This is a genomic window from Streptomyces sp. NPDC037301, from assembly GCF_055602785.1.
This window is the reverse complement of sequence record NZ_JBVJWD010000016.1, coordinates 56,115-113,785: the sequence shown is the minus strand read 5'-3', so window position 1 is coordinate 113,785 and position 57,671 is coordinate 56,115. Positions and strand designations below refer to the sequence as shown.

Below are 57,671 nucleotides of genomic sequence, written 5' to 3'. Positions count from 1 at the left end.
CGCGAGCTCCGGCAGCGAACCGCTCCCGCCGGCCAGCAGCGCCGCCACGACGGCACCGGCGACCGGCCTGATGACGGTGTGCGCCGAGTCCCAGACCGAGTCCACGTACGGGATCTTGTCCGCCACCACCTCGCACAGGAAGAGCACACCGGACACGACGAGGACATCGGTGCGCTGCAGCGATGCGGGCACCTCGTCGGTGATCCCGGTCGCGCCGAAGACACCGAGCAGCAGGACCACCGCATAGGCGTTGATCCCGCTCGCCCAGCCACTTGTGAACACCAGAGGGAGTACGGACACGGACGCGATCGTAACCAGAGGGCGATCGGCCCGGAGCGGGCTTCGGCGCGCAGCCCTGAGTATCCGTACCTAGGCAACGAGATGAGTAGGTGTGCGGATGGGCTCCCACCTGCGCGGACGGGAGACTGGAGCCCACGGAGAGGGGCGCGGCACCGGCACCGCCGACACGGGGCGGCGGAACGGACGCGGCACTCCTTCCGGAGCGGGGGCACGACGGAGAGCCCGGGGACCACGGGGGAAAACGGGGGTCACGGGGGAAGGTTCTCCGGCTGCACAGCAGACGCCGGTCCGGCGCAGGCTCGGGGGGATCGAGCCTCGCCGGACCGGCGTCTTTGTGTGTCGGTGCGGGCGGCCGCGGCGGGGGTGACCCGACAGCGGGGGCCGGCCCCGCCTCAGGGCCGGTCCCCTCGGGGGTCAGCGCCCGCTGACGCGCCCGTGCAGCAGCAGCGACAGCGCCGAGTGCACATCGTCGATCGACCGCTCCGGCTGGAACGCCTGCCAGTCCAGGGCCGCCACCAGCACCATGCCGACCAGGGCGGCAGCCGTCAGCTGGATGTCGATCTCCTCGCTGAGCTCACCGTTCTTCACGCCCTCGCGCAGCACCTCCTCGACCACGGCGACGGCCTCCTGACGCACCACCAGGAGGGTCGACTGCCAGGCCCGGTTGGTGCGCCACAGCTCCGCGACGTACAGCTGGGTGAAGGCCGGATAGCGGTCGATGAAGACCAGACCGGCCCTGATCATCGCGTCCAGGGCCTCGACCCGGGTGCCGCCGCGCCCCTCGGTCTCCTCCGCCGCCGAGCGCAGAGATGCCGTGAGCAGCCCGACGCCGTGGCGCAGCAGCTCCTCGAAGAGCTCGGTCTTGCTCTTGAAGTTGTAGTAGACCGTGCCCTTGGCGACCCCGGCGCGCTCGGCGATCTCGTCCACCGTGGTCGCCGAGAAGCCCTTCTCGGCGATGAGGGTCACCGCCGCCTCGTAGAGCTTCTGCCGGGTGGCCTGGCGGCGCGTGGTGCTACTGCTTTCCATGCCTCTGATTCTCACAGGTCCGGGCGCGCTCACAGGCTCAGCTCCGGGTGAAGGCGGTCCAGGGTCCACACCTGCTTGCGGCGTGCGGAGACCGCCGTCAGTGCGAGTGCCCCCGCCGTGAAGGCCAGCAGCACCGCGCAGCCCTGCCAGACGGGACCGAGCCCGCCGCCCGTGATCAGCCGGCGCAGCCCCTCGACGACGTAACTCATCGGCAGGTAGGGGTGGATCGCGTTGAAGAATCCGGGGCTGGTCTCGACGGGATACGTACCCCCGGCCGAGGTCAGCTGGAGCATCAGCACCGCCAGCACGAGGATGCGTCCCGCAGCCCCGAACCGGGCGTTGAGCCACTGCACGATCGCTGCGAAGCAGCAGGTGACCAGGGCCAGGAAGCCGATCGTTCCGGCGGCACGGGTCATCTGCAGACCGAGCCCCCAGTGCAGTACGGACATCAGGGCGGCCACCTGCAGCAGACCGAGCGCGGCCACCGGCAGCCAGCCCGCGAAGGCGATCCGCCAGGCGGAGGCCCCGGCGGCGAGTGCGCGCCGGTTGAGCGGCTGGATCAGCATGTACGCCACCATCGCGCCGACCCAGAGGGAGAGCGGGATGAAGTAAGGGGCGAAGCCGGTGCCGTAGTTGGGGGCCGCGTGCAGCGACTTGGAGGCCAGTTGCACCGGGTCGGCCATGACTTCCGTACGCGCGTCGCGGTCCTTCTTGCCGTAGTCGGGGATCTCGCCGACGCCGTCGTTGAGTCCCTGGGCGAGGGTGGCCGAACCGTCGCCGAGCCGGATCAGCCCGCCGTCCAGGTCGTTGGCGCCCTTCTTGAGATTGCTGACGCCGGTGTCCAGGTCGGTGGAGCCGGTCTTGGCCGTGGCCAGGCCGGTGTGCAGTTCGTCCGCTCCCTTGGCGACCTTGTGGGCGCCGGTGTTGAGCGCGTTGACCTTCTTCACGGCGGACTTGAGGTCCTCGTCCAGGTGCGGCGCGCTCTCGGCCAGGTCAGTGGCCTGCTGCTGCAGCGTGGTCAGCTGGGCGCGCAGCTTCTTCAGATCGCCGTTCTGGTTCGTGACCAGCACATTCACATCGTCGGCGACCTTCGCGACATCGGCCGCCGCGGTCTTCGCGCGCTTCAGCGGCGGGCAGACGGTGGGGTCGGCGAGCGGCTGCTCCGTGCACGTGGTGCGGTAGACCTCGGCCAAGTCGTCGGAGGCCGTGTGGGCGGCGGTGGCCGCGGTGGGCGCCGACTTCACCAGCAGGTCGAGGTTGTCCCGTACGGTCTGCGAGGAGTCGGCGACCAGCCGGGCGGTGTCGCCGATCGACTTGCCGTTGTCCTTCAGGAACGGGCGGACATCGGCTGCCACCCCGTTGACCTTGTCGGCGAGCAGCTGGGTGCCGTCGGCGACCTGCCGCGAGCCGGTTTCGAGGTCGCCCGCGCCCTTGTTCAGCTTGACGATCCCACCGGCCAGACTGCTGCTGCCGGCCTTGGCGTCCTTCAGCCCGTCCGCCAGATCCTGCGATCCCTTCTTCGCCTTTCCGATGCCGCCCTTGAGGTCGTCGGCACCCTTGGCGGCCTTCGCCGTCGCGTCGTGGAGGTCGGAGAAGTTGATGAAGATCTGGTCGAGGAAGCTGCGCGAGGCGTTGGTCGACGCGGCGGTGCGCACCTCGGAGAACACCGTCCGGGAGATCTGCCCGACGATGTAGTTGTTGGCGTCGTTGGTCCGCACCTGGAGCGTGCCGGTCTCGGGGGAGTCACCCGAACTGGACGCGATCTGCTTGCTGAAGTCCGACGGCATGGTGAGCGAGAGGTAGTACGTACCGTCCTCCACGCCCTTGTGTGCTTCGGCCGAACTCACCTCGTGCCACTCGAAGGTCTTGGAGTCGAGGAGCTCGCCGGTGATCTCGTCGCCGACCGCGAGGTGCTTTCCGGCGACGGTGGTGCCCTTGTCGTCGTTGACCAGCGCGACCGGGATCTTGTCGAGGCGGCTGTACGGGTCCCAGAAGGAGCACAGGTACAGGGCGCCGTAGAGCAGCGGCAGCAGCAGGAGCGCGATCAGTGCGGCGACCGGCAGCTTTCCCCTGCCGAAACGCTTCAGCTCAAGCGCGGCCAGTCTCGGCGAACGCATCGGCCGGTCCCTCCTCGGTCGTGGTTTCCTCGGCTGCGGTGTCCTGCGCGTCCGCCGGTGCGGCCTTGGTGTCGGTACGTACGGTGATGGCGCCCTCGGGTGCCTGGCTGCACACGGCGAGCACGGTCGTCCCGCTGCCGGCGATGGACTCCAACAGCTCCCAGGCCTGGGCCCGTTCGGCGTCGGAGAGCTTGAGATCGGTGTCGTCCACCGCGAGCAGCCGGGGCCGGCCGATCAGCGCGAGGGCGATGGACAGCCGCAGCGCCTCCAGCCGTTCCAGATCCCGTACGGAGGTCCGCTCGGCCTTGGGCAGGGCTGCGGGGTCGAGTCCGGCGGCGTCCAGCGCCGCGTCGATCCGTTCCTGCGCGGCGGCGATGCGCTCGGCGCGCGGACGCAGCAGAGCGCGCAGCGAACCGTCGAAGCGGCGCTGCAGCAGGGCCCGCTCCCGCAGGTGCTCGGCGACGGTGAAGGCCGGGTCGAGCTCGCTGACCCCGGGCACCGGGCCCAGTGCGCTGATGCGGCGTACGGCGGCCATCTGACGCGGCAGGCGCAGTCCGCCGATCTCCGCCTGGCCCTCGGTGGGGCGCATCCGGCCGGTGAGGGCGAGCAGCAGGCAGGTGCGGCCGGAGCCGGACGGGCCCTCGATCGCCACGAGTGAGCCGGGCCCGGCCTTGATGCCTACACCCCGGAAGGCCCAGCCGCGTGGTCCCTTGAGCCCGAAATCCTCGGCGGTGACAGCTGCCCCGTGCGGGCTGTCCACAGACCCTCCCCATTTTGAACTGACTGGTCAGTCTAAAAAGTATCCCGAACTCGCGATCGAAGCAAAAGGGCAGGTCAGGGGGTAGGCGGGCCCGATTGTCAGTGGTGCCCGTCACGATGGATACACACGGCCACGGAGCCGTTACACGAGACAGGAGGTTTCGTCATGGCCCACTCGTCCGCAGCAGCCGCACCCCGGCGCCGCGCAGACGGCCCTGCCCCCTCACTGACCGGTCCGGCAGACGATGTCCATCCCGTTGCGCGCCGCACCACGGCGCCGCCCGCCGCCCTCGAGCTGCTCGCCCAGGCCCGCACCGGCCTCGACGAGGCCGCCGTTCTCGATGTTCCGAACGAGCGGTATGCCACCGCCCACCTCGCCGCGCTGCGCACCGCTGCCGCCATGCTCGCCGTACGGGGCCGCCCCGAGACCTCCCGGAGGCGCCGGCAGCGGATCCGCAGCGCCTGGGAGGTTCTCCCGGAAATAGCCCCCGAGCTGACCGAATGGAGCGCACTGTTCGCCTCCGGCGCCCGTCGCAGGGCCCGCGCGGAAGCCGGTATACCGGGCGCGGCCAGTCGGCGCGACGCCGACGATCTGCTGCGTGACGCGGCGATGTTCCTGAGCCTGGTCGAGCGGCTGCTCGCGCTTCAGCCGGTGCTCCCACAGGCCCGGAGGGAGCGGCCCGACGCATGATGACGGCGACGGGGGCGCGAGGCAATAGGGTGGATAGCACCTGTACCACCTGCACTGTTCACGCTCCGCCGTCAGCGGCGGCACCGTGCCGAGGAGTCATCTGCCGTGTCGGACCAGCTGCGCCCCCGCGCCTCCCTCCGTACCGCCGTGGTCTGGGAGGTCCTGAAGGACGCCCTCGACCGCCAGGTCAAGGCGACCGGCAGGGACGCCCTGGATGTCCTGGACACCGGCGGCGGCACCGGCAACTTCGCGGTGCCGGTCGCCCGTCTCGGCCACCGGGTCACCGTCGTCGACCCCAGCCCCAACGCGCTCTTCGCCCTGGAGCGCCGAGCCGCCGAGGCCGGGGTCGCCGACCGGGTCCGCGGGGTCCAGGGCGACATCCACGGCCTGTTCGAGGTGGTGGAGCGTGATGGTTACGACGCGGTGCTGTGCCACGGGGTCCTGGAGTACGTGGACGATCCCGCAGAGGGTGTGCGCAACGCGGTCGAGGCGCTCCGTCCGTCCGGTGCGCTCAGCCTGCTCGCCGCCGGGCTCGGTGGCGCGGTCCTGGCCCGGGCGCTCGCCGGTCACTTCACCGAGGCGCGGCAGGCGCTCAGCGACCCGGCGGGCCGCTGGGGCGACGGGGACCCGGTGCCCCGGCGCTACACCGCGGAACAACTCACCGAGCTGGTCTCCGCGGCGGACGTCGAGGTCGGCGCGGTCCACGGCGTACGGGTCTTCGCCGACCTCGTACCGGGCGCCCTGGTGGACGCCGAGCCCGGTGCCATGGAGGCCCTGCTCAAGCTGGAGGCGGCCGCGGCCGAACTGCCCGCCTTCCACTCGGTCGCGACGCAACTGCACGTTCTGGGCACGAAGCGCGCCTGAGTGCGCGGCCGCCGACCGGTGGTAGCTCAGCTGTAGCGCGGCTGATCAGGGACGCAGCCGCAGATGGAGTACGCCCCAGGACCCCCGATCGGGGGCTTCGCCACGTATGATCGGGGGACACCATCCGGCATGACGGATCGGAGGTTGGGGAATCAACGCCTCAGCAGCTGAGCCGTCATGGCGGCCCGGACTGGCTGATTGGCAAAGAGGGCGGGTTTCACGGGGGCGAATCCCTGCCTATCCTGGAAGGGCCGCATACCGGCCGCCCCCCGCGGCCGACGACGAGGAGGACTCCGTGCCGCTCTCGGAGCACGAGCAGCGAATGCTCGAGCAAATGGAGCGAGCGCTGTACGCCGAAGATCCCAAGTTCGCGACAGCGCTCGAGGGAAGCGGGCTGCGTGCGTACACCCGGCGACGGGTCTACCAGGCGGTCGTAGGCTTCCTGGTGGGTATCGCGCTCCTCATGGCCGGAATGGTCGCCCAGCAGATCTGGATCAGCGTGGTGGGGTTTCTCGTCATGCTCGGCTGCGCGGTCCTTGCGGTCACAGGTTGGCGCAAAGCGCCCAAGCCGGGCGAGCGACAGGCAGCCGGAGGCGGCGGCGAGCGCCGTCAGCCCAGGCAACGCCGGACCGTGATGAATCGGATCGAGCAGCGGTGGCAGCGTCGCCGTGACGAGCAGGGCCAATAGGGCCTCGGACAATCTCGGGTGAGGGGCGGCCGCATTTCTGCGGTCGCCCCTCACGTGTGCCGGGGTCGGCCTTCGGCCCGCCGCTGCCCTCAAATGCCGGGCAGGCCCGAAAATCGAGCCTGCCCGGCGCTTGAGGGCGAACTTCATCCGGGGCAGTGCGAGGAAGCACCAAACCTGTCCGGCCATTCAGGGCAAGGGACTGTCAGGGGCGGGCCCCAGGAAGCTTCAAGCCCGTCCGCTGCCGGAGCGAAAGGCTGCCGGGCGGGCCCGGGGCCTACCGGCCCGTCCGGCGATTGAGGACAGCGGCGGGTCGCAGGCCAGGCCCCGTCACCCCTGCTGGCGGGAAGGCCGTCGCAGCCAACCAGCCCACCGGTCCCGGCCCCACCGCGCCGCCCACCCGCCGGTGAACGCCGCCCAGCGATCCGAGGCCGCCCAGATCACCCGAACGGCCGAGCGTGGTGCCACGGCTGCGCGGATCCGGGCGAACCGCCCGGCCGATGCCCGCAGTCCGGCCCGCACCGTCTCCACGTCCTCGGCGAGCCCGGTACCCGACCGGGGCTCCGGGGCGTAGAGCACCTGCTCCACCGCCCCCGCCACCCGATGCACCGCGGCGGCCTCGTCGGGGCCGAGCTGACCCAGCCACACCACCCGGGCCGCCGCCTTGCGCGGGGTCCGGGAGTCATCCGGCTCGATGCCGTGGTCCCACGCCGTGTCGATGATCTCCCGCCAGGCCGCCAGCGTTCTGGCCGTTGCATCAGCCGGCGTACGCCCGGCGGAGAAACTCAGCCGGCGCCTGCGCGCCCGAACCCGCCAGAGCATTGGCAGCAACGGCAGCGCCAGGATCACGAGGGCGGCCAGGACCAGACCGAGGACGGTGCCTGTCGGCGTCCCGGAATCCGTCGGAGCCGCTACCCCCGGCGCCACCGAGCTGCCGCACTCGCCCTGCTTGCGCATCTGGGCCGGGCAGCTGTCCGAGACGGACGGCGCGACCGTCGGAGCGGCCGAGGCGCCCTTCTCGGGCTGGGCCGGGTCGGACGTGCCGTCGGCGGGGGCGTCCGGCTGGGTGTAGGACGGGGCGGTGCCCCGCGTCGGGGTCGGTTCGAAACGGGTCCACCCGATGCCCTCGAAATACAGCTCGGGCCAGGCATGAGCATCGCGCAGTCCCACCGACACCGAACCGTTCGGCTGCGCAGTGCCGGGAGTGAAGCCCACCGCGACCCGGGCCGGGATGCCCAGCGTCCGCGCCATCGCGGCCATCGTGAACGAGAAGTGGACGCAGAAGCCCCGCTTGTCCTTCAGGAACCGGCCGATCGCCGCGCTCCCGGTGCCCGAGTTCACCGAGGTGTCGTAGGTGAAGCCGCCTTCCGAGGCGAAGAAGCTCTGCAGCTTCACCGCCCGCTCGTAGTTGTTGGCGGCGCCCTTCGTCACCCTGTCCGCGGTCTGCCCGACCACCTTCGGCAGGGAGTCGGGAACGCTGGTGTACTCGCGCTGCAGAGCGGCCGGCGCGGTGCCGGCCGCGGCGAGCTGGTCGGCGGTCGGCTGGACCACCAGACTGGAGACCTGGTACTGCGCACCGCGGGTCGTCTCCCCGCGGTCACCGACGAGCGTCCGTCCCATCGGCTCGTACCGCCAGCGCCCGCCGATCCTGACCTCGGTCGCGGGGTAGGGGAGCGGCAGATACGTCTGCTGGTAGGAACGGGACGCGGAGATGTTCGACGTGATCTCCGTGGCAAGGACGTCCGGGCCGAGGCCCTCCGGGATCGGGAGCCGCTTAGGTACATCTTTCAGACGGCGCGTGGAGGGTCGCCACTCGCTTCCGTTGAACTGATCCAGGGCCAGGATCCGCAGATAGAAGCCCTGCGGGTCACCGGAATTGGTGCGGTAGGACATCACCTCCCGGTTCTCCGGCTGGTTCAGATTGTTCTGCAGCGAGACCAGGGGGTTGACCGCGGAGATGGTGCCTCCGCCGTTCCCCTTGCCGTTCGTGCCGCCCGTACCGGCCAGCAGACCGCTGTCGAGCGCGGGCAGCGCCGCCGGTACGACCAGTGAGATCCCCAGCGCAAGCGCACCGATGCGGCGTCCGGTGCGGACCGGGGCCGTCGGGCGGCTGTCGGAGAACGCCGCACCGACCGCCGGACCGCCAGGGGGGCTGGTCGCGCCGCTGAAGACCCGCCCCCACTGGGAGAGCCGGTCCCGGCCCTCGGCCAGCAGAAGCAGCAGATAGCCACCGGCCGCGAGCAGGAACCAGAGCCAGTCCGCTCCGCCCTCGGAAAGTCCCGCGGCCACCGAGTACAGCGCGAGGAGCGGCAGACCGGCCGGGGCCGCGCTGCGGAACGTCACAGCGAGGGCGTCCACGGCCAGGCCGACCAGCAGCACACCGCCGATCAGTATCAGCCGGATGCCGTCCGTCACGGGCGCCGGAGCGGCGTACCTCCCGACATCCTCGGCGCCCGACGTCAGCAGATCCGCGAACCGCTGGACGGCCTCCGGACCCGGCAGGACACCGGCCAACGCCTGAGTCCTGGCGAACACCACCGTCAGCAGAACCAGCGTGACCAGTGTCTGCGCCGTGACGATCAGCATCCGGGGCATGGGCACCCGGCGGGCGAGCACGCCCATACCGCTCTGGACCGCCAGCAGAAACGCGGCCTGCAGGATCCACCCGGCGGGCTCGACCAACGGCAACATCGAGCCCGCGGCCATCAGCGTCGCCGCGAAAGCGCACAGCGTCAGCCGACCACGACCGCTCATGACCATCCCCCGGAGAAACCTGTCGTGCCACCTGTGGTGCCGCTGACGGCAGCGGACTGCGTCGTCAGGCCCTGGTGTCCCGCCTGCTGCCAATACCGGGCAAGACCGGTCCCCGGCGCCACCGCCACCGCCGTCCAGCCCGATTCACGCAGCAGCCGCATCCGCCGTTCGAACGCCGTGTCCGCCCCCGCGGGCGCGGCGGCGCCCTGCGCCCAGGCCGTGCTGTCCAGTACGAACGCGACGGCGCCGCCACTGCGCTGCCGCATCCGGGCCGCCACCGCCGCCTGATCCTCGTCCAGATCACCGAAGAACGCGATCAGCAGCCCTTCGTTGCCGCCGCGCAGCACGTCGTACGCACGTGACAGACCGCCCCCGTCGGAGTGATCGACCACCGCCAGGGTGTCCATCATCAGCCCCGCGGAGTCGGCGGACTCCTGTGTCGATCCGGCGAAGCCTCCTTCGCCCTCGCCCGGAACCGCGTTCCCGTCGTCGGTCAGCAGCCGGACAGCGAAGCCGCGCTCCAGCATGTGCACCAGCGCGGACGCCGCACCGGACACCGCCCACTCGAAGGCGGAGTCGGGCCCCGTCCCCTGATAGGCGATCCGCCGGGTGTCCAGCAGCACCGTGCACCTGGCCCGCTGCGGCTGCTCCTCGCGGCGCACCATCAGCTCGCCGTAGCGTGCGGTGGAGCGCCAGTGGACCCGGCGCAGATCGTCGCCGTGCCGGTAGCCGCGCGGAATCACGTCGTCGTCACCGGCCAGCGCGAGCGAACGCTGACGTCCCTCGCCGTACCCGGAGGCCTCGCCCACCAGCCGTACCGGCGGCAGCGGCTCGGTCCGCGGAATGACGACGAGGGTGTCGTACGCGCTGAACGAACGGGTCAGCTCGCACATCCCGAACGGATCGCTCAGCCGCAGCTGCAGCGGACCCAGCGGATAGCGCCCGCGCAGATCCGACCGCACCCGGTAGGAGACCTCGCGACGGCCGCCCGCCTCCACCCGGTCCAGCACGAACCGGGGCCGAGGCCCCAGTACATAGGGCACCCGGTCCTGCAGCATCAGCAGCCCGGTCGGCAGCCGCGACACGTTCTCCATCCGCAGATGGACCCGCGCCTCCGTGCCCGCGGGCACCCGGGACGGCGAGAGCCGCCGGGTGCCCGCCACCCGGTAACGGGTGCGGACGAGCACCACGACACAGACAAGTGGCAGCGCGGCGAGCAGCAGCCCGACCCGCAGCAGATCCGCCTGTCCCAGCACATAAGCGCAGATCGCCGCGGCGATACCGGCTGCGAGGAAGGACCGCCCGCGCGTGGTCAGCCCGCTCAGAGCGGCCCGCAGACCGCCCTTGTCGTCGCCGTCGTCCATCGCGGTCGGCCCCCCGGAGGTCATCACACCCGCCGTACGCCGGGCTGCTGCCGGCTGTACACCGGACGGCCCGGCTGGTGCTGGGGCTGCACCTGGGCGACGCCGCCGCCGGCGGTGGGTACCGGTGTCTGCTGCAGGATCTCCAGCACGACCTGCTCGGCGGTACGACGGTTCAGCTGGGCCTGTGCCGTCGGCAGCAGCCGGTGCGCGAGCACCGCGACCGCCAGTGCCTGCACATCGTCCGGCAGGCAGTAGTCCCGGCCACTCAGCGCCGCGGAGGCCTTCGCCGCGCGCAGCAGATGCAGGGTGGCTCGCGGCGAGGCGCCGAGCCGGAGATCGGGATGGCTGCGGGTGGCCCCGACGAGCTCCACCGCGTACCGCCGCACGGCGTCGGCCACATGGACCGTCCGTACCGCGTCGATCAGCTTCACGATGTCGTGCGCGTGCGCCACCGGCTGCAGATCGTCGAGCGGCGAGGTCCCGCCGTGCACATCGAGCATCTGCAGCTCGGCGTCCGCACTCGGATAGCCGATCGACACCCGGGCCATGAACCGGTCGCGCTGGGCTTCGGGCAGCGGATAGGTGCCCTCCATCTCCACCGGGTTCTGGGTGGCCACCACCATGAACGGGTCGGGCAGCTCGTACGTGTGCCCGTCGATGGTGACCTGGCGCTCCTCCATCGACTCCAGCAGTGCCGACTGGGTCTTCGGCGAGGCCCGGTTGATCTCGTCGCCGATCACGATCTGGGCGAAGATCGCGCCCGGTTTGAACTCGAAGTCGCGCCGCTGCTGGTCGAAGATGGACACACCGGTGATGTCCGAAGGCAGCAGGTCCGGTGTGAACTGAATGCGCCGCACCGAGCAGTCGATGGACCGCGCCAGCGCCTTGGCCAGCATCGTCTTCCCGACCCCGGGGACATCCTCGATGAGGAGATGCCCCTCCGCCAGCAGCACGGTCAGCGAAAGCCGTACGACCTCAGGCTTGCCCTCGATCACGCTCTCCACCGACCTGCGCACCCGCTCCGCAGTCGTGGTCAGATCTGTGAGGCTCGCTCGATCGTCATAGGTCGTCACCCGGCCCTCCTCGGCCCTGTCCCATGCTCACCAGGAGCAGGGGGTACCCCATTCACGGGCCGACGCGCATGCAGCGGTCCGGCCCACCCCGAAACACGGACACCCCTCCGGAAACGTCCGGCGGGATGCCACATGCGCATTCTTGTTGCCGTTACCGCTTCGTGTCACTCGCCTGTGGACAAGTGGGGGCGATATGTCGGGGTCGGTGGGGTTATCGGTTCCCGACGAACACCTGTCCGGGCGGTCAGGAGACGGGAAGGATCTCGCGCAGCAAGCCGCTGGTCACATCGAAGACGAAGCCGCGGACGTCGTCGGTGTGCAGCAGGAACGGCGAGGTACGCACGCGCTGCATCGACTGCCGTACGTCCTGGTCGGCGTCCTTGTATGCCTCGACCGCCCAGACCGGACGCTGACCGACCTCCGCCTCCAGCTCCTGGCGGAATTCCTCGGTGATCGATTCCAGGCCGCAATTCGTGTGATGAATGAGTATGACGCTGCGAGTGCCGAGAGCCCGCTGGCTGATGGTCAGCGAACGGATCACGTCATCGGTGACCACGCCGCCCGCGTTGCGGATGGTGTGGCAGTCGCCGAGCGACAGACCGAGTGCGTCGTGCAGGTCGAGCCGGGCGTCCATGCAGGCGACCACGGCGACGCGAAGCACCGGCTTGGCATCCATGCCCGGGTCGTTGAATTCGGCGGCGTACCGGACGTTCGCCTCGACGAGGTGGTCGGTGACCGTGCCCCCGGTGCGGGCCTGGTCGGCAGCGGGCACGGAAGGCTCGACGGGGGAGTGCGCGGAAGTCGACATGGATATGACGTTAGCTCTCGCTCCTGGCCCCGTCGTGCTGTGGGAAGGGACAAAGAACGTCAACGAGGCTTGTTGTGAGGTAACCCACAAGCCTCACAGCTGTTCATTCGGCCGAGTGAACGGCGGGCAGGGCGACGCGCTGCCCGGTTGATTGATCGGGAATCGATCGAATGGCAGGGTGGACTAAAGTGACGGGAAGTTACCGACACCCTGCACATTCCGTAGATTTCCCCCGTGTGTGCGGCGTGTACGGTCCGGCCCTCTCCCGCTCGCCGGTCGACCGACGCCCCTTCCCCGGCGCCGGCCGACCTCCCCTTCTGAGCGGGCGGGGACCAGGCCGTACGCGCAGCCACACGGGACCTGAGCCTGAGAGGGCGCATGAGCCAGACCCGACACGTCCCGGTGATGCTCCAGCGGTGCCTGGACCTGTTGGCACCGGCTCTGGAGGCGCCCGGCCCGCCGCAGCCCGTGGTGGTCGACTGCACTCTCGGCCTCGGCGGACACAGCGAGGCGCTGCTCTCCGCCTTCCCCTCCGCACGGTTGATCGCGCTGGACCGTGACAAGGAGGCGCTGCGGCTCTCCGGCGAGCGGCTCGCCCCGTACGGAGACCGGGCCACCCTGGTGCACGCGGTCTACGACGAACTGCCCGAGGTGCTCGCCAGACTCGGCATCCCCAAAGTCCAGGGCGTCCTGTTCGACCTCGGTGTCTCCTCCATGCAGCTGGACGAGGCCGATCGCGGATTCGCGTACGCCCAGGACGCCCCGCTCGACATGCGCATGGACCAGACGACCGGCATCAGCGCGGCAGAGGTCCTCAACACGTACCCGCCGGGCGAACTGGTACGGATCCTGCGGGCGTACGGCGAGGAGAAGCAGGCCAAGCGGATCGTCTCCGCGATCGTGCGCGAGCGAGAGAAGGAACCGTTCAGCAACAGCGCCCGGCTGGTCGAGCTGATCCGTGACTCACTGCCGCAGGCTGCCAAGCGCACCGGCGGCAACCCCGCCAAACGGACCTTCCAGGCGTTGCGCATCGAGGTCAACGGCGAGCTCACCGTCCTGGAGCGGGCCATTCCGGCCGCCGTGCAGAGCCTCGCGGTCGGCGGCCGTATCGCCGTCCTCTCGTACCACTCGCTCGAGGACCGGCTGGTCAAGCAGGTCTTCGCGGCGGGCGCCGCCACCACGGCGCCGCCCGGACTGCCGGTCGTACCCGAGCGCTATCAGCCCCGGCTGAAGCTGCTGACCCGCGGCGCGGAGCTGCCCACGGAGGAGGAGGTCGCCGAGAACCGGCGCGCCGCCCCCGCCAGGCTGCGCGGCGCCCAGCGGATCCGCGAGGAGGAACGATGAGCGTCCGGCGTCCGGGAACCCGGACACCGGCGACACCCGGGGCGGCGTGGTGAGCAAACCGGCCGGGCAGTTGAAAGGGCGGGCGGCGCGGCTCGCCCGGCTGATGCCGTCCGGGTCCAGCAACGCGGCCCGTACCCCCTTCGTCCTGCTGGTCGTGCTGCTCCTCGGCGGCGGGCTCATCACGCTTCTGGTCCTCAACTCGGCCCTCAACGAAGGATCGTTCAGGCTGAGCGAGCTGAAGAAACGGACCACCGAGCTCACGGACGAGCAGCAGGCCCTCCAGCGCGACGTCGACAGCTACTCCGAGCCGGACGCCCTGGAGCGGCGCGCCCGCAAGCTGGGCATGGTGCCCGGCGGCAGCCCCGCCTTTCTCGATCCGAACGGTGAGGTCCGCGGCGTAGCCGCCGAGGCCAGCGCCGAGCCGACCCCCGCAACGCCGCCGCAGAAGCCGAGAACCCCCCAGGCGCCCCCCGCGACCGCACCGTCCGCCGCCTCGGCCCCGGCCGCCGGCTCGCCCTCTCCCTCGATGCCGGCCACCCCTTCGGGTGCCGCCGTGAAGCCCAGCACCTCCGCGGCCCCGCCCGCCGGGCCGCGTGCCCCGGCAAACCAGCCCTCGACGAGCCCCGGCAGGTGACGCAGTGCCTTCCAAGGAACCACCGCGCCGCCGGGTCCCCGGCCCCGCGCGCCCCCGCAGCGCCGCAGGCGGCCAGGGACGCCCCCGGCCCGCCGCCCGCCGCCCGTCGTCCCCGGCACCGCGCGCCCGCGCGCCCCGCAACCGTCCCGCGCGCCCCCTCCGCCTCGGCAGCCCGCGTCCCCGGCTACGCCTGGTCAGTCTCGCCCTGACACTCGTCATGCTGACGTTCGTAGTCCGGCTCCTCCAGGTCCAGGCCGTCGACGCCAACGCGTACGCGGCCAAGGCCAAGGAGAACCGCTACCTCAGCTACACGATCTCCGCCGAGCGCGGCGAGATCACCGACCGCAGCGGTATCGCGCTGGCCACCAGCGTCGACGCGTACGACATCACCGCCGACCCGTCGATGTTCACGCCGGAAATCAGCAGGGCCCCGGACGCGCCCCAGCAGGCGGCGGCCCTCCTCGCCCCGATCCTGGGCGCCGACGTCTCCGAACTGACCGAGAAGCTGTCCAAGAAGGGCCGCTACACCGTCCTGGCCCGCCGCCAGACCCCGCAGGTCTGGAATCAGATCAAGGACCTCAAGTCCGTCTTCGCCGAGAAGGCCGCGAAGGACAAGGCGGCCGGCGGCGCCGGAGCCAATGTGCTGGCCGGGGTCTTCCAGGAGTCGACGACCAAGCGGGTCTACCCGAACGGAGGGCTCGCCGCCGGGATACTGGGCTATGTCAACACCGACGGCAAGGGCGCAGGCGGCCTCGAATCGCAGCTGGACCAGGAGCTCGCGGGCGAGGACGGCAAGATCAAGTACGCCCAGTCCGGCGGCCGGCGGGTACCCACCGCGGGTACCAAGGAGGTCCCGGCCGTCGCCGGGTCCGACATCGAGCTGACCATCGACCGCGACATCCAGTGGGCCGCCCAGCAGGCCATCACCGACCAGGTGAAGAAGTCCAAGGCGGACCGCGGCTATGTGATCGTGCAGAACACCAGGACCGGCGAGGTCCTCGCCATGGCCAACGCACCCGGCTTCGACCCCAACGACCTCTCGCGGGCCGACGCGGCGTCGCTGGGAAACGCGGCGCTTCAGGACGTGTACGAGCCCGGCTCCACCAGCAAGGTCATGTCCATGGCCGCCGTGCTGGAGGAGGGGGCCGCCACCCCCGGCACCCATGTCACCGTCCCCAACCGGCTGCACCGCGGCGACCGGCTCTTCAAGGACGACATCGACCACCCCACCTGGTACCTGACGCTCAACGGCGTACTCGCCAAGTCGAGCAACATCGGCACGATCCTGGCCACCGGAGAACTCGGCAAGACCCAGGCCGAGGCCAACAAGGTCCTCTACTCCTACCTGCGCAAATTCGGGATCGGCTCGCCGACCGGTCTCGACTACCCGGGCGAGACCCCCGGCATCCTCGCCAAGCCCGAGGACTGGTCGACCTCGCAGCAGTACACGATCCCGTTCGGCCAGGGCCTCTCGCTCAACGCCATGCAGGCCGCCTCCATCTACTCGACGATCGCCAACGGCGGGGTGCGCGTCGCGCCCACGCTGGTACGTGGCACCAAGGGCCCCGACGGCCACTTCAAGGCCGCCGCCGCTCCCGAACGGACCCGGGTGGTCAGCGAGAAGACCGCCAAGTCGCTCGCCGCCATGCTGGAGTCGGTGGTCGGTGACGAGGAAGGCACCGGGACGAAGGCCAAGATCCCGGGCTACCGGGTGGCGGGCAAGACCGGTACGGCCAACCGAGTCGATCCGGTACGCGGCGGCTACCGCGGCTACACGGCGTCCTTCGCGGGCTTCGCACCCGCCGACAACCCGCAGATCACCGTCTACTGCGCGATTCAGAACCCGACCAAGGGCAGCTACTTCGGCGGCCAGATCTGCGGACCGATCTACAAGCAGGTCATGGAGTTCGCACTCAAAACCCTCCAGACCCCACCGTCCGGCAGCAAGCCAGCCCGGCTGCCGGTGTCCTTCAATCCCGGCGAGTGAACACGGGGAAACCAGCCAGTGACAACCATCACCCCCGATCCCGGGAACCGGAACGGGAACCACCAGAGCCCCGCCCCCTCACTTCGCGAGAGGCCGGGTGGGCCCGGTACGCTCACCGCCGTGCCCCACGCTGATCAGTTCCAAACCACCCAGAAGGACGCCCCTGTGAATTACCCGGGAGCGCCCCGCCCGGATCGGCTCAGGCCGACGCCCCTCGGCGAGCTGGCAGCCCGGCTGGGAGTCGAACCGCCGGGAACCGGCGAGGTCACCGGCATCACCCACGACTCGCGGGCGGTCCGCCCCGGTGATGTGTACGCGGCCCTGCCGGGCGCCCGCTTCCACGGCGCCGACTTCGCGGCCCAGGCTGCCGGCCTCGGCGCGGCGGCGATCCTCACCGACCCGGCCGGCGCCGAGCGCGCCGCTGCCACCGGACTGCCGGTGCTGGTCACCGAGGACCCGCGCGGCCGGATGGGCGAACTCGCTGCCGAGATCTACGGACGGCCCGGCGCCGACCTCCTCCAGATCGGCATCACCGGAACCTCCGGCAAGACCACCACCGCCTACCTCATCGAGGGCGGCTTCCAGGGCGCCGGGCGTGCCACCGGGCTGATCGGCACCGTGGAGACGCGGATCGGCGACGAGCGCATCAAGTCCGAGCGCACCACCCCCGAAGCCACCGACCTGCAGGCGCTGTTCGCCGTCATGCGCGAACGCGGCGTCGACTCGGTGACCATGGAGGTTTCCAGCCACGCCCTGGTGCTCGGCCGGGTCGACGGCTGCGTCTTCGACGTCGCGGTCTTCAACAACCTCAGCCCGGAGCACATGGAGTTCCACTCCGGAATGGAGGACTACTTCCAGGCCAAGGCACAGCTCTTCACCCCGCTGCGCAGCCGGCAGGGCGTCGTCAATTTCGATGACGAGTACGGCCGCAGGCTGGTCGCCGAGGCGTCCGTCCCGGTCGTCACCTTCTCCGCCGAGGGCCACCCGGACGCCGACTGGCGCGCCGAGGACGTCGAAGTCGGGCCGCTGGGCTCCACCTTCACCGTCGTCGGCCCCAAGGACGAGCGGATCGCCGCCAGGGCCCCGCTGCCCGGCCCGTTCAACGTCTCCAACACCCTCGCCGCAATCGTCACGCTCGCCGTCGCGGGCCTCGACCCGCAGTCCGCAGCCGACGGTGTCGCCGCCGTTCCGGGCGTCCCCGGCCGCCTGGAACGCGTCGACGCCGGACAGCCGTACCTCGCGGTCGTCGACTACGCGCACAAGACCGACGCCGTCGAATCCGTGCTGCGCTCCCTGCGGAAGGTCACCGAGGGCAGGCTGCACATCGTCCTCGGCTGCGGCGGCGACCGCGACACCACCAAGCGCGGCCCGATGGGCGCCGCCGCGGCCCGCCTCGCCGACACCGCAGTACTGACCTCCGACAACCCCCGATCCGAGGACCCTCTCAAAATCCTCGCCGCAATGCTCGCGGGCGCCGCCGAGGTGCCCGTCCACGAGCGGGGCGACGTCCTGGTCGACGCCGACCGGGCCGCCGCCATCGCAGCCGTGGTCGCCCGCGCCGAGCCCGGTGACACGGTGCTGATCGCAGGCAAGGGCCACGAGCAGGGCCAGGACATCCATGGCGTGGTACGCCCCTTCGACGACCGCGTGGTCCTGCGCGCGGCCATCGAGCAGTCCCTGGGGCAGAGCAGCACCGAGAGCGCCGCCCACCGCGCCCACACCCACGAGAACAACAGTCAGGGATGACCAAGTGATCGCCCTTTCCCTCGCCGAGATCGCCGAAATCGTCGGCGGGCAGTCGTACGACATACCGGATCCGGCAGCGACCGTCAGCGGGCCTGTCGTCATGGACTCCCGAGAGGTGAAGCAAGGCAGCCTGTTCGTCGCCTTCGCCGGCGAGCGGGCCGACGGCCACGACTTCGCGCAGGGCGCCGTCGAGGCGGGCGCGGCAGCCGTGCTGGCCGCCCGCCCCGTCGGTGTTCCGGCGATCGTCGTCGACGACGTCGTGGCCGCGCTCGGCGCGCTCGCCCGCGCCGTCGTCGGCCGCCTCGGTACCACCGTCGTCGCCCTCACCGGCTCCGCGGGCAAGACCTCCACCAAGGACCTCATCGCCCAGCTTCTCGAACGCAAGGGGCCCACCGTCTACCCGGCGGGCAACCTCAACAACGAGATCGGTCTGCCGCTCACCGCACTGCGTGCCACCGAGGACACCCAGCATCTCGTCCTCGAAATGGGTGCACGCTACATCGGCGACATCTGTTACCTCACCGGCCTCGTCCCGCCCCGGATCGGCCTCGTCCTCAACGTCGGCACCGCCCACATCGGCGAGTTCGGCGGCCGCGAGCAGATCGCCAAGGCGAAGGGCGAGATGGTCGAGGCCCTGCCCGAGGGCGGCCTCGCCGTACTCAACGCCGACGACCCGCTCGTGCGCGCCATGTCCTCCCGTACGAAAGCCCGGGTGCTGCTCTTCGGTGAAGCCGCGGATGCGGACGTACGGGGAGAGAACGTCCGTCTCACCGACGACGGGCGCCCCGCTTTCAAGCTCCACACACCCACCGGGTGCAGCGACGTGACCATGCGCCTGTACGGTGAGCACCACGTGTCGAACGCGCTCGCCGCGGCCGCCGTCGCCCATGAGTTGGGCCTGTCCGCAGACGAGATCGCCGAAGGGCTCTCCGAGGCGGGCACCCTCTCCCGCTGGCGCATGGAGGTCACCGAGCGTCCGGACGGCGTGACGTTCGTCAATGACGCCTACAACGCGAACCCCGAATCCATGAGAGCAGCGCTGCGCGCGCTGGCCGCCATGGGGAAGGGCCGGCGTACGTGGGCGGTGCTCGGCCCCATGGCCGAGCTCGGCGACGCCTCGCTCGCCGAGCACGACGCGGTCGGGCGGCTCGCCGTCCGGCTCAACGTCAGCAAGCTCGTCGCGGTCGGGGGCAGAGAAGCCTCCTGGCTGCAACTGGGCGCATACAACGAGGGTTCGTGGGGTGAGGAGTCGGTGCATGTGTCCGACGCACAGGCTGCCGTCGACCTGTTGCGCAGTGAACTGCGCCCGGGAGACGTCGTGCTGGTGAAGGCGTCCCGGTCGGTCGGCCTGGAGCAGGTCGCCATGGCACTGCTGGAGAACGCGTCCGAGGGCGAGGTCGCCGGCCGATGAGGCAGATCCTCTTCGCGGGGGCCATCGGGCTCTTCCTGACCCTGGTCGGAACTCCGCTGCTGATCAAGCTGCTGGCCCGCAAGGGATACGGGCAGTTCATCCGGGACGACGGCCCGCGCACCCACGGCTCCAAGAAGGGCACGCCCACCATGGGCGGTATTGCCTTCATCCTGGCGACGATCATCGCGTACGTCCTGGCGAAGGTGATCACCGGCGAGGAGATGCGCTACTCCGGTGTGCTGGTGCTCTTCCTGATGACCGGCATGGGTCTCGTCGGCTTCCTCGACGACTACATCAAGATCGTCAAGCAGCGTTCGCTCGGCCTGCGGGCCAAGGCGAAGATGGCCGGCCAGCTGATCGTCGGGATCGCCTTCGCGGTGCTCTCGCTCCAGTTCGCCGACTCCAGTGGCAACACCCCGGCCTCCACCAAGCTGTCGTTCGTCGCGGACTTCGGCTGGTCGATCGGCCCGGTGCTGTTCGTCGTCTGGGCCCTGTTCATGATCCTCGCCATGTCCAACGGCGTGAACCTGACGGACGGTCTGGACGGCCTGGCCACCGGTGCGTCGGTGATGGTCTTCGGCGCGTACACCTTCATCGGGCTGTGGCAGTTCCAGGAGTCCTGCGCCAACGCGGACACCCTGACCAACCCCAACGCCTGCTTCCAGGTACGAGATCCGCTGGATCTGGCCGTCGTCGCCTCCGCCCTGATGGGTGCCTGCTTCGGCTTCCTGTGGTGGAACACCTCGCCCGCCAAGATCTTCATGGGTGACACCGGTTCGCTCGCCCTCGGCGGCGCGCTCGCCGGCCTGGCGATCTGCTCCCGCACGGAGTTCCTGATGGCCATCCTCGGCGGCCTCTTCGTGATGATCACCATGTCCGTGGTCATCCAGGTCGGCTCTTTCAAGATGACCGGTAAGCGGGTCTTCCGGATGGCGCCGCTCCAGCACCACTTCGAACTCAAGGGGTGGTCCGAAGTCCTTGTCGTGGTCCGCTTCTGGATCATCCAGGGCATGTGCGTGATCGTCGGACTCGGTCTCTTCTACGCAGGATGGGCAGCCGAGAAGTGAGCAACCAGGACTGGCAGGGCAAGCGCGTCACCGTCGCGGGACTCGGAGTCTCCGGAATCCCGGCGGCCAAGGTGCTGCACGGCCTCGGGGCCGTCGTCACGGTGGTCAACGACGGGGACGACGAGCGTTCCCGTGCGCAGGCCGCGGAGCTGGAGGCGCAGGGCATCACCGTGCGCCTCGGCGACGGGGCGACCCTGCCCGAGTCCACCGAGCTCATCGTCACCACCCCCGGATGGAAGCCCGACAAGCCGCTCTTCAGCGCAGCCGCCGAGGCGGGCGTCCCGGTCTGGGGCGACGTCGAACTCGCCTGGCGGCTGCGCGGTCGGGACGGCAGAGAACCAGCACCCTGGCTCGCGGTCACCGGCACCAACGGCAAGACCACGACCGTACGGATGCTCGCCTCGATCCTGGAGGCGGCCGGGCTGCGCACCGCCGCCGTCGGCAACATCGGCGTCTCCCTCCTCGACGCCGTCCTCGGCGACGAGGAGTACGACGTACTCGCCGTCGAACTGTCCAGCTACCAGCTGCACTGGGCGCCCTCGCTGCGCGCCCACTCCGCGGCAGTCCTCAACCTGGCCCCCGACCACCTCGACTGGCACGGCTCCATGGAGGCGTATGTCGCGGACAAGGGCCGGATCTACGAGGGCAACCGCATCGCCTGCGTCTACAACGTGGCCGAGAAGGCGACCGAGGACCTCGTCCGCGAGGCCGACGTCGAAGAGGGCTGCCGCGCCATCGGCTTCACTCTGGCCGCACCGGGCCCGTCCCAACTGGGCGTCGTCGACGGCATCCTCGTCGACCGCGCCTTCGTGGCCAACCGGCAGAAGCAGGCCCAGGAGCTCGCCGAGGTCAGCGACGTCAACCCGCCGGCCCCGCACAACATCGCCAACGCCCTGGCGGCCGCGGCCCTGGCCCGCGCCTTCGGTGTCGAGCCCGCGGCCGTACGGGACGGACTGCGGGCCTTCCGCCCCGACCCGCACCGCATCGAGCATGTCGCGGACGTCGCCGGGGTCGCGTACATCGACGACTCCAAGGCCACCAACACCCATGCTGCCGAGGCCTCCCTCGCGGCCTACGACCCGATCGTCTGGATCGCCGGCGGCCTCGCCAAGGGAGCCACCTTCGACGAGCTGGTGACCGGGGCAGCCGGGCGGCTGCGGGGCGTCGTGCTGATCGGCCGTGACCGGGCCCTGATCCGCGAAGCCCTCGCGCGACACGCCCCCGAGGTCCCGGTGGTCGACCTCGACCGGACCGACACTGGGGCGATGTCCGAGGCGGTCCGCGAGGCGGCACGACTCGCTCGTCCGGGGGACACCGTACTGATGGCCCCGGCCTGCGCCTCGATGGATATGTTCGTCAATTACAACAAGCGGGGCGAGGCGTTCGCGGACGCGGTCCGCGCACTCGCCGCCGAGAGCGACTGACGGGCCCGGCCCCCGCGCCGTACTGTCCCGGACGACCGGGTGCGGGCGGCCGCGCCACGGGCCCCGGCCCTCGGGAGCAGCCCCGGGCACGAGCAGTGGAGGGGACAGCGACAATGCCGGCCGAAGAGAGCTCCGCCGCGCTCCGTGGGGGCCGCTCACGGGCCACCGCGGCGATCAGCCGGGCGCTCACCCCGCCCCTGCTCGCGGTTGCGGGCTCCCCGGCGCCCCTCGGCCCCGCCCTGCGGGTCCGGTCGGTCACCGGCTCCCGGCGCCCCTCGGCGCCACGCTCCAAGGGGCGTTCCGGAGGCCCCCGGTCCCCCCGCGGCGGCGGTGTGCGGCGGATGTACGAGCAGGCACGCCGGGCCTGGGACCGCCCTCTGACCGCGTACTACCTGATCCTGGGCGCCGGCCTGCTGATCACCGTGCTCGGCCTGGTGATGGTCTACTCCGCCTCGATGATCAAGGCCCTGGAGCTGGACAAACCCGGCACCTACTTCTTCCGTAAACAGTTCCTCGCCGCAGTCATCGGCGCCGGACTGATGGCGCTCGCTGCCCGGATGCCCGCCAGACTGCACCGGGCGTTCGCCTATCCGCTGCTCATGGGAACCGTCTTCCTGATGGTGCTGGTCCAGGTGCCGGGGATAGGGATGTCGGTCAACGGCAACCAGAACTGGCTCTATCTGGGCGGCCCCTTCCAGCTCCAGCCCAGCGAGTTCGGGAAGCTCGCCCTGGTCCTGTGGGGTGCGGACCTGCTCGCCCGCAAACAGGACAAACGGCTGCTCACGCAGTGGAAGCACATGCTCGTACCGCTCGTCCCGGTCGCCTTCATGCTCCTCGGGCTGATCATGCTCGGTGGCGACATGGGCACTGCGATCATTCTCACGGCGATCCTGTTCGGACTGCTCTGGCTGGCCGGGGCACCCACCCGGCTCTTCGCCGGGGTGCTCGCCTTCGCCGGAGTGATCGCCTTCGTGCTGATCAAGACCAGCCCGAACCGGATGTCCAGGCTCGCCTGCATCGGCGCCAGCGAACCCGGGCCGGGGGACTCCTGCTGGCAGGCCGTGCACGGCATCTATGCTCTGGCGTCCGGTGGATGGTTCGGTTCCGGGCTCGGCGCGAGTGTGGAAAAATGGGGCCAACTACCTGAACCGCACACCGACTTCATCTTCGCCATCACCGGGGAGGAACTGGGGTTGGCGGGGACGCTGTCGGTACTCGCCCTCTTCGCGGCTCTAGGCTATGCGGGTATCCGCGTGGCCGGACGCACGGAGGACCCCTTCGTGAGGTACGCCGCGGGAGGTGTGACCACCTGGATCACGGTGCAGGCCGTGATCAATATTGGTGCGGTGCTCGGCCTGCTGCCGATCGCCGGTGTCCCGCTCCCGCTGTTCTCCTACGGAGGATCGGCCCTGCTGCCGACCATGTTCGCCGTCGGGCTGCTGATCGCGTTCGCGCGAGAGGATCCTGCGGCGAAGGCGGCCCTGGCCATGCGGAGGCCCGGGGTGAGATGGAAGACGATGAGACGGCGCGTCAAGAAGCGTCCGTCCGGAGAGCGGTGAATTTCGGTGCATGTCGTACTCGCCGGTGGGGGGACCGCCGGCCACATCGAGCCCGCGCTTGCCCTCGCGGACGCCCTGCGCAGGCAGGACCCGACCGTGGGAATCACTGCCCTCGGCACGGAGCGCGGACTCGAGACCAGGCTCGTACCCGAGCGGGGGTACGAACTCGCCCTGATCCCGGCCGTGCCGCTGCCGCGCAAGCCCACCCCGGAACTGATCACCGTCCCGGGACGGTTGCGCGGCACCATCAAGGCCGCCGAGCAGGTCCTGGAACGCACCAAGGCGGACTGTGTGGTCGGCTTCGGTGGCTACGTAGCCCTGCCCGGCTATCTCGCCGCCAAGCGGGCAGGTGTGCCGATCGTCGTCCACGAGGCCAACGCCCGGCCGGGCCTGGCCAACAAGATCGGCTCGCGGTACGCCCACGGGGTCGCCGTCTCCACCCCTGACAGCAAGCTGCGTGGTGCCCGCTACATCGGCATCCCGCTCCGCCGGACCATCGCCACCCTGGACCGGGCCCGGGTCCGCCCCGAGGCGCGTGCCGCCTTCGGTCTCGATCCCAACCTGCCGACGCTGCTGGTCTCCGGAGGCTCGCAGGGCGCCCGCCACCTCAACGAAGTGGTCCAGCGGGTCGCCCCGCTGCTGCAGCGCTCCGGGATCCAGATCCTGCACGTGGTCGGCCCGAAGAACGAATTGCCGCGCGTCGACAACATGCCCGGGATGCCGCCCTACATCCCGGTACCGTACGTGGACCGGATGGATCTCGCGTACGCGGCGGCTGACATGATGCTCTGCCGCGCGGGTGCGATGACCGTCGCCGAACTCTCAGCCGTCGGGCTCCCCGCCGCCTACGTACCGCTGCCCATCGGCAACGGCGAACAGCGGCTCAACGCCCAGCCGGTGGTCAACGCCGGCGGCGGTCTGCTGGTGGACGACGCGGCGCTCACCCCCGAGTGGGTGCAGGGCAACGTCCTTCCGGTGCTTGCGGATCCGCACCGGCTGTACGAGATGTCCCGCGCCGCCGCCGAGTTCGGCCGCCGGGACGCCGACGACCTGCTCGTCGGCATGGTGTACGAGGCGATTGCCGCACGCCGCAACGCGTGAGGCGGACGGGTCCGGGAGCGGTGGCCCCCGGACCCGGCATAAGGAGCGAGCGTGGCCGGACCGACGACCGCCCGGCGCGGTGCAGCGCAGCAGGAGAACTCTCCGGCCCGCCCGCCGAGTCCGCGCACCGAAGGGCGCAGATTGCCCAGCCGCAGACAGCTGATCGTGACCGGTGTGCTCGTGCTGCTGATCGCCTCCGGCGCCGTCTGGGCGCTCTACGGCTCCTCCTGGCTCCGGGTCGAACAGGTCAGGACCACCGGTGTCGACGTACTGACACCGGCCGAGGTGGAAGCCGTGGCGGCGGTACCGATCGGGGCCCCGCTGATCTCCGTGGACACCGACGCCATCGCCGACCGGTTGCGCCAGAAGTTGCCTCGTATCGACTCGGTGGATGTCGTACGGTCATGGCCGCACGGAATCGGACTTAAGGTGATCGAGCGACAGCCGGTCCTGTTGGTGAAAAAGGGCACAAAGTTCATTGAAGTGGACGCGAAAGGCGTGCGCTTCGCAACGGTGGACAAATCGCCCGGGCGTGTGCCGCTGCTGGAATTGACGCCTGGTCAGTCCGCAAGTCTGCGCCGTTTCGGCAGCGCCCGGCTGGTGCAGGAAGCGGTCCGGGTCGCGGGTGAACTTCCGGCCGGCGTCGCCAAGGACACCAAGGTCGTACGGGTCACCTCGTACGACTCGATCTCCCTGGAACTCACCCGGGGGCGCACGGTGGTCTGGGGCAGCGGTGGAGAAGGTCCGGTGAAGGCAAGAGTCCTCACCGCTCTCATGAAAGCCGCTCCCAAAGCGGGACACTTCGACGTGAGTGCGCCCACCGCCCCTGCGGTGTCGGGCAGTTGACGCACATTTGGCCTGGCCAGCACCCTGGTTGGTCAGCGCTACGGGTGATCACATAGGGTGAAAAGAAAAACGGGAGGTTCGGCGTGTTCGTTGAACGTGCGCCACTTGTCGACTTAGTGTCCTGTTCGGAAGAGTCCATGAAGCAGACACACTGGTAACCCTAAACTTCAACGTTAGGGTTTGGGTCGGCGTTTCGGACCGTCCCAATCGGCATCCGTCGTCGCGGCGGTACTACCGCGAAGCGACGACACGTAACTCGAGGCGAGAGGCCTTCGACGTGGCAGCACCACAGAACTACCTCGCAGTCATCAAGGTCATCGGTGTCGGCGGCGGTGGTGTCAATGCCATCAACCGAATGATCGAGGTCGGCCTCAAGGGCGTCGAGTTCATCGCGATCAACACTGATGCGCAAGCCCTGTTGATGAGCGACGCCGACGTCAAGCTCGACGTCGGCCGCGAACTCACCCGCGGCCTCGGCGCCGGGGCCAACCCGGCCGTCGGTCGCAAGGCGGCAGAGGACCACCGTGAGGAGATCGAGGAGGTCCTCAAGGGGGCCGACATGGTCTTCGTCACCGCCGGAGAGGGTGGCGGCACCGGCACCGGCGGCGCACCCGTCGTGGCCAACATCGCGCGTTCGCTCGGCGCCCTGACGATCGGCGTGGTCACCCGCCCGTTCACCTTCGAGGGCCGTCGACGCGCGAACCAGGCGGAGGACGGCATCGCCGAGCTCCGCGAAGAGGTCGACACCCTCATCGTCATTCCCAATGACCGGCTGCTGTCCATCTCGGACCGCCAGGTCAGCGTGCTCGACGCGTTCAAGTCGGCCGACCAGGTGCTGCTCTCGGGTGTCCAGGGCATCACCGACCTCATCACGACCCCGGGTCTGATCAACCTCGACTTCGCCGACGTCAAGTCGGTCATGTCCGAGGCCGGATCGGCACTCATGGGCATCGGTTCCGCCCGCGGCGACGACCGCGCGGTGGCCGCCGCGGAGATGGCGATCTCCTCGCCGCTCCTGGAGGCGTCCATCGACGGTGCCCGCGGTGTCCTGCTCTCCATCTCCGGCGGCAGCGACCTCGGTCTCTTCGAGATCAACGAGGCGGCCCAGCTGGTGAGCGAGGCGGCGCACCCCGAGGCGAACATCATCTTCGGTGCGGTCATCGATGACGCTCTGGGCGACGAAGTACGCGTCACCGTGATCGCAGCGGGCTTCGACGGCGGACAGCCGCCGGCCCGTCGCGAGAACGTCCTGGGCGCGAACGCCACCAAGCGTGAGGAGCCGGCCCCTCCGGTCCGCAGCGCCGAGCCCGTGCGCCAGACCGGCGGACTGGGTTCCGTGCCCCCGCGCGAGGAGCCCCCGGTCCAGGCCGAGCCCGTTCCGGCGGCCGGCGAGAGTCATCTGCCGCCGGTCGCTCCGCCGCACATCCCGCCGGCCCGTCCCTACCAGGACTCCCAGGCCGAAGAGCTGGATGTTCCGGACTTCTTGAAGTGATAGGTCCGCACCACGCAGTGTCTTCAGTACCCTCGGGGGGTCGCGCGCACTTCGCCTTCACCGACAGGTGGGGCGGGGTGAGCGCCGCTCCGTACGAGGAGCTCAACCTCGGCGGCGCGGTCGGAGACGACCCCGCCGCCGTTCTGGCCAATCGGGAGCGCGCCGCGCGGGCCCTCGGTCTGGACCCGGCGCAGGTCGTCTGGATGAACCAGGTGCACGGGCGGGATGTCGCGGTCGTCGACGGCCCGTGGGGAGACGCTTCGGAAATCCCCGCGGTGGACGCGGTGGTGACCGCACGGCGCGGACTCCCACTCGCCGTGCTCACCGCCGACTGCACCCCCGTACTGCTCGCCGACCCGGTCGCCGGGATCGCGGCGGCAGCGCACGCGGGCCGTCCCGGTCTGGTCGCCGGAGTCGTCCCCGCCGTGGTCGAGGCCATGATCGGGCTCGGCGCCGAGCCCTCCCGGATCATCGCCCGCACCGGACCGGCGGTCTGCGGACGGTGCTACGAAGTCCCGTCCCGGATGCGTGCAGAGGTCGCCGAGAGTGTCCCGGCCTCATGGTCCGAGACCAGCTGGGGCACCCCGGCTGTGGATGTCACCGCCGGGGTCCACGCCCAGCTCGAAGCCCTCGGGGTCCAGGACCGGCACGCGTCTGCGGTCTGCACCCTCGAATCGGGCGACCACTTCTCGTACCGCCGCGACCGCACCACCGGGCGGCTCGCCGGATATGTCTGGTTGGACTGATAGGGCATGACGGACCGTAAGACTCAACTCGCCGAAAACCTGGCACGGGTGGAGGAACGCATTGCTTCCGCCTGTATCGCTGCCGGCCGCAAACGGGAAGAAGTGACCCTCATCGTGGTCACCAAGACCTACCCCGCGAGCGATGTGCGGATTCTGCATGAACTCGGTGTGCGTCATGTCGCAGAGAATCGTGACCAGGACGCGGCACCCAAGGCAGCCGAATGTGCGGATCTGTCGCTCACATGGCACTTTGTCGGTCAACTGCAGACGAATAAGGTTCGTTCTGTGGCGAGTTATGCCGATGTCGTGCAGTCGGTAGATCGGACCAAACTGGTCACGGCTCTCTCGGCGGCGGCCGTGCGCGAGGGGCGCGAACTCGGCTGCCTCATCCAGGTCGCACTCGACGCGGAGAGCGGCGAACGGGGCGACCGGGGCGGCGTCGCGCCGGACGGGATCGAGGATTTGGCCGCCGCGGTCGAATCCGCGCCCGGGCTGCGGCTCGGCGGTCTGATGACCGTCGCGCCGCTCGCCGGACCGTACGCGGGACGGCAACGCGCCGCCTTCGACCGGCTGATGGAATTCTCATCCCACCTGCGCGGGAACCATCCGGCTGCGAACATGGTCTCCGCAGGGATGAGCGCGGACCTCGAGGAAGCGGTTGCGGCCGGAGCGACACATGTGCGCGTCGGTACGGCGGTACTCGGAGTCCGACCGAGGCTCGGGTAACGTCGCCAAGCAAGTCGGACCACAGCAGAAAATATGGTCATTCCCGCCTTTGGCGGGCAGGCCTCAGTGGATCGCGGGGCACTTGGTGACAGATGCCGATCCACCACAGAGCGGAGGACTCAGAGCATGGCCGGCGCGATGCGCAAGATGGCGGTCTACCTCGGCCTCGTGGAGGACGATGGGTACGACGGTCCGGGGTTCGACCCCGACGACGAATTCGAACCCGAGCCGGAGCCCGAGCGCGACCGGCGGCGGCATCAGTCCGCGCATCAGGTGGAGCGGGACCGTGAAAGGGATGAACCGGTACGAGTGGTGCATCCTCCCGCACAGCGGGAGCCGGTTCAGATCCCGGCGGAGAGGGAGCGACCCGCCCGAATCGCCCCCGTGGCATCCATCACACCTGAACGCCCGAACATGGAGAAGAACGCACCGGTGATCATGCCCAAGGTTGTGTCCGAGCGGGAGCCCTATCGCATCACCACGCTGCACCCCAGGACCTACAACGAGGCCCGTACCATCGGGGAACACTTCCGTGAGGGCACTCCGGTGATCATGAATCTCACGGAGATGGACGATACGGACGCAAAGCGACTTGTCGACTTTGCCGCAGGACTCGTCTTCGGTCTCCATGGCAGCATTGAGCGCGTGACGCAGAAGGTGTTCCTGTTGTCGCCTGCTAACGTCGATGTCACGGCGGAGGACAAGGCCCGCATTGCTGAGGGCGGATTCTTCAACCAGAGCTGAGAACACGACACCGGGAACGACCCGGCCGTAAGGCCGGAGCTACGAGAGTCAGGGGAGAGGGAAGCGCGAAATGGGCGTCGCACTGCAGGTTGTCTATATCGCGTTGATGTGTTTCCTCATCGTGCTGATCTTCCGGCTGGTCATGGACTACGTCTTCCAGTTCGCACGTTCATGGCAGCCCGGCAAGCCGATGGTGGTCATACTTGAGGCCACCTACACTGTCACGGATCCACCGCTCAAGCTTCTGCGGCGGTTCATCCCGCCGCTGCGTCTCGGGGGCGTGGCACTCGACCTGTCCTTCTTCGTTCTGATGATCATCGTCTACATCCTGATCAACATCGTGATCAGGCTGTGAGCGATACGGTCTTGCCGACTGCCGACGACTACGTAGAGGTGAAGAAGAGATGCCGCTGACCCCCGAGGACGTGCGGAACAAGCAGTTCACGACCGTCCGTCTCCGAGAAGGCTATGACGAGGACGAGGTCGATGCCTTCCTCGACGAGGTCGAGTCCGAGCTGACCCGCCTGCTCCGTGAGAACGAGGACCTGCGCGCCAAGCTGGCCGCCGCCACGCGTGCCGCCGCGCAGAACCAGCAGCAGGGGATGCGCAAGCCGGAGCCGCAGGACCGTCCCGGGGCACCTGTGCCCGCCGCCATATCGGGTCCGCCGGTCCAGCAGCAGCCCCCGCAGATGGGTCCGCCCCAGCTGCCCGGTGGTGCTCCGCAGCTGCCCGCCGGTCCCAGCGGTCACGGTCCTGGTCCCCAGGGCCAGCACGGCCCCGGCCCGCAGGGCCCGCACGGCCCCGGTCCGATGCAGGGCGGTCCCATGGGTGGCCCGATGGGTGGCCCGATGGGCGGTCACGCCCCGCAGCAGCAGATGCAGCAGATGCAGCAGCCGCCGCAGATGCAGCAGCCCGGTCAGGGCCCCGGTGGCGACAGCGCCGCCCGTGTCCTCTCGCTCGCACAGCAGACCGCCGACCAGGCGATCGCGGAGGCCCGTTCCGAGGCCAACAAGATCGTCGGCGAGGCGCGCAGCCGTGCCGAGGGTCTGGAGCGGGACGCGCGTGCCAAGGCGGACGCGCTGGAGCGGGACGCGCAGGAGAAGCACCGCGTGGCGATGGGCTCGCTGGAGTCGGCCCGCGCGACGCTGGAGCGCAAGGTCGAGGACCTGCGTGGCTTCGAGCGCGAGTACCGGACCCGGCTGAAGTCCTACCTGGAGAGCCAGCTGCGTCAGCTGGAGACCCAGGCCGACGACTCGCTGGCCCCGCCGCGGACCCCGGCGACCGCTTCGCTGCCGCCGTCGCCCTCGCTGGCTCCGGCCGGTGCGAATGCCATGGGTCACACCATGGGCGGCAACCACGGCGGTCACGGCAACCAGCAGATGGGCAGCAACCCGTCCATGAGCGGTGGGCCCTCGTACGGTGGCCAGCAGCAGATGTCGCCGGCGATGACCCAGCCGATGGCGCCGGTGCGGCCGCAGGCGCCGCAGCCGATGCAGCAGGCTCCTTCGCCGATGCGCGGGTTCCTGATCGACGAGGACGACAACTGAGCCGGGTACGCGCGGTGAGCGCGTAGCCGTCGGCAGGCTGAGGGCCGGGCCCCGGGGTTTTCCCCGGGGCCCGGCCCTTTTGCTGTGGGCGGGGGTGCGGCGGGCCTGTTCCCCGACCCGCCCCTTCCCGAACTGGGGCTCCGCCCCAGATCCCGCGCCTCGAACGCCGGCGCGGCTGAACCTCACGTCGCGCCCGGCACAATCAAGCCCCTCCGGCGATTGGGGAGCGGGAGTTCGGGGGCGAAGCCCCGGTTACGGGAAGGGGCGGGTAGGGGAGAACGCCGGAGGCCCGCCCGGAGCACTTGTTCCGGGCGGGCCTCCGATGGGCTTGGGCTACTGCTCCGCCTTGCGGAGGCGGAACTTCAGTGACAGGCCCTCGTCCTCGAACGGGGTGCCGTATGCCGTGTCCGCCTCGCCCTGGGCGTAGTCCAGGGCCAGGACCTCGTCCGCGATCAGGGCCGCGTGCTCGGTCAGGGCTTCCACCGTGGCGGGGGAGGCGGAAGTCCAGCGGACGGCGATGCGGTCCGCGACGTCCAGGCCGCTGTTCTTGCGGGCCTCCTGGATGAGGCGGATCGCGTCACGGGCGAGGCCCGCACGTCGCAGTTCCGGGGTGATCTCCAGGTCCAGGGCGACTGTCGCGCCCGAGTCGGAGGCCACCGACCAGCCCTCGCGCGGCGTCTCGGTGATGATCACCTCGTCGGGGGAGAGGGTGACCGTCTCGCCGTCCACCTCGACCGACGCCGTGCCCTCGCGCAGGGCCAGCGAGAGGGCTGCCGCGTCGGCGTTCGCGACGGCCTTCGCGACCGCCTGGACGCCCTTGCCGAACCGCTTGCCGAGCGCACGGAAGTTCGCCTTCGCGGTGGTGTCGACCAGCGAACCGCCGCCCGCTGGACCAGCGGAGGAATCAGTGAGGGAGGCCAGCGAGGAGACGTTCAGTTCCTCCGTGATCTGGGCGTGCAGCTCGGGGGAGAGGGACTCGAAGCCAGCCGCCGCGACCAGGGCCCTGGACAGCGGCTGACGGGTCTTGACGCCCGACTCTGCGCGGGTGGCCCGGCCCAGCTCGACCAGGCGGCGAACCAGCGCCATCTGGGTGGAGAGCGTCGGGTCGATGACCGCGAGGTCCGCCTTCGGCCAGGCGGACAGGTGGACCGACTCGGGGGCGTCCGGGGCGACCGGAGCCACCAGGTCCTGCCAGACCCGCTCGGTGATGAACGGGGTGAGCGGGGCCATCAGCCGGGTCACTGTCTCGATGACCTCGTGCAGGGTGCGCAGGGCCGCCTTGTCGCCCTGCCAGAAGCGTCGGCGCGAGCGGCGTACGTACCAGTTGGACAGATCGTCGACGAACGCGGACAGGAGCTTGCCGGCGCGCTGGGTGTCGTAACCCTCCAGAGCCTGCGTGACCTGGTCCACCAGCGCGTTCAGCTCGCTCAGCAGCCAGCGGTCCAGGACCGTGCGGTCCGCGGGGGCCGGGTCGGCCGCGGACGGCGCCCAGTCCGACGTACGGGCGTACAGGGCCTGGAAGGCGACCGTGTTCCAGTACGTCAGGAGGGTCTTGCGGACGACCTCCTGGATCGTGTTGTGGCCGACGCGGCGCGCCGCCCACGGGGAGCCGCCCGCCGCCATGAACCAGCGCACCGCGTCAGCGCCGTGCTGATCCATGAGGGGGATCGGCTGAAGGATGTTCCCGAGGTGCTTGGACATCTTGCGCCCGTCCTCGGCGAGGATGTGGCCCAGGCAGACCACGTTCTCGTAGGAGGACTTGTCGAACACCAGCGTGCCGACCGCCATCAGCGTGTAGAACCAGCCGCGGGTCTGGTCGATGGCCTCCGAGATGAACTGCGCCGGGTAGCGGCTCTCGAAGATCTCCTTGTTCTTGTACGGGTAGCCCCACTGCGCGAACGGCATCGAGCCCGAGTCGTACCAGGCGTCGATGACCTCCGGGACGCGGTACGCCTCCAGCTGGCAGTTCTCGTGCGAGCAGGTGAACGTGATCTCGTCGATGAACGGGCGGTGCGGGTCAAGACCGGAGAGGTCGGTGCCGGTGAGCTCGCTGAGCTCGGCGCGCGAGCCGACGCACGTGAGGTGGCTGTCCTCGCAGCGCCAGATCGGCAGCGGGGTGCCCCAGTAGCGGTTACGGGACAGCGCCCAGTCGACGTTGTTGTTCAGCCAGTCACCGAAACGGCCGTTCTTGACCGAGTCGGGGAACCAGTTGGTCTTCTCGTTCTCCTCGAGCAGCCGGTCCTTGACGGCGGTCGTACGGATGTACCAGGACGGCTGCGCGTAGTAGAGCAGCGCGGTGTGGCAGCGCCAGCAGTGCGGGTAGCTGTGCTCGTAAGGGACGTGCCGGAAGAGCTTGCCGCGGGCGGCCAGGTCCTCGGTGAGCGCCTCGTCGGCCTTCTTGAAGAAGACGCCGCCGACCAACGGCAGGTTCTCCTCGAAGGTGCCGTCGGGGCGGACCGGGTTCACGACCGGGAGGCCGTAGGCGCGGCAGACGACGAGGTCGTCGGCGCCGAAGGCCGGGGACTGGTGGACCAGACCCGTACCGTCCTCGGTCGTCACATACTCGGCGTTGACCACGTAATGGGCCTCCGCCGGGAAGTCGACGAGGGTGAACGGGCGCTCGTACGTCCAGCGCTCCATCTCGCGGCCGGTGAAGGCCTGGCCGGTGGTCTCCCAGCCCTCGCCCAGCGCCTTCTCGACGAGCGGCTGCGCGACGACGAGCTTCTCCTCGCCGTTGGTCGCGACGACGTAGGTGACGTCGGGGTGCGCGGCGACGGCGGTGTTGGAGACCAGGGTCCAGGGGGTGGTCGTCCAGACGAGGAGCGAGGCATCGCCGGCCAGCGGGCCGGAGGTGAGCGGGAAGCGTACGAAGACCGACGGGTCGACCACGGTCTCGTAACCCTGCGCCAGCTCGTGGTCCGAGAGGCCGGTGCCGCAGCGGGGGCACCAGGGGGCGACGCGGTGGTCCTGGACCAGCAGGCCCTTGTTGAAGATCTCCTTCAGTGACCACCACACCGACTCGACGTACTCGGGGTCCATCGTGCGGTAGGCGTCGTCGAGGTCGACCCAGTAGCCCATCCGGGTCGTGAGCTCGGTGAACGCGTCGGTGTGGCGGGTCACGGACTCGCGGCACCTGGCGTTGAACTCGGCGATGCCGTACGCCTCGATGTCCTTCTTGCCGTTGAAGCCCAGCTCCTTCTCGACCGCGAGCTCGACCGGCAGTCCGTGGCAGTCCCAGCCGGCCTTGCGGCCGACGTGGTAGCCCTGCATGGTGCGGAAGCGGGGGAAGACGTCCTTGAAGACGCGGGCCTCGATGTGGTGGGCGCCGGGCATACCGTTGGCGGTGGGCGGGCCCTCGTAGAAGACCCACTCGGGGCGGTCCTCGGACTGTTCGAGGCTCTTGGCGAAGACCTTGCTCTCGCGCCAGAAATCGAGCACGGCGTGCTCCAGCGCGGGCAGGTCGACCTGGGCGGGTACCTGGCGGTACTGCGGCGATGTCATGGGCGGACTTCCTCCGGCGGACGTTTTCCACTTCCGTCGGAGGGACGAGAGCCTCATCGACTCCCGCGGTACCACCCTCCTTGGCCCCGGGTGTGCACCCGTGGCCCCCTCATTGGGGTCGCGATGCCGGTTCTACTCGCCTTGCGGCTTTCTTCCGACGGCTCCGGGTGATCTTCACGACGCGCTCGCCCCCGGGCTCGCACCGTCCCCGGGTCGCTCCTGGCTGCGTACGACGCTACTCGTCCCATCCACGCCTCTCGCTGAGGCCAGTGTACGGGCCCGTACGGGCGACGGCCGACCGGTTTAACCCGTGGGGCGGGGCGTGACCCGAATGGGCAGACGCGGACGTACGGAGTCCGGGCGGGGGCCGGGAGGCGGATTACCCGGCGGGGAGCTGGGCACAACGGATTCAGGCGCGTCGGTATCCGGACACGGGGAGGGGCGATTCGGCGGCGTGCCCCGTTGCCGCGGGGCTGGGGTCGATTTATCGTCCCAGCACGATTCGCGCGCAAGATCACAATATGTGAAGGGGCCGCGGCCATGGTGGCGAAGAAGACCGCCGCAAAGAAGAAGACCGCCGCAAAGAAGTCGGCGTCAGCGAGATCCACGGGTGCGGCGGCCGGGAGGACGAGCGGAGAGGCGGGTGCGCAGGGCGGTTCGCAGGCGGGTGTGGAGACGGCGGATGCGGAGCCCGTCCCCGAGGCCGGCCCGACGGCGGCGGCCGTGAAGAAGGCGGCTGCGAAGAAGACCGCGGCGAAGAAGACCGCAGCCCGGAAGCGGGCGGCGCCCGTCGAGCACGCGGCGCAGGCCAAGAAGGCAACTGCGAAGAAGAGCGCGGCCAAGAAGGCTTCGAAGAAGGCCGCTGCGGCGGCCACGGTGGCGGCCGAGGCCGCCGAGCAGACGGGAGCCCAGACGGTGGTAGCCAAGAAGAGCGCGGCCCGGACCCGCACGGCCGGCAAGGGTGCGGCGCCCGTGCCCCCGGCCCGTGGAGTCGCCACGACAGCCCCCGGCGAGCTGGCGGTCCGGCCGGGTGAGGACCCCTGGACGCCGGAAGAGGTCGAAGAGGCGCGGGCCGTGCTGAGCAGCGAGATCATGCGGCTGCGCAGTGAGCTGGAGGCCGCGAGTGCCGCACTCGCCGGGCTGATGCGCGACTCCGGCGACGGGGCGGGTGACGACGAGGCGGACACCGGCACCAAGAACATCACTCGCGAGCACGAGATGTCGCTCGCCGCCAACGCCCAGGAGATGCTGGACCAGACCGAGCGGGCCCTGGCCAGGCTCGACGCCGGGACGTACGGACTGTGCGAGGTCTGCGGCAATCCGATCGGCAAGGCGCGGATGCAGGCGTTCCCACGCGCCACGCTCTGCGTCGAGGACAAACAGAAGCAGGAGCGCCGCGGTTGATCCGTGGTTGTGTGTCGTACCCTCGTCCTCAGTCAGGAACCTAGGTTGAGGGACTCACGTGGCAGAGGCGGAGCGCATCATCGGTACGCCGGACATCCCCGATGCTGAGGGGACCGAAGGGGACGAGACCGAGAGCCGGGTCGAGGAGACGGCCCCGAGCAGGGGCAAGCGGATGATCATGGTGCTCTTCGCCGTGGCCGTCTTCGCCTATCTGCTCGACCTGATCAGCAAGATGATCGTGGTCGCGAAGCTGGAACACCACCCGCCGGTCGAGATCCTCGGCGACTGGCTGAAGCTCGACACGATCCGTAACGCGGGCGCCGCGTTCGGCTTCGGCGAGGCCTACACGATCATCTTCACCTTCATCGCGGCGACCGTCATCGTCGTGATCGCCCGCCTCGCCCGCAAGCTCTACAGCCTGCCGTGGGCCATCGCGCTCGGCCTGCTGCTCGGCGGTGCGCTCGGCAACCTCACCGACCGCATCTTCCGCGCTCCCGGCACCTTCCAGGGCGCGGTGGTGGACTTCATCGCCCCTGCCCACTTCGCCGTCTTCAACCTCGCCGACTCCGCGATCGTCTGCGGCGGCATCCTGATCGTGATCCTTTCCTTCAAGGGCCTGGACCCCGACGGGACCGTGCACAAGGACTAGCGGGCGCAAGGCATACTCGACAGGTGAGTACGTATCCCGAGGTCCGCACCCTGCCCGTACCCGACGGTCTGGAGGGCGAGCGTGTCGACGCCGCCATTTCCCGGATGTTCGGTTTCTCCCGTACCAGGGCCGCCGACCTGGCCGCTGCCGGGAAGGTGCAGGTGGACGGCGCGGTGGTCGGGAAGTCCGAGCGGGTACGGGGCGGCGCCTGGCTGGAAGTGGAGATGCCGCAGGCACCCGCTCCGGTGCAGATCGTCGCCGAGCCCGTCGAGGGCATGGAGATCGTGCACGACGACGACGACATCGTCGTGATCGTGAAGCCGGTCGGGGTCGCCGCCCACCCGAGCCCCGGCTGGACCGGCACGACCGTCATCGGCGGTCTCGCCGCGGCCGGGTACCGGATCTCGACGTCCGGCGCCGCCGAGCGCCAGGGCATCGTCCACCGTCTCGACGTCGGCACCTCCGGCCTGATGGTCGTCGCCAAGTCCGAGCGGGCCTACACCCTGCTGAAGGCCCAGTTCCGCGACCGGGTCGTCGAGAAGAAGTACCACGCGCTGGTGCAGGGACACCCGGACCCGATGAGCGGCACCATCGACGCCCCCATCGGGCGCCATCCCAACCTCGACTACAAGTGGGCCGTCACGGCCGAGGGCAAGCCCTCCGTGACGCACTACGACCTCATCGAGGCCTACCGCGCCGCCAGCCTCCTGGACATCAAGCTGGAGACGGGCCGTACGCACCAGATCCGGGTGCACATGTCGGCCCACCGCCACCCCTGCGTCGGTGACCTCACCTACGGCGCCGACCCGACGATGGCCAAGCGCCTCGGCCTGACGAGGCAGTGGTTGCACGCCGTCCGGCTCGGCTTCGAGCACCCGTCCGACGGCAGCTGGGTGGAGTTCTCCAGCAGCTACCCGGACGACCTCCAGCACGCCCTGGACAAGATCGCGGCGGAGAGCGAATGACCGGCACGTCCGCCCCGTACACCACCCGTACCATCGTCGACGAGCAGGACCGCGCCGCCTGTTTCCAGGTCCGCAAGGACGTCTTCGTCGGCGAGCAGAACGTGCCCGAGGAGATCGAGTACGACGCCTACGACGCTGACGCGGTGCATGTGATCGCCGTCGCGGCGGACGGCTCCGCGCTCGGTACCGGGCGGTTGCTGCACGGTCCGGCGGCCCTCGCCAAGACCGGCGGCGACCTCACCGTGGGCTCGCTCGGCCGGCTGGCGGTGACCAGGGAGGCGCGCGGTCTCGGCGTCGGCGTGGCGCTGGTACGGGCCATTGAGGACGCGGCCCGTGAGCTCGGTCTGGCCGCCGTCGATCTGCACGCCCAGACCCATGCGCTCGGCTTCTACGAGCGGCTCGGGTATGTGGTGTACGGCCCCGAATTCCCGGACGCCGGGATCGCCCACCGGGCGATGCGCCGCGCTCTGTAGCAAGCGAACGAGTGCCGGGTGCCGCCCCGGCCGTACGGAGCGAGCGGCACCCCCCCCCGCATACGTCAGGGTCAGCCCGGCAGGCCCCATCGCGTCCACGCCCCGTTCGACGGCACATCGCGCGGTCCCGTACCGGGGTGGCGTGCGCCGTGCGGAGTGACCACCGCCGTGCCACCGCGTGGCAGGGCGACCGTGATCCGGCCCGGCCCGGTCTCCCGCCAGTGCAGCGGGCGCCCGTGCGCGTCCCGTACGTCGATCCGGCCCGCGACGGAGTGCTCCAGGGTCAGTGGGGCGCCCGCCTCGCTGTGCACCCGTACCCAGCGCGTGGCACCGCCGGAGCGGTCCGCGTCCACCAGGAAGGCGCCCTGGGTGCGCAGTGACGCGATCGACGCGTCCGCCCAGCGGTCCGAGACGGACGGGAAGACCTTCACCACCCCCTCGTGGCCCTGCACCACCATGTCGAGCATCGACTGGGCGGCGGACAGCGGGCTCTCCAGGGCGAGGTTCTTGCCCTCCCGGTACATCGTGTTGACGGTCATCTGGCAGTCCGCGACCACTTTCAGATCGGTGAAGAAGGTCAGGAAGTCGAGGGCCTTCTCCGGCTCGTCCATCACCGAGTACATGGACGAGGCGGTGGCGTAGCTGTAGCCGTGCCACAGCTGCTGCATGGAGACCCAGTGGTCCATGGAGCGCCGCATCACATCGCGGTCCCCGGCCCGGTCCCAGTTCCGTTCGCGCAGCGGGTAGAGCCAGAGCAGATGCGAGTGGTGCCGGTGCGAGTCGGCGAGCGGGACGTCCTTGCCGATCATGACGCCGGCCGCCGGGTCCTCGGCGTACGGGGTGAGCCTTCGGTCGATGTCCTGCCAGCGCTTCAGCCGCGGATCGTTGTTGCGCAGCAGCTTCGCCGACGCGATCAGGGTGCGCACACCCCAGCGGACGAGCGAGAGGTCGTAGGTGCAGTCCTCGGCGTTGGCGTACTCGGGGGAGCGGGTCTCCAGCAGATGCAGCCTGCCGTCCGGGCCCTCGTGCAGGAAGTGCGCGTAGAAGTTGATGGCCTTCGCGAGGATCGGATACACCACATCGCGCAGGACGGACAGATCCATCGAGTGCCGGTAGGACTGCCAGACGTTGTGCAGGGCCCAGGTGAGATTGCCGAAGTTGTCGGAGACATGGTCCGAGCCCGGGGCGCCGACGTCGTACGTATCGCCTGCGCGCAGCTGCCAGTCGGAGGGGTGGCCCAGCGCGTAGCTCTCGCCGTCGCGGTAGTCGACGGGGACGGAGGTCGGGAGGTTGTGCTCGAAGCGGCGGAAGGCGCCCGTCACCGAGTCGAGTTCGGGGTGGTTGGAGCCGTGGATGGGTGCCATGCCGATCTGGACGTTGAGGTTCCACCAGACCGCGGTCCAGTTGTTGCCGACCTCGGGGAACCACGGGCCCCATTCGGAGATCGTCGGACCCTCGGCCCTGGTCGACGCGGCGAGCTTGTAGAGCTGGGTGAGATAGAAGCTCTGCAGCCGCTTGTCCGGTACGGAGAGGAAGCTGCGCCGGTAGTACGCGTGCCACCAGGTGCGGTGACGGTCCACCAACCGGTCGGGGTCGGCGGCGAGGGTGCGGTCCACTGCCCTCAGCGCGGCGGTCGTGGCCTGCGACACCTGGCCGGGGAATCGGTACACGAGGTGTGCGGCGAGCAGCCGGCCGGTGCCCTCGCGCTGCTCGCGCCAGGCGGTGGTCCAGCCGCCGCCCGCGAGCAGCGGCTGTTCGACGAAGCCGTCGCCGACCCGCGGGTCCGGGTTGGCCGTGTAGTCCTCGGGCTTGCCGCTGCTGCGGGTGGTGGCGGCGGGCAGCCACTGGAAGGACCAGGCGGCGGACTCCTCGCCGGGGGTGGGGCTGGTGGAGATCAGCAGGGCGCTGGTGTCGTTCTGTACGAGGGCGGAGAACCCCAGGGAGCCGCGCGTGGTGGTGACGGTGCCGCGCAGCTCGGCGTCGTACAGATCCAGGGTCCAGTCGACGGCGGTGATCTCCCCGGCGAGGGTCAGGGTGAAGTACCCGATGGGAAGGCGGGAGAAGCCGATGCCGCCGCGCCACTGGCCGCGCTGATCCTGCACCTGGCTGTGACTGAGCATCAGCTTCAGGGTGTTGGCGGCCTTTCCCGCGTACAGCTGGGCGCCGAGGTAGCCGTTGGCGAGGAAGGGGGCCTGCTGCCAGCCGGTGGGGAGCGTGCGCCAGGTCATGGCGGCGTCGCGGACGGTCTTCTCGTATATGTCGGCGTCCGGGTGGCCCGTCGGTGCGGGGGCGGCTGCGGCCCATGCGGTGCGGGAGCCGGCGAGCCAGAGCGCGGATGTGCCGGCAGCGGCGGCGCCGACGAAATGCCTTCGGGAGAACGCGGGCACGTGATTTCTCCTGCCAGTCATGTATGTGGTGAGGGTTCCTGTCCCTGAATGACGCACGCCGCATACTGCCCGCCCCGGGTAGGTAGCGGAAGGGGGTTGACGACATAGACATCGGAGGAATGGTCGCTCAGAGCGGCGATATGGAGGGGGTGTTGTCTGGATTGCGGGCCTTGCGTGGCAGGCTTGAAGTCCAGATCGACCGACCGATGAGGCCGGCTCGCCGCGTTCCGGAAGGCACCTCGTGGACCAAATGGCACTGCTCCTCCTGCTGTTGCTCGGAGCTGTGGTCACGGTGCCACTCGGGGAGCGTCTCGGGCTGCCCGCGCCGGTGCTGATGACGCTCGCCGGAGTCGGCATGGCGTTCCTCAGCTTCGTGCCGAATGTGAACATTCCGCCCGAGATTATTCTTCCCGCGTTGCTGCCGCCGCTGCTCTACGCCTCCGTGCAGCGCACCTCCTGGCGGCAGTTCGCCGCCAATAAACGACCGATCTTTCTGCTGGCCGTGGCGCTGGTCTTCATCACGACGGCCGCCGTCGCCGCGGTCGCCAACGCGATCGTCCCCGGACTGCCCATCGCCGCCGCCGTGGCGCTCGGCGCGCTCGTCGCCCCGCCCGACCCGGTCGCGGCGACGGCTGTCGCGGGCTCGGTCGGGCTGCCGCGCAGACTCGTCTCCATCCTGGAGGGCGAGGGGTTGTTCAACGATGTGACCGCGATCGTGCTGTACCACGTGGCGATCGCCGCCGCGGTGAGCGGCACGTTCTCGCTGCCGGAGGCGTTCGGGCTGCTGATCCTCTCCGCGGTCGTCGCCGTGGCGGTGGGTGTCGCGCTCGGCTGGATCACCATCAAACTCATGGGCCTGCTCGGCGATGCCACGCTCCAGGTCGGCCTCACCCTGCTGGTGCCGTTCGTGAGCTATGTCCTCGCGGAGGAGCTGATGGGGTCGGGTGTCCTCGCCGTCCTCACCACCGCGCTTTTCCTCGCCGAGCACACCGCCGACGCCGACGACGTCCTCGGGCGGCTCACCGGCCGTACGTTCTGGGAGATCGTCGACACCCTCGTCACCGGGGTCGCCTTCGGGCTGATCGGCCTCGAACTGCACAACGTCTTCGGGACGGCCGACGGGCGCGAGCTCCAGATGTTCGGCTGGGGCCTGGCCGTCGTCGCGGTCGTCGTCGGCGTACGGCTGCTGTATCTGCTGCCCGCGACCTGGCTCGCCAAGCGGCTGCACACCCGGCGCGACGTCAGCGAGGAGATCCCCACCAGCTGGCGGGAGACCGTCGTCATGTGGTGGTCCGGGATGCGGGGAGTGGCCTCGGTCGCGCTGGCGCTCGCGATTCCGCTGAAGACGGACGACGGGAAGCCGTTCCCGGGCCGTGACGAGATCGTCTTCATCGCCTTCGCCGTGATCATGGCCACGCTTGTCGTCCAGGGACTCACCCTGCCGTGGCTGGTCCGCAAGCTACGGGTCCGGGCGGACACGGACGCCGAGGAGGCGCTGGAGAAGGACCTCGCGATCCGCGCCGCGAAGGCCGCGAAGCAGCGGCTCAAGGAGATCCGGGAGGTCGAGGAGTTCCCGGACGAGGTCGCGGAGCGGCTGCAGCGGCTGGCGTACGACGTGGGGGCGCGGATCAGCCCCGACATGGTCGACGACGAGCGCCGCGAGGCGTACGCGAAGCGCGCCGAACGCTTCAAGGCGGTCAACCGCGTCCAGCGAGAAATGATGTCGGCCGCCCGCCACGCGGTGCTCTCGGCCCGCAATGAGGCGGGCACGGACCCGGAGGTCGTCGACCGGGTGCTGCGGCAGCTGGACGTACGCAGCCTGCGGTGACGCGGCGCCCGCGCCCGGTCAGCCGCGTCCCGTACGGGGGGACTTGTCCCAGCCCGTCGGCTTCTCGTCCGTAGGGTGGGGCGAGTTGGGCCACTCGTCGCCCGGCGGAAGCGTCGCGGGCGCCGTCGCGATCCTCGGCAGTGCGTACGGATGGTGGTCGCGCAGCCAGCCGATGAGCTGCTCCCGCACGGCACAGCGCACCGTCCAGATGTCGTCCGCGTCCTTGGCCGTGACCACCGCGCGGACCTGGATCGTCGACGGTGTGGTGTCCGTGACCGCCAGGGACCAGTTACGGCCGTCCCAGGCGGCGCACTCGCCCAGGATGTCCCGCAACTGGTCGCGCATCGCCGCGACCGGGGCCGAGTGGTCGAGATGGAAGAAGACCGAGCCGGTCATCTGGGCGCCGCCGCGCGACCAGTTCTCGAACGGTTTGCTGGTGAAGTACGAGACCGGCATCGTGATCCGCCGCTCGTCCCAGGTCCGTACCGCGAGGAAGGTCAGCGTGATCTCCTCGATCGTGCCCCACTCGCCGTCCACCACCACCGTGTCGCCGATCCGCACCAGGTCGCCGAAGGCGATCTGCAGCCCCGCGAAGAGATTGCCGAGCGTCGACTGGGCCGCGATGCCCGCGACGATGCCGAGGACACCGGCCGAGGCCAGCATCGAGGTGCCGAACGTCCGCATCGCCGGGAACGTCAGCAGCATCGCGCCGACGGCGACGGTCGCCACGATCGCGGTGACCACCCGCTGGATCAGCGTCACCTGTGTACGGACCCGCCGCACCCGCGCCGGATCGCGGGTGCTCGCCGCGTACCGGGCGTAGACGGAGTCGACGACGGCCGCCGCGATCCGCACCACCAGCCAGGCCGACGTCCCGATCAGCACCAGAGTCAGGACCTGGCCGATCCCGGCCCCGTGGACCTTGACGAGCTCGAGCCGGGTGTGGGTGTACGTGCCCCGCAGCAGCGCAGTGCACAGGGTCAGCTGCAGCGGGATCCGGCAGCGCCGCAGCAGACCCCACAGCGGTGTCTCGTGGTGCCGGCGGTCGGCCCGTCTGAGCAGCAGATCGACCAGCCAGCCGACCAGCAGCGTGATCACGACCGAGCCGCCGACGACGATCAGCGGACGCAGCACGATCTCCATCCTGTCGTTCTCCATGCTCCCGACCGTAGCTGGCACCATTGGCCTCATGAACATCATGCTTTTCCACTCGACGTACGGTCTGCGCCCCGCGGTGCACGCGGCCGCCGACCGGCTGCGCGCCGCCGGGCACGAGGTGCAGGTGCCCGATCTCTTCGAGGGGCACACCTTCGAAACCGTCGAGGAAGGCATGGCCTTCAAGGAAGAGGTGGGCAAGGACGAGCTTCTCAGGAGGGCAGTACTGGCCGCCGCGCCCTACTCCGACCGAGGCCTGGTGTACGCGGGATTCTCCTTCGGGGCGTCCACCGCGCAGACCCTGGCGCTCGGAGATGAGAAGGCGCGCGGTCTGCTGCTGTTCCACGGCACCTCGGACATCGCCGAGAACGCCTCGGTGGACGAGCTGCCCGTACAGCTGCATGTCGCGGACCCGGACCCGTTCGAGACGCACGACTGGCTGAACTCCTGGTATCTGCAGATGCAGCGGACCGGTGCCGATGTCGAGGTCTACCGCTATCCGGGCGCGGGTCATCTCTTCACGGACCCCGAACTGCCGGACCACGACGCGGCCTCGGCCGAGCTGGCCTGGAAGGTCGCGCTCGGCTTCCTCGCCACGCTGTGACCGTCCGAAGGGCCCCGCGCGGGGCCCTTCGGACGGACTGGGCGGATCAACCCCGGTAGGCGATCCAGCTGTCGCTCATCCGCTGCACCTGGCCCGCGGTGAACTGGGTCATGCACGAGTCGTAGGTGTAGTCCATGAAGTTGTGGATCGGGTCGACACCCGTCTTGTTGGTGCAGGTGTCGCGCCCGGTCGGGCACTCGAACGCGGCGCTCTTCTCGGCGGGCGTGTCGGAGACGTAGTCGCCGTTGCCGTTACAGCCGCCCTGGAAGGTGTGGTAAAGCCCCATCCAGTGGCCGACCTCATGGGTGGCGGTGTCGCCCTCGTCGTAGTTGGCGGCGGAGCCGCCGGGCAGTGAGGCGTCGAGGATGACGACGCCGTCCATGCTCGGGCTGGAGGTGTACGAGCTGGGGAAGGTGGCCCAGCCGAGCAGGCCGCCGCCGAGGTTGGCGGTGTAGATGTTGAGCGCGTTCTTGCCGCCCTTGCGCAGCGTCGACTTCATCGAGTTCTCTGCGGCGGAGCCCGACGAGAGGTTGTACCAGGAGGCGTTGTCCGTGTAGTCGGTGCCGGCCAGCGAGAACTGGAAGCCGGTGGCGGTGTTGCCGGTGCCCTGGCCGCTGTAGGCCGCGTTCAGCACGTTCATCTGGTTGCTGATGTCGCCCGCGGTGAGCTTGCCGGTGGTGCCGGAGTGGATGACGTGGAAGTAGACCGGGATGGTCGCTCCGGCAGCGAGCGTGGAGCCGCTGACCCGGCGGTCCGCGAGTCTCTCCTTGAGCTGTGTGTCCATGGCCTTGGCCTGGGACGTGGTGAGTTCATTGGGGTCAGCGGCGTGGTTGGTGCCCGAGGGGCGGGCCTCGCGCGCGGTGGCGCCGGCGCTCGCCTCGCTCGCGCACTTCTCGGCGGATGCGGCGGATGCGGAGGAGGTGGACGCCTTTGCGGCAGCGGAGCCGGTGGAAGCTGAGAGCGGTGCCAGGGCCAGGGCTCCGGCCAGGACGGCGGTGCCGATCGCACGGTTACGTATACGCGGCGATATACGGGCAAGAGCGCGCACAGGGACTCCTCGCGGATGTATGGGGGAGGAATTTCCTCACCCGCCGCCGGGAGATTACGTGCGCATGTCAGATCTTGAGGAGAATCGATCAAGCCCAATCAATCGTGGGGCAAACCGGGGAAACGGGAAGAAATAATTCTGTGCGTTCCAGAGTTTGAGACGCGGACGTAACGTCCCGCGTTACCCCGGCGGGTGGTGTGTCCCCATTGGCGCCGGGAGACACGCCACCCGCCGTAGTGATGTAATACGCCGTCAACATGGACCGCAGTGGCTGAAAATAGACCCTCAGTGCACCGGGCGGTCCACCCGCTCGACCTTCTGCGCCCCACTGAGCGTCCGGTACGAACGCGTCCAGGCGGAGGTCGCGTCCCGCTTCGTCTTGTCGGAGACCGCGTAGTAGTCCATCTGTGAGCGCTCGGCGGTCACATCGAGGACGCCGTAGCCGTGCGAGTCCATATCCACCCACTTCACATGGCGGTTGGCGGCCTTCACCGCCGCGCTCGCGACCACCGAGACGGTCTGCGGCGCCACATGCAGGAGGTCGTCGAGATTGTCCGAGGTCACCGACGTCACCACGAACTCGGTGGCGGCCGACGCCGAGAGCGGATACGTCGCCGCCTTCACCGGTACGTCATTGGCCCATGCCATGTGGATGTCGCCGGTCAGGAAGACGGTGTTGGTGATCGACCGGTCCCGCAGATGCGCGATCAGCTCCTTGCGGTCGTCCGTGTAGCCGTCCCACTGGTCGACATTGACGGCAAGACCCTCCGTGGGCAGTCCCAGCAACTCGGCCAGCGGCTCCAGCAGATGCGCGGGTACGGAACCGAACGCGACCGGCGAGATCATCACCGACGTACCGACCAGCTTCCAGGTGGCATCCGAGCCGGCCAGGCCCGACTTCAGCCAGTCCAGCTGCGCCCGGCCGGTGATCGTGCGGTCCGGGTCGTCGACCGAACCATTGCCGATCGTCGACTGCTGGGAGCGGAAGGTGCGCAGATCGAGGAGGTGGAGATCGGCCAGGTTGCCGAAGCGCAGCCGCCGGTAGACGGTGCCCTCGGTGGAGGCGCGGACCGGCATCCACTCGAAGTACGCCTGCTTGGCGCCTGCGGCCCGGTCGGCCCAGGAGCCCTCCGTGCCCGGTGTGTGGTTCTCGGCCCCGCCGGACCAGGCGTCGTTGGCGAACTCGTGGTCGTCCCAGATCGCGATCACCGGGTGGGTGGCGTGCAGGGCCTGGAGGTCGGTGTCCGTCTTGTAGTTGCCGTGCCGGGTGCGGTAGTCGGCGAGAGCCAGGATCTCGTGCTTCGGCTCGTGCGGCCGTACGACGTACTTGGCGTCCGGGTAACTGCCCGACGCGTACTCGTAGATGTAGTCGCCGAGATGCAGCACCGCGTCGAGATCGGCGCGGGCGGCGAGATGCCGGTACGGGGAGAAGAATCCGGACTCCCAGTTGGCGCACGACACCACCCCGAAGCGCACACCGGGCGTGGCGGCTCCGGCCGCCGGTGCGGTACGGGTGCGGCCCGTCGGCGAGAAGGGGCCCGTACCGTCGCCCGCCGAGAAGCGGAACCAGTAGGCGGTGGCCGGGCTCAGCCCCCGCACATCGGCCTTGACGGTGTGGTCGGACGCGGCCTTCGCGACGGTCGTGCCCCGGGCGACGACCCGGGCGAACTCCTTGTCCTCGGCGACCTCCCAGCGCACCGCCGTATCGGCGCCACGGCCTGAGCCGGGCACGGCGTCGGGGGCCGGGGTGACGCGGGTCCACAGGAGTATGCCGTCGGGGAGGGGGTCGCCGGAGGCGACGCCGTGCAGGAACGCGGGCCCGTCCGCGGCACGCGCGGTGGTGGCGGCGCCCAGCACGGGGGCGGCGACGGCGGTGGCGGCAGCGGCCTTGACGACCGTGCGGCGGCTGGGGGCGGATATCGGCGAAGAAGGGTGTCGACTGGTCACGGAGGAGAACCCTACTGACCGGTAAAGCGAACGGGCAGGCGAATGAAGGAAGTTCGCCTGCCCGTCGGAGAGCCGCTGCCGGGGGTCAGCCGTTCGGCTAGTCCTTCAACGCCTTGGTGATCGCGGTGTTGAAGTCGGTAGCCGTCATAGGCGCGTTCTTGCCGTCCGCGCCGGTGAGCGTCTTGCCGTCCATCTTCAGCGTCGGAGTGCCCCGCACGCCGCTCTTGTCGAACGCCGCGGACATCTTCATCGCCCAGCCGTCGTACGTACCGTCCTCGACGTCCTTCTGGAACGCCTTGTTGCCCTTCAGGGCGTCGACCGTGTCGGCGATCTTGATCAGGTACGCGTCGTCCTTGAACTTGTCGTCGGTCTCCTCCGGGTGGTACTTCGCGGAGTAGAGCGCGGACTTGTAGTCGAGGAAGGCTTCCGGGCTGACATTGAGCGCGGCACCCACCGCGCTCAGCGCGTTCTTCGAGCCTTCTCCGCCGGTCATGCCGTCGATGAACGTGGCACCGACGTACTTGATCTTGTACTTTCCGGCGTCGACGTCCTTGTGCACCGTCTCGCCGATGGACTGCTCAAGCGTTCCGCAGATCGGGCAGCGCAAGTCCTCGTACAGCTCCAGGGTCTTCTTGGCGGTCGGCTTGCCGATGACGACGGTCGTGCCGTCCTTGCCCGAGGTGTTTTTGGGCGCCGTGACGTTCTTCGCGTCCTTGGCCGCCTCCCACTGGGACGGCTTGTTCATCTGCATGACACCCCAGCCGACGGCGCCCGCGATCGCCAGCACGCCGACGACCGAGACGCCGACGAGGATCTGCCTGCGGGTCTTGTCCTTCTTGGCCTGGCGCTCGCGCTCGGCGCGCAGACGCTCACGGGCCGCCGCCTTGTTGGCCTGGCTGTTGCGGTTGCTCATGTTCGTTTCTCCATGGTGTGGGTGATACGTCGTCAGGGATGTGCGTGCTCAGGCGATGGCGCAGGCCGAGCGCGGCGGTCCCCTCCGTCCCACGGAGTGCACGAGCAGACGGGCATGTGAGAGCAGGTGCGGGCCGCGTCCGGCGGGGCGCACCCTGCGGCGTACAAAGCGGCGGGCCGTACCCACCACGGCGACCGCGATCAGCAGCGGCCGGAACGCCAGGACGGCGACCGCGCCCAGCAGTCCGACGAGCGCGGACTCGCCGCGCCGCAGCCAGGCCGCGGCGAGCAGACCGACCGTCACATGGGCGGCGAGCAGTAGCCACGGCACCGCCGGGCCCGGGGAGGCCAGCAGCGCGGCCGCCGTGTGTCCGTCGCCGGTCACCGAGGTGAGCGGGGTGCCGACGTCACCGACCTGGTGCGCACCGGCACCGATGTCACCGCCGCCGCACAGCACATCGACGCCGACCGAGCGCAGCGGCCCCGCGATGGGGCCGCCTGCCGCGCCGTAACAGAGGTGCTGGCCGGTGGTGAAGACGGTGTCGGCGGCCAGTTCCAGCGGGACCAGCAGTCCGGCGATCGCCCCGAAACCGCGCTCCCGGCCGGCCAGCGCGTACGCCACGGCGAAGACCGCGCCGGCCAGCAGGGCGACGACGGTCAGCGGCAGCGGGACCTGGGAGAGCAGCACATGGGACGCAGCGGAGAGCGTCACGACGAGCGCTGTGAAAAGCGCCGCGCGAACGACTCTGAGCTGCGTCCCGGATATGTCCATCGTCGAGGAGTGTCGCATGCGAACCTGTAAGCGACCCCTGAAGGGGCCCGGTTGCGTGCGGAGCCCTACAGCCCCGGGATGCGGCCGTTGCGGAAAAGATCCACAAAGATCTGGTGGTCGGCGCGGGCCCGGGCGCCGTAGCTGTGGGCGAAGTCCACCAGCAGGTCGGCGAAGCCCTCCTCGTCCGCCGCGATCGCCGCGTCGATCGCCCGCTCGGTGGAGAACGGCACCAGCGAGTGGCCGCTCTCGTCGTCCGCCGCGGAGTGCATCGTCGCCGTCGCCCGGCCGAGGTCGGCGACGACCGCGGCGATCTCCTCCGGCTCGTCGATGTCGGACCAGTCCAGATCGACCGCGTACGGAGACACCTCGGCGACCAGCTGTCCGGCCCCGTCCAGTTCGGTCCAGCCGAGCCACGGGTCGGCGTGCGCCTGCAGGGCGCGCTGCGAGATGACCGTGCGGTGGCCCTCGTGCTGGAAGTACTCGCGCACGGCCGCGTCGGTGATGTGCCGGGAGACCGCGGGGGTCTGCGCCTGCTTGAGATAGATCACCACATCGTTCTCCAGGGCGTCGCTGTTGCCCTCCAGAAGGATGTTGTACGAGGGCAGCCCGGCCGAACCGATACCGATGCCACGACGGCCGACGACATCCTTCACCCGGTACGAGTCGGGGCGGGTCAGGCTCGACTCCGGCAGCGTCTCCAGATAGCCGTCGAAGGCGGCCAGCACCTTGTAGCGCGTCGCCGCGTCCAGGTCGATCGAGCCGCCGCCTGCCGCGAACCGGCGCTCGAAGTCCCGGATCTCCGTCATCGAGTCCAGCAGCGAGAACCGGGTCAGCGACCGGGCGTCGCGCAGCGCGTCCAGCAGCGGGCCCTCCGCCGTGTCCAGCGTGAAGGGCGGTACCTCGTCGTTCTTCGCGCCCGTCGCCAGTGCGTGGATCCGCTCGCGGTAGGCCGCCGCGTAGACCCGGACCAGCTCGGTGATCTGGTCGTCACCCAGCGCCTTCGCGTACCCGATCAGCGCGACGGAGGCGGCGAACCGCTTGAGGTCCCAGGTGAACGGGCCGACGTACGCCTCGTCGAAGTCGTTCACATTGAAGATCAGCCGGCCGTTGGCGTCCATGTACGTGCCGAAGTTCTCCGCGTGCAGATCGCCGTGGATCCACACCCGGCCGGTCCGCTCGTCGAGGTACGGGCCGCCGTGCCGCTCCCGCTCCAGGTCGTTGTAGAACAGGCATGCCGTGCCCCGGTAGAAGGCGAACGCCGAGCCTGCCATCTTGCGGAATTTGACCCGGAAGGCAGCCGGATCGGCGGCCAGCAGCTCCCCGAACGCGGTGTCGAAGACCTCAAGAATCTGCTCCCCGCGCTGCGCTGCGCCGGTCTGCGCTTCCGACATCTCTGGGTGCCTCCTGGTACCTGACGTGCATGACAAATGGGACAGGCTTCTCAGCCCCTTCAACGCGCGACCGTACCCGGGAGTGCCCCTCGGTTGTCACCTCGGAGACGTAGACTTCCACGCTGTCCCCCAGTCCGCCCGCCCGTCGCCCGACCACCACCCCTCATCGAGGCGCTTCGCGCCACACCTGTCATCCCGGAGGCCCGACGCCGTGACCAAGCCGCCCTTTACGCACCTTCACGTCCACACCCAGTACTCGCTGCTGGACGGTGCCGCGCGGCTCAAGGACATGTTCGCTGCCTGCAACGAAATGGGCATGTCGCACATCGCGATGACGGACCACGGCAATCTGCACGGTGCCTACGACTTCTTCCACTCGGCGCAGAAGGCGGGCGTGACACCGATCATCGGGATCGAGGCATACGTCGCTCCGGAGTCACGCAAGCACAAGCGGAAGATCCAGTGGGGCCAGCCGCACCAGAAGCGCGACGACGTCTCGGGTTCGGGCGGCTACACCCACAAGACGATCTGGGCGGCGAACAGCACCGGGCTGCACAACCTCTTCAAGCTGTCCTCGGACGCGTACGCCGAGGGCTGGCTGCAGAAGTGGCCGCGCATGGACAAGGAGACCATCGCCCAGTGGTCCGAGGGCCTGATCGCGTCCACCGGCTGTCCCTCGGGCGAGGTGCAGACCCGGCTGCGGCTCGGCCAGTTCGACGAGGCGGTCCAGGCCGCCTCCGACTACAAGGACATCTTCGGCGAGGGCAAGTACTTCCTGGAGCTGATGGACCACGGCATCGAGATCGAGCGCCGGGTCCGTGACGGGCTCCTCGAAATCGGCAAGAAGCTGAACATCCCGCCGCTGGTGACCAACGACTCGCACTACACCTACGCGCACGAGGCCACCGCGCACGACGCCCTGCTCTGCATCCAGACCGGCAAGAACCTCTCCGACCCGGACCGCTTCCGCTTCGACGGCACCGGCTACTACCTCAAGACGACCGACGAGATGTACGGCGTCGACTCCTCCGACGCCTGGCAGGAGGGCTGCGCCAACACCCTGCTGGTCGCGGAGCAGATCGACACCACCGGCATGTTCGAGAAGCGCGACCTGATGCCGAAGTTCGACATCCCGGACGGCTACACGGAGATCACCTGGTTCCAGGAAGAGGTCCGCGTCGGGATGAGCCGGCGCTTCCCGGGCGGTGTCCCCGAGGACCGGCAGAAGCAGGTCGAGTACGAGATGGACATCATCATCCAGATGGGGTTCCCGGGGTACTTCCTGGTCGTCGCCGACTTCATCATGTGGGCGAAGAACAACGGCATCGCGGTCGGCCCCGGCCGAGGCTCCGCCGCCGGTTCGATCGTGGCGTACGCGATGGGCATCACCGACCTCGACCCGATCGAGCACGGGCTGATCTTCGAGCGGTTCCTCAACCCCGAGCGCGTCTCCATGCCCGATGTCGACATCGACTTCGACGAGCGCCGGCGCGTCGAAGTGATCAGGTACGTGACGGAGAAGTACGGCGCCGACAAGGTCGCCATGATCGGCACGTACGGAAAGATCAAGGCGAAGAACGCCATCAAGGACTCCGCCCGGGTCCTCGGCTACCCGTACGCGATGGGCGACCGGCTCACCAAGGCCATGCCCGCCGACGTCCTCGGCAAGGGCATCGACCTCAACGGCATCACCGACCCCAAGCACCCGCGCTACAGCGAGGCGGGTGAGATCCGGGGGATGTACGAGAACGAGCCGGACGTGAAGAAGGTCATCGACACCGCGAAGGGCGTCGAGGGCCTGGTCCGGCAGATGGGCGTGCACGCCGCCGGCGTCATCATGTCCAGCGAGCCGATCGTCGACCACGCCCCGATCTGGGTGCGGCACACCGACGGCGTCACCATCACGCAGTGGGACTACCCGCAGTGCGAGTCGCTCGGCCTGCTGAAGATGGACTTCCTCGGCCTGCGGAACCTCACCATCATGGACGACGCCGTGAAGATGGTGGAGTCCAACAAGGGCGTCAAGCTGGACCTGCTCGGACTCCCGCTGGACGACCCCAAGACGTACGAAATGCTCTGCCGCGGTGACACGCTCGGCGTGTTCCAGTTCGACGGCGGCCCGATGCGCTCCCTGCTGCGCCAGATGCAGCCCGACAACTTCGAGGACATTTCCGCCGTCTCGGCCCTGTACCGGCCGGGCCCGATGGGAATGAACTCGCACACGAACTACGCCGAGCGCAAGAACGGCCGCCAGGAGATCACCCCGATCCACCCGGAGCTGGAGGAGCCCCTCAAGGAGGTCCTCGGCCTCACCTACGGCCTGATCGTGTACCAGGAGCAGGTGCAGAAGGCCGCCCAGATCGTCGCCGGCTACTCGCTCGGCGAGGCCGACATCCTGCGCCGCGTGATGGGCAAGAAGAAGCCCGAGGAGCTGGCGAAGAACTTCGTCCTCTTCGAGGCGGGGGCCAAGGAGAAGGGCTTCTCCGACGCCGCGATCAAGGCCCTGTGGGACGTGCTGGTCCCGTTCGCCGGATACGCGTTCAACAAGGCGCACTCCTCCGCGTACGGCCTGGTCACCTACTGGACCGCGTACCTCAAGGCGAACTACCCCGCCGAGTACATGGCGGCGCTGCTGACCTCGGTCAAGGACGACAAGGACAAGTCGGCCGTCTACCTCAACGAGTGCCGCCGCATGGGCATCAAGGTGCTGCCGCCCAATGTGAACGAGTCCCTGTCGAACTTCGCCGCCCAGGGCGACGACGTGATCCTCTTCGGCCTCACGGCCGTGCGGAACGTGGGCCAGAACGTCGTCGACTCGATCATTCGGTGCCGCAAGGCGAAGGGGAAGTACAGCTCCTTCCCCGACTTTCTCGACAAGGTCGAAGCGGTCGTCTGCAACAAGCGCACCGTCGAATCGCTGATCAAGGCCGGCGCCTTCGACGAGATGGGCCACACCCGCAAGGGCCTGGTCGCCCACCACGAGCCGATGATCGACAACGTGGTGCAGGTCAAGCGCAAGGAGGCCGAGGGCCAGTTCGACCTCTTCGGCGGCATGGGCGAGGAGGAGAGCGACGAGCCGGGCTTCGGGCTCGACGTGGAGTTCTCCGACATCGAGTGGGAGAAGTCCTACCTGCTGGCCCAGGAGCGCGAGATGCTCGGCCTGTACGTCTCCGACCACCCGCTCTTCGGCCTGGAACACGTGCTGTCCGACAAGGCCGACTCCACGATCTCCCAGCTGACCGGCGGGGAGCACTCCGACGGTGCCATCGTCACCGTCGGAGGCATCATCTCCGGCCTGCAGCGCAAGATGACCAAGCAGGGCAACGCCTGGGCCATCGCCACCGTCGAGGACCTGGCCGGATCCATCGAGTGCATGTTCTTCCCCGCCACCTACCAACTGGTCTCCACCCAGCTCGTCGAGGACACCGTCGTCTTCGTCAAGGGACGCCTCGACAAGCGGGAGGACGTGCCCCGGCTCGTTGCCATGGAGATGCAGGTCCCCGACATCTCGTCGGCCGGCACCAACGCCCCCGTGGTCCTGACCATCCCCACGGTCAAGATCACCCCGCCGATGGTCAGCCGCCTCGGCGAGGTCCTCAGCAACCACCGGGGCGACACCGAGGTGCGGATCAAGCTCCAGGGCCCCCGCAAGACCACGGTGCTCCGGCTCGACCGGCACCGGGTGAAGCCCGACCCGGCGCTCTTCGGCGACCTGAAGGTGCTGCTCGGACCGTCCTGCCTGGCCGGCTGAGCCGGTTCACGGCCGACGCACGAGAGGGGCGCCCCGCGAATGCGGGAGCGCCCCTCTCGGCCACCCGGCCTGCGGCCGGGACCGGAGATCTGCCCGGTCAGTTGTGGCCGAAGCGCCGCTGGTGCTTACGGGCAACATCAGCAGGGCTGCCCTGGGCTTGCGACTGAGGCTGTATCTGCGACTCGTAAGCAGTCGACTTGGGCTCTTCCGCACCGCGCTCCGGACGGGACGACGCACGGTTCTGCTGGCTGCTCTGCTGGCTGCTCTGCTTGCGGTTCTTGTTCTTGGCCATGGTGTTCCTCCTACGGGGACTCTCGGGGCCAGGACCGCGTTCAGATTCACATAGCGGGGTAAAGGGTGCATGTTGGATCATTACCGTGCGTAGTGAGGGGGTATCATGCGCCGTTTTCCGGATCCGCCACGCCGATGATCGAGTTCCGGCCGTCAACCCCTGCGCGGTCGGGCAGACTCGAAGGAAACCCTTGGCAAAGACCACACCCGAACTTCTGGAAGAGGGTGGAACGCGTGGACCGTTGCGTCGTCCTGGTGGACGCCGGCTACTTGCTGGGTGCAGCCGCGAGTCTGCTGGCCGGGGAGCCCGCCCGTTCCCGCATCACCGTCGACCACGCGGCCCTCATCCGGGGCCTGCGCGAGCTGGCTGAGGCCGATACACAGCAGCCACTGCTGCGGATCTACTGGTTCGACGGCGCCCCCGACCGCGTACCGCAGCCCGAGCACCGCAGACTTCGTGTGATGCCCAGGGTGACCGTCCGGCTCGGTGCTCTCACCCGCAGTGACGGGCGCTGGGCACAGAAGGGCGTCGACGCCGCGATGCACGCCGAGCTCACCGAACTGGCCAGGAACCGGGCCTGCTCCGACGTGGTGCTGGTGACCGGTGACGGCGATCTGCTGCCCGGCCTGATGTCCGCCAAGGAACACGGTGTCGCCGTCCATCTGTGGGCCGTCCAGGCCGCCGACGGCGACTACAACCAGTCCGAGGACCTGGTCGCCGAGGCCGACGAACGAAGGGTGCTCGACCGGGCCTGGATCACCCAGGCCGTATGGGCCAAGGAGACCGGCGGCGTCTGCGCCCCGCCGCCCGCCCCCCGACCGGAGATCGCTGCGATCCTCTCCGCGCCGCTGCCCGAGGCGGCCCTCGCAGCCTCCGCCGAGCGGGCATCGGAGGCCCAGGCCGCGGCCGCCCGCAACGGTGCGGTGCCGCCGCCCGAGGAGAGCTCCACCGCTGACCGGCCCGGCCACGGTGGAAGGGGAGTCCCCACACCCAAGGACCTGGCGGGCAGTCTGCGCGGCCCCGGCGCCCAGCCCACCCAGCCGTCGCCCGCCAACGCCACCCTGCGCTGGTCCTCCGACAAGGGCTGGATGGAGCGCGGCGGACCGCTGGGCGAGCCCGCCGAAACCGCGTCCCTCCCCACGCTGGCCCAGCTCACCAGTGCCGAGCAGCGCTGGGCGGACCGGGAGGAGGACATCACCACCGTGGGCGGCGACCCCTTCGAGGTGGGCCAGGTCTTCGCCCGGCGCTGGATGGAGCGGCTGCCGGAGACCGCCCATCTGCAGAGGCTGTCGACCATGTATCCGCGCATCCCGCACCGCATCGACGGCGAACTGCTGCGGTACGCGGCACGGTTCGGCCTGCTCGCCCACAAGGACGACCAGATCGACGAGCACGACCGCTATGCGATCCGGGCCGGATTCTGGCGGGAGATCGATGTACGGGCCGCGGCGGAACACGCCCCGGCGGTGGAGCGGACGAGCCCGTCCGGCGACTGACGGCACAACGGTCACGCGGGCGGGCAACCCGGCCCGCGATTGCGGCGTCGACGTCCGACCGGCATGGCCCCGGGCGCAATACGGGGCATCCGACCCCGTACTCTCGTACCTCGTGAGTACGGGCACAGCACAGGCGCAGACGGCGACCGGGACCGTGTGTGCGGTGCGTGATCTGGTCAAGACCTATCCCGCCGCCCGCGGCCGCCGCGGTGCACCCGCCACACCCGAGGTGCGCGCCACCGACGGGATCAGCCTGGATGTGCGGCGCGGCGAGATATTCGGCCTCCTCGGCCCCAACGGCGCCGGAAAGTCCACCCTGGTGCGGCAGCTCACCGGGCTGATGAGGCCCGACTCCGGCAGCGTCACCGTGCTGGGCCACGATCTCGTACGCCATCCCGAGCGGGCCTCCCGGCTGATCGGGTACCTCGGGCAGGAGTCCACCGCCCTCGACGAGCTGACCGTCTCGCTCGCCGCCGAGACCACCGGACGGCTGCGCGGCCTCGCGGTGCGGGACGCCCGCGCCGAGCGCGACGACGTACTCGACGAACTCGGCCTCACCGAGATCGCGGGACGTCCCCTGAAGAAGCTCTCCGGCGGACAGCGGCGGCTCGCCTGCTTCGCGGCCGCGCTGGTCGGCGAGCGGCCGGTGCTGGTGCTGGACGAGCCGACGACCGGCATGGACCCCGTCGCGCGGCGCGCCGTCTGGGCCGCCGTCGACCGGCGCCGGGCCGAACGCGGCACGACGGTGCTGCTCGTCACCCACAACGTCATCGAGGCCGAGACGGTTCTCGACCGGGTCGCCGTGATCGAACGCGGCAAGGTCATCGCCTGCGACACGCCGACCGGGCTCAAGGAGCGTGTCGCCGGCGAGGTCCGGGTCGAGCTGGTGTGGCGCGAACGGGCGCCCCTGGACGTGCCCGAAGTGGCCGCGCTGCGCGGCTCGGCCCAGGAGTCCGGGCGGCGCTGGGTGCTGAGGCTCGGTCCCGACGCGGCGCGGGCGGCGGTTGCCGCCGTGACCGGCGGCGCGGCCTTTGCCGCACTCGACGACTTCACGCTGGCGACGCCCAGCCTGGAGGACGTCTATCTCGCGCTCGGCGGGGACGCGACCAAGGGGCTGGTGAAGTCATGACCGCGGCGGGCGGGGGGACCGGATGCGCATGCGTGGCCGGGCAGGGAGCGAACAGGAGCAGCGCCAGGTGACGAGCATCGTTCCCGCGCAGGCGGTGACCGGACCCGTCCGGACCGCCGATGACGGCCGTGCCGGCCAGGAGGGGGCAGCTCCCGCGCCGCTCGCGCCACGGGCCCGGCTGTTCCCCTCGCTCGCGGCCGTCTACCGTGCCCAGCTGTCCAGGGCCAGGGTCGCCCGTATCCCGCTGCTCTTCGTCGCGACCTTCCAGTCCGTCGGGATCATGGTGCTGATGCGCGGGGTCGTCGACGGCGGCTCCGAGGCGCGCGCCGTCGTCGCCGGATCCAGCGTCCTCGTGGTGGCCTTCGTCGCGCTCAACCTGCTCGCCCAGTACTTCGGGCAGCTGCGGGCCGGCGGCGGACTCGACCACTACGCCACCCTTCCGGTGCCGCCCGCCGCTGTGGTGCTCGGTGCGGCCGGGGCGTACGCCTCCTTCACCGTGCCCGGCACGATCGTCACGGCCGTGGCGGGGAGCGTGCTGTTCGGACTGCCGCTGACGCATCTGTGGGTGCTCGTCGCCGTCATCCCGCTCTCCGGGGCGGCGCTCTCCGGGCTCGGTGCCGCGATGGGGCTGCTCGCGCCCCGGCAGGAGCTGGCCACGCTGCTCGGGCAACTGGGCATGTCGGCGGCGCTGCTGCTCGGCGTCCTGCCGGCCGACCGGATGCCCGGGCCGATCGGCTGGGCCCGCGATCTGCTGCCCTCCACGTACGGTGTCGAGGCGCTCTCCCGGTCCTTCGGCGCCCACCCCGACTGGGCGGTCGTCGCACTGGATCTCGGGGTCTGTGCCGTCGTCGGCGTCCTCTCGCTGGCTGCGGCCACCTGGGCGTACCGCAGGGCAGCGGTCCGGTGAGGCGCGGCACGGGGACGCCTGGCACGATGGCAAGGTGACCGCACCTCTGACACCGCCTCACCAGCCCTCGTCCAACGACCCCTGGCAGACCCCGCCGAAATGGGGTGGTCAGGGTGGGCCCGGTCGTCCCGGCGGCCCGGGTGCTTCCCACTCCGGCACCCTGCTGGAGTCGCAGGAGGAGCGGAATCTCCGGTCGGATCTGCTGCGTGCCGCTGTTGTCACCGTTCTCGTGACCGTCGTGGGCA

At 69.8% G+C, this 57,671-nt stretch carries 47 protein-coding genes (2 of these 47 cut by a window edge); 30 read left to right on the top strand and 17 right to left on the bottom strand.

The window, feature by feature from the left end:
* The 4 genes from ACZ7IB_RS25075 to ACZ7IB_RS25060 all read right to left on the bottom strand — a co-directional run.
* A protein-coding gene (locus ACZ7IB_RS25075) for a DUF4126 domain-containing protein (protein ID WP_470915851.1) crosses the window boundary here: on the bottom strand, positions 1-300 show its start. 318 nt of this gene lie to the left of the window's left edge; only the first 300 of its 618 coding nucleotides appear in the window; its start codon is at positions 298-300; its stop codon lies off the left edge, out of view.
* Between the two features lie 414 nt (positions 301-714).
* The gene (locus ACZ7IB_RS25070) at positions 715-1,326 is read right to left on the bottom strand and encodes a TetR/AcrR family transcriptional regulator (RefSeq protein WP_405688586.1); all 612 of its coding nucleotides are present in this window, start codon (positions 1,324-1,326) and stop codon (positions 715-717) included.
* A 29-nt stretch (positions 1,327-1,355) separates the two neighbouring features.
* Positions 1,356-3,443 carry a YhgE/Pip family protein gene (locus ACZ7IB_RS25065; protein ID WP_470915849.1) on the bottom strand — a complete coding sequence of 696 codons (2,088 nt, stop codon included), beginning with the start codon at positions 3,441-3,443 and terminating at the stop codon, positions 1,356-1,358.
* Positions 3,415-4,203, bottom strand: a complete 789-nt coding sequence (locus ACZ7IB_RS25060) for an ATP-binding cassette domain-containing protein (protein WP_470915847.1) — start codon at positions 4,201-4,203, stop codon at positions 3,415-3,417. The genes ACZ7IB_RS25065 and ACZ7IB_RS25060 overlap by 29 nt, the downstream gene beginning before the upstream one ends.
* A 165-nt stretch (positions 4,204-4,368) precedes the next feature.
* Here ACZ7IB_RS25060 and ACZ7IB_RS25055 point away from each other — a divergent pair, with 165 nt between their 5' ends.
* The 3 genes from ACZ7IB_RS25055 (at position 4,369) to ACZ7IB_RS25045 (ending at position 6,445) form a co-directional block, all read left to right on the top strand.
* Entirely contained in the window at positions 4,369-4,893 is a 525-nt protein-coding gene (locus tag ACZ7IB_RS25055) for an SAV_6107 family HEPN domain-containing protein (protein WP_470915845.1), read from the top strand.
* Positions 4,894-4,998: 105 nt separating this feature from the next.
* The gene (locus tag ACZ7IB_RS25050; protein WP_470915843.1) at positions 4,999-5,757 is read left to right on the top strand and encodes a class I SAM-dependent methyltransferase; all 759 of its coding nucleotides are present in this window, start codon (positions 4,999-5,001) and stop codon (positions 5,755-5,757) included.
* A gap of 295 nt (positions 5,758-6,052) precedes the next feature.
* Complete coding sequence (locus tag ACZ7IB_RS25045; protein WP_470915842.1) at positions 6,053-6,445, top strand: DUF3040 domain-containing protein; 393 nt, start codon at positions 6,053-6,055, stop codon at positions 6,443-6,445.
* A gap of 327 nt (positions 6,446-6,772) precedes the next feature.
* Here ACZ7IB_RS25045 and ACZ7IB_RS25040 read toward each other — a convergent pair whose 3' ends face one another.
* The 4 genes from ACZ7IB_RS25040 to ACZ7IB_RS25025 all read right to left on the bottom strand — a co-directional run bounded on the left by ACZ7IB_RS25040 (position 6,773) and on the right by ACZ7IB_RS25025 (position 12,441).
* Positions 6,773-9,196 carry a transglutaminase TgpA family protein gene (locus tag ACZ7IB_RS25040; protein ID WP_470915840.1) on the bottom strand — a complete coding sequence of 808 codons (2,424 nt, stop codon included), beginning with the start codon at positions 9,194-9,196 and terminating at the stop codon, positions 6,773-6,775.
* Positions 9,193-10,584 (bottom strand): DUF58 domain-containing protein, encoded by a 1,392-nt coding sequence (locus ACZ7IB_RS25035; RefSeq protein WP_470915838.1) that lies wholly within the window; start codon positions 10,582-10,584, stop codon positions 9,193-9,195. Before ACZ7IB_RS25035 ends, ACZ7IB_RS25040 begins: the two co-directional genes overlap by 4 nt.
* A complete protein-coding gene (locus ACZ7IB_RS25030; RefSeq protein ID WP_470915837.1) occupies positions 10,584-11,633 on the bottom strand; it encodes an AAA family ATPase in 1,050 nt (349 codons plus the stop codon). Before ACZ7IB_RS25030 ends, ACZ7IB_RS25035 begins: the two co-directional genes overlap by 1 nt.
* A gap of 244 nt (positions 11,634-11,877) precedes the next feature.
* Positions 11,878-12,441 (bottom strand): beta-class carbonic anhydrase, encoded by a 564-nt coding sequence (locus ACZ7IB_RS25025; protein ID WP_470915836.1) that lies wholly within the window; start codon positions 12,439-12,441, stop codon positions 11,878-11,880.
* A 378-nt stretch (positions 12,442-12,819) separates the two neighbouring features.
* Between ACZ7IB_RS25025 and rsmH the strand changes: the two genes are divergently transcribed.
* The 16 genes from rsmH (at position 12,820) to ACZ7IB_RS24945 (ending at position 30,815) form a co-directional block, all read left to right on the top strand.
* Complete coding sequence (gene rsmH, locus ACZ7IB_RS25020) at positions 12,820-13,785, top strand: 16S rRNA (cytosine(1402)-N(4))-methyltransferase RsmH (protein WP_470915834.1); 966 nt, start codon at positions 12,820-12,822, stop codon at positions 13,783-13,785.
* A 49-nt stretch (positions 13,786-13,834) separates the two neighbouring features.
* On the top strand, positions 13,835-14,419 hold the full coding sequence (gene ftsL / locus ACZ7IB_RS25015; protein WP_470915996.1) for a cell division protein FtsL: 585 nt from the start codon (positions 13,835-13,837) through the stop codon (positions 14,417-14,419).
* Between the two features lie 4 nt (positions 14,420-14,423).
* Positions 14,424-16,406, top strand: coding sequence for a peptidoglycan D,D-transpeptidase FtsI family protein (locus ACZ7IB_RS25010; RefSeq protein ID WP_470915833.1), 1,983 nt, complete (start codon positions 14,424-14,426; stop codon positions 16,404-16,406).
* A gap of 18 nt (positions 16,407-16,424) precedes the next feature.
* Positions 16,425-18,152 carry a UDP-N-acetylmuramoyl-L-alanyl-D-glutamate--2,6-diaminopimelate ligase gene (locus tag ACZ7IB_RS25005; protein ID WP_470915832.1) on the top strand — a complete coding sequence of 576 codons (1,728 nt, stop codon included), beginning with the start codon at positions 16,425-16,427 and terminating at the stop codon, positions 18,150-18,152.
* Positions 18,153-18,156: 4 nt separating this feature from the next.
* The gene (locus ACZ7IB_RS25000) at positions 18,157-19,563 is read left to right on the top strand and encodes a UDP-N-acetylmuramoyl-tripeptide--D-alanyl-D-alanine ligase (RefSeq protein WP_470915829.1); all 1,407 of its coding nucleotides are present in this window, start codon (positions 18,157-18,159) and stop codon (positions 19,561-19,563) included.
* Entirely contained in the window at positions 19,560-20,630 is a 1,071-nt protein-coding gene (gene mraY, locus ACZ7IB_RS24995) for a phospho-N-acetylmuramoyl-pentapeptide-transferase (RefSeq protein WP_470915827.1), read from the top strand. The genes ACZ7IB_RS25000 and mraY overlap by 4 nt, the downstream gene beginning before the upstream one ends.
* Complete coding sequence (gene murD, locus ACZ7IB_RS24990) at positions 20,627-22,054, top strand: UDP-N-acetylmuramoyl-L-alanine--D-glutamate ligase (protein WP_470915995.1); 1,428 nt, start codon at positions 20,627-20,629, stop codon at positions 22,052-22,054. Before mraY ends, murD begins: the two co-directional genes overlap by 4 nt.
* Positions 22,055-22,167: 113 nt before the next feature.
* Positions 22,168-23,613 carry a putative lipid II flippase FtsW gene (gene ftsW / locus ACZ7IB_RS24985; RefSeq protein ID WP_470915824.1) on the top strand — a complete coding sequence of 482 codons (1,446 nt, stop codon included), beginning with the start codon at positions 22,168-22,170 and terminating at the stop codon, positions 23,611-23,613.
* Between the two features lie 6 nt (positions 23,614-23,619).
* Positions 23,620-24,714 (top strand): undecaprenyldiphospho-muramoylpentapeptide beta-N-acetylglucosaminyltransferase, encoded by a 1,095-nt coding sequence (gene murG, locus ACZ7IB_RS24980; RefSeq protein WP_266361976.1) that lies wholly within the window; start codon positions 23,620-23,622, stop codon positions 24,712-24,714.
* Between the two features lie 51 nt (positions 24,715-24,765).
* A complete protein-coding gene (locus tag ACZ7IB_RS24975) occupies positions 24,766-25,560 on the top strand; it encodes a cell division protein FtsQ/DivIB (RefSeq protein ID WP_470915816.1) in 795 nt (264 codons plus the stop codon).
* A gap of 277 nt (positions 25,561-25,837) precedes the next feature.
* Positions 25,838-27,052 carry a cell division protein FtsZ gene (gene ftsZ, locus ACZ7IB_RS24970; RefSeq protein ID WP_470915812.1) on the top strand — a complete coding sequence of 405 codons (1,215 nt, stop codon included), beginning with the start codon at positions 25,838-25,840 and terminating at the stop codon, positions 27,050-27,052.
* Complete coding sequence (gene pgeF / locus ACZ7IB_RS24965; protein WP_470915809.1) at positions 27,049-27,798, top strand: peptidoglycan editing factor PgeF; 750 nt, start codon at positions 27,049-27,051, stop codon at positions 27,796-27,798. The genes ftsZ and pgeF overlap by 4 nt, the downstream gene beginning before the upstream one ends.
* A 6-nt stretch (positions 27,799-27,804) precedes the next feature.
* A complete protein-coding gene (locus ACZ7IB_RS24960) occupies positions 27,805-28,524 on the top strand; it encodes a YggS family pyridoxal phosphate-dependent enzyme (protein WP_470915807.1) in 720 nt (239 codons plus the stop codon).
* Between the two features lie 126 nt (positions 28,525-28,650).
* Positions 28,651-29,268: a cell division protein SepF gene (locus tag ACZ7IB_RS24955; protein WP_470915993.1), complete on the top strand. Its 618-nt coding sequence runs from the start codon at positions 28,651-28,653 to the stop codon at positions 29,266-29,268.
* 70 nt (positions 29,269-29,338) lie between these two features.
* Positions 29,339-29,623, top strand: a complete 285-nt coding sequence (locus tag ACZ7IB_RS24950; protein ID WP_404246591.1) for a YggT family protein — start codon at positions 29,339-29,341, stop codon at positions 29,621-29,623.
* Positions 29,624-29,672: 49 nt separating this feature from the next.
* On the top strand, positions 29,673-30,815 hold the full coding sequence (locus tag ACZ7IB_RS24945) for a DivIVA domain-containing protein (protein ID WP_470915804.1): 1,143 nt from the start codon (positions 29,673-29,675) through the stop codon (positions 30,813-30,815).
* A 333-nt stretch (positions 30,816-31,148) separates the two neighbouring features.
* Here ACZ7IB_RS24945 and ileS read toward each other — a convergent pair whose 3' ends face one another.
* The gene (ileS, locus tag ACZ7IB_RS24940) at positions 31,149-34,316 is read right to left on the bottom strand and encodes an isoleucine--tRNA ligase (protein ID WP_470915802.1); all 3,168 of its coding nucleotides are present in this window, start codon (positions 34,314-34,316) and stop codon (positions 31,149-31,151) included.
* 540 nt (positions 34,317-34,856) lie between these two features.
* Between ileS and ACZ7IB_RS24935 the strand changes: the two genes are divergently transcribed.
* Genes ACZ7IB_RS24935 through ACZ7IB_RS24920 form a run of 4 tightly spaced genes read left to right on the top strand, consistent with a single transcriptional unit; the run spans position 34,857 to position 37,807 of the window.
* On the top strand, positions 34,857-35,720 hold the full coding sequence (locus tag ACZ7IB_RS24935; RefSeq protein WP_470915800.1) for a TraR/DksA family transcriptional regulator: 864 nt from the start codon (positions 34,857-34,859) through the stop codon (positions 35,718-35,720).
* Positions 35,721-35,778: 58 nt separating this feature from the next.
* Complete coding sequence (gene lspA / locus ACZ7IB_RS24930; RefSeq protein WP_470915798.1) at positions 35,779-36,369, top strand: signal peptidase II; 591 nt, start codon at positions 35,779-35,781, stop codon at positions 36,367-36,369.
* 23 nt (positions 36,370-36,392) lie between these two features.
* Positions 36,393-37,334 carry an RluA family pseudouridine synthase gene (locus ACZ7IB_RS24925; RefSeq protein ID WP_470915796.1) on the top strand — a complete coding sequence of 314 codons (942 nt, stop codon included), beginning with the start codon at positions 36,393-36,395 and terminating at the stop codon, positions 37,332-37,334.
* A complete protein-coding gene (locus ACZ7IB_RS24920; RefSeq protein WP_470915793.1) occupies positions 37,331-37,807 on the top strand; it encodes a GNAT family N-acetyltransferase in 477 nt (158 codons plus the stop codon). The genes ACZ7IB_RS24925 and ACZ7IB_RS24920 overlap by 4 nt, the downstream gene beginning before the upstream one ends.
* A gap of 71 nt (positions 37,808-37,878) precedes the next feature.
* On the opposite strand, the gene ACZ7IB_RS24915 is transcribed toward ACZ7IB_RS24920, so the two are convergent.
* Positions 37,879-40,194, bottom strand: a complete 2,316-nt coding sequence (locus tag ACZ7IB_RS24915) for a glycosyl hydrolase family 95 catalytic domain-containing protein (RefSeq protein WP_470915791.1) — start codon at positions 40,192-40,194, stop codon at positions 37,879-37,881.
* 241 nt (positions 40,195-40,435) lie between these two features.
* On the opposite strand from ACZ7IB_RS24915, the gene ACZ7IB_RS24910 reads away from it, so the two are divergent.
* Positions 40,436-42,022 carry a Na+/H+ antiporter gene (locus ACZ7IB_RS24910; RefSeq protein WP_470915788.1) on the top strand — a complete coding sequence of 529 codons (1,587 nt, stop codon included), beginning with the start codon at positions 40,436-40,438 and terminating at the stop codon, positions 42,020-42,022.
* A gap of 18 nt (positions 42,023-42,040) precedes the next feature.
* Here the strand turns inward: ACZ7IB_RS24910 and ACZ7IB_RS24905 are convergent, their stop codons facing one another.
* On the bottom strand, positions 42,041-43,165 hold the full coding sequence (locus ACZ7IB_RS24905; RefSeq protein WP_470915991.1) for a mechanosensitive ion channel family protein: 1,125 nt from the start codon (positions 43,163-43,165) through the stop codon (positions 42,041-42,043).
* A gap of 37 nt (positions 43,166-43,202) precedes the next feature.
* Here ACZ7IB_RS24905 and ACZ7IB_RS24900 point away from each other — a divergent pair, with 37 nt between their 5' ends.
* Positions 43,203-43,781 carry a dienelactone hydrolase family protein gene (locus tag ACZ7IB_RS24900; RefSeq protein WP_351201947.1) on the top strand — a complete coding sequence of 193 codons (579 nt, stop codon included), beginning with the start codon at positions 43,203-43,205 and terminating at the stop codon, positions 43,779-43,781.
* A gap of 46 nt (positions 43,782-43,827) precedes the next feature.
* Here ACZ7IB_RS24900 and ACZ7IB_RS24895 read toward each other — a convergent pair whose 3' ends face one another.
* The 5 genes from ACZ7IB_RS24895 to ACZ7IB_RS24875 all read right to left on the bottom strand — a co-directional run bounded on the left by ACZ7IB_RS24895 (position 43,828) and on the right by ACZ7IB_RS24875 (position 49,851).
* Complete coding sequence (locus ACZ7IB_RS24895; protein ID WP_470915787.1) at positions 43,828-44,829, bottom strand: zinc metalloprotease; 1,002 nt, start codon at positions 44,827-44,829, stop codon at positions 43,828-43,830.
* 285 nt (positions 44,830-45,114) lie between these two features.
* Positions 45,115-46,776, bottom strand: a complete 1,662-nt coding sequence (locus tag ACZ7IB_RS24890) for an alkaline phosphatase D family protein (RefSeq protein ID WP_470915785.1) — start codon at positions 46,774-46,776, stop codon at positions 45,115-45,117.
* A gap of 97 nt (positions 46,777-46,873) precedes the next feature.
* A complete protein-coding gene (locus ACZ7IB_RS24885) occupies positions 46,874-47,689 on the bottom strand; it encodes a thioredoxin domain-containing protein (RefSeq protein ID WP_470915784.1) in 816 nt (271 codons plus the stop codon).
* A 48-nt stretch (positions 47,690-47,737) separates the two neighbouring features.
* The gene (locus ACZ7IB_RS24880; RefSeq protein ID WP_470915782.1) at positions 47,738-48,460 is read right to left on the bottom strand and encodes a hypothetical protein; all 723 of its coding nucleotides are present in this window, start codon (positions 48,458-48,460) and stop codon (positions 47,738-47,740) included.
* Between the two features lie 65 nt (positions 48,461-48,525).
* Positions 48,526-49,851, bottom strand: a complete 1,326-nt coding sequence (locus tag ACZ7IB_RS24875; RefSeq protein WP_470915780.1) for a DUF2252 domain-containing protein — start codon at positions 49,849-49,851, stop codon at positions 48,526-48,528.
* Between the two features lie 211 nt (positions 49,852-50,062).
* On the opposite strand from ACZ7IB_RS24875, the gene dnaE reads away from it, so the two are divergent.
* On the top strand, positions 50,063-53,602 hold the full coding sequence (dnaE, locus tag ACZ7IB_RS24870; RefSeq protein ID WP_470915778.1) for a DNA polymerase III subunit alpha: 3,540 nt from the start codon (positions 50,063-50,065) through the stop codon (positions 53,600-53,602).
* Positions 53,603-53,699: 97 nt separating this feature from the next.
* On the opposite strand, the gene ACZ7IB_RS24865 is transcribed toward dnaE, so the two are convergent.
* The gene (locus tag ACZ7IB_RS24865) at positions 53,700-53,894 is read right to left on the bottom strand and encodes a hypothetical protein (protein WP_470915777.1); all 195 of its coding nucleotides are present in this window, start codon (positions 53,892-53,894) and stop codon (positions 53,700-53,702) included.
* A 224-nt stretch (positions 53,895-54,118) separates the two neighbouring features.
* Between ACZ7IB_RS24865 and ACZ7IB_RS24860 the strand changes: the two genes are divergently transcribed.
* The 4 genes from ACZ7IB_RS24860 to ACZ7IB_RS24845 all read left to right on the top strand — a co-directional run.
* Positions 54,119-55,390, top strand: coding sequence for an NYN domain-containing protein (locus tag ACZ7IB_RS24860; protein ID WP_470915775.1), 1,272 nt, complete (start codon positions 54,119-54,121; stop codon positions 55,388-55,390).
* 154 nt (positions 55,391-55,544) lie between these two features.
* A complete protein-coding gene (locus tag ACZ7IB_RS24855) occupies positions 55,545-56,519 on the top strand; it encodes an ABC transporter ATP-binding protein (protein ID WP_470915989.1) in 975 nt (324 codons plus the stop codon).
* A gap of 94 nt (positions 56,520-56,613) precedes the next feature.
* On the top strand, positions 56,614-57,426 hold the full coding sequence (locus ACZ7IB_RS24850) for an ABC transporter permease (protein ID WP_470915988.1): 813 nt from the start codon (positions 56,614-56,616) through the stop codon (positions 57,424-57,426).
* Positions 57,427-57,460: 34 nt separating this feature from the next.
* Positions 57,461-57,671: the 5' end (the start) of an ABC transporter permease gene (locus ACZ7IB_RS24845; protein WP_470915773.1), read on the top strand. Its footprint extends 536 nt past the window's final position; 211 of the gene's 747 nt are visible here — the first part of the coding sequence; its start codon is at positions 57,461-57,463; its stop codon lies beyond the right edge, outside the window.

Excerpts from the sequence above, each read along its gene's own strand:
- ACZ7IB_RS24880 (WP_470915782.1), bottom strand. The coding sequence starts at position 48,460 with ATGGACATATCCGGGACGCAGCTCAGAGTCGTTCGCGCGGCGCTTTTC.
- ACZ7IB_RS25035 (WP_470915838.1), bottom strand. The coding sequence starts at position 10,584 with ATGACCTCCGGGGGGCCGACCGCGATGGACGACGGCGACGACAAGGGC.
- mraY (WP_470915827.1), top strand. The coding sequence starts at position 19,560 with ATGAGGCAGATCCTCTTCGCGGGGGCCATCGGGCTCTTCCTGACCCTG.
- ACZ7IB_RS24920 (WP_470915793.1), top strand. The coding sequence starts at position 37,331 with ATGACCGGCACGTCCGCCCCGTACACCACCCGTACCATCGTCGACGAG.
- ACZ7IB_RS25040 (WP_470915840.1), bottom strand. The coding sequence starts at position 9,196 with ATGAGCGGTCGTGGTCGGCTGACGCTGTGCGCTTTCGCGGCGACGCTG.
- ACZ7IB_RS25055 (WP_470915845.1), top strand. The coding sequence starts at position 4,369 with ATGGCCCACTCGTCCGCAGCAGCCGCACCCCGGCGCCGCGCAGACGGC.
- ACZ7IB_RS24935 (WP_470915800.1), top strand. The coding sequence starts at position 34,857 with ATGGTGGCGAAGAAGACCGCCGCAAAGAAGAAGACCGCCGCAAAGAAG.
- ACZ7IB_RS24960 (WP_470915807.1), top strand. The coding sequence starts at position 27,805 with ATGACGGACCGTAAGACTCAACTCGCCGAAAACCTGGCACGGGTGGAG.
- ftsW (WP_470915824.1), top strand. The coding sequence starts at position 22,168 with ATGCCGGCCGAAGAGAGCTCCGCCGCGCTCCGTGGGGGCCGCTCACGG.
- ACZ7IB_RS25025 (WP_470915836.1), bottom strand. The coding sequence starts at position 12,441 with ATGTCGACTTCCGCGCACTCCCCCGTCGAGCCTTCCGTGCCCGCTGCC.
- ACZ7IB_RS24945 (WP_470915804.1), top strand. The coding sequence starts at position 29,673 with ATGCCGCTGACCCCCGAGGACGTGCGGAACAAGCAGTTCACGACCGTC.
- ACZ7IB_RS24905 (WP_470915991.1), bottom strand. The coding sequence starts at position 43,165 with ATGGAGATCGTGCTGCGTCCGCTGATCGTCGTCGGCGGCTCGGTCGTG.
- ileS (WP_470915802.1), bottom strand. The coding sequence starts at position 34,316 with ATGACATCGCCGCAGTACCGCCAGGTACCCGCCCAGGTCGACCTGCCC.
- ACZ7IB_RS24885 (WP_470915784.1), bottom strand. The coding sequence starts at position 47,689 with ATGAGCAACCGCAACAGCCAGGCCAACAAGGCGGCGGCCCGTGAGCGT.
- ACZ7IB_RS25065 (WP_470915849.1), bottom strand. The coding sequence starts at position 3,443 with ATGCGTTCGCCGAGACTGGCCGCGCTTGAGCTGAAGCGTTTCGGCAGG.
- ACZ7IB_RS24865 (WP_470915777.1), bottom strand. The coding sequence starts at position 53,894 with ATGGCCAAGAACAAGAACCGCAAGCAGAGCAGCCAGCAGAGCAGCCAG.
- ACZ7IB_RS24875 (WP_470915780.1), bottom strand. The coding sequence starts at position 49,851 with ATGTCGGAAGCGCAGACCGGCGCAGCGCAGCGCGGGGAGCAGATTCTT.
- ACZ7IB_RS24950 (WP_404246591.1), top strand. The coding sequence starts at position 29,339 with ATGGGCGTCGCACTGCAGGTTGTCTATATCGCGTTGATGTGTTTCCTC.
- rsmH (WP_470915834.1), top strand. The coding sequence starts at position 12,820 with ATGAGCCAGACCCGACACGTCCCGGTGATGCTCCAGCGGTGCCTGGAC.
- ACZ7IB_RS25070 (WP_405688586.1), bottom strand. The coding sequence starts at position 1,326 with ATGGAAAGCAGTAGCACCACGCGCCGCCAGGCCACCCGGCAGAAGCTC.
- ACZ7IB_RS24955 (WP_470915993.1), top strand. The coding sequence starts at position 28,651 with ATGGCCGGCGCGATGCGCAAGATGGCGGTCTACCTCGGCCTCGTGGAG.